The following is a 42379-nucleotide window of genomic DNA, read 5'->3' on the forward strand; positions in this document are numbered from 1 at the left end:
GACATAAGCCTTCTGGTGATATGGCTTCGTCGCCACACCGAGCAATTCGGCGGCGGCATTGTTGCCCGCAAAGGCGCCCATCCGCGTTGCGTGCTGGCACGACATCAGCGCGTAGTTGCCGACGTCATCACATGCCGCCCTCGCGGCATCGCCAGTCGCAAAGACGCCAGGTACCGACAGCACGTGCAGGTCACGGTCGACGAACAGACGGCCAAAACTGTCGCGCCCGGCGGGGATCTGCGCGGTCAACGGCGCGGCACGCATGCCGGCGGCCCAGATCACCGTGGCACTCTCGATGTAGTCGCCGTTGGAAAGCGTAACACCGGACCTTTCGAGCGAAGTCACGCCGATACCGAGCCGCCTTTCCACACCGAGCACATGGAGGGCATCCTCGATATGCGGACGCGGACCCGCTCCCATATCGGGTGCGATTGCAGCGTTTCGCTCGACAATGACGACGTGCGGATTTGTATCTCTGCCGAGAATTGCTCGCAGGCGTGCCGGCATTTCGGTCGCCACTTCGATCCCGGTAAAACCGCCACCGGCGACCACCACCGTATCACGCGCCTTCGACGGCGGCTGCTTCGCCAGATCGTGCAAATGCTGATCCAGTGCAATCGCATCGCTCAGCTGATCGACGCTGAAGCCATATTGCGCCAGTCCAGGTATATCGGGACGAAAGAGCTGGCTGCCGGTCGCAATGACGAGCCGATCATAGGCAATGACCTGCTCCGCGCGTCCGGCCGCCGTGATCTTGACAGCGCGGAGCTTGGTATCGACCGTCTCCACGCTGCCCTGCAGATAGACGACGTCGATCGCCTTCAGTACGTCCTGCAGCGGCGCCGTCAGCGTTTCGGGATTCGCTTCGTAGAGACGGGGACGTACGACAAGCGTCGGCTCCGGAGAGACGAGCACGATTTCAAGCATCTCAGGCGCGACGCCCTGGATGTCGCGCAGGCGCGCGGCTGAGAGCGCGGCATACATACCGGCAAAGCCGGCGCCGACAATGACGATTCGCATGATGAAAATTCCTTGATTTGGACTACAGGCGCAGCGGTTAGGCCAAGATGAACTTCAGAATGTCGGCGTTGACGACTTCGGCATGCGTTGTGCACAGCCCGTGCGGCAGGCCTTCATAGATCTTCAGCACGCTGTGCTTGAGCAGCTTTGCTGAAAGCGATGCGGAATTCGCGACGGGGACGATTTGATCGTCGCTACCGTGCAGAACCAGCGTCGGGACCTCGATGACCTTTAGGTCATCGCTGAAATCTGTCTCGGAGAATGCCTTGATACATTCGTATTGGGCCTTGGCGCTGCCCATCATGCCCTGCCGCCACCAGTTCCAGATCACCGCCTGCAACGGTTTAGCGCCCGGTCGGTTGTAGCCATAGAAAGGGCCGCTCGCGAATTCCAGATAAAACTGGGATCGGCTTGCCGCGAGCTGTTGCCGCAGACCGTCCAACACTTCGATCGGGAGACCGCCCGGACTGGCTTTTGTCTTCACCATCAACGGCGGCACCGCACCGATCAGCACCAGCCTGGCAACACGACCGTGACCGAATCGCGCGACATAGCGGGTCGCCTCACCACCGCCGGTGGAATGGCCGACATGAATGGCATTACGAAGATCGAGATGGGAAGCGAGCGCCGCAACATCGGCCGCGTAGTGATCCATGTCCTGACCGTCGATAGCCTGGCTGGAACGGCCATGGCCACGACGATCGTGGGCGATCACACGATAGCCTTTGCTCAAAAAGAAGAGCATCTGGTTCTCCCAGTCGTCGGACGACAGCGGCCAGCCATGATGAAACACGATTGGTTGCGCGGACTTTGCGCCCCAGTCACGATAAAAGATCTGCGCGCCGTCATTCGTTGTGATCGAAGACGTCAGATCTGCCATGTCCGTCGTGCGAGAAAGCATGTCGGTTTCCTTTCCTGCCGCCGCGGACGAGCGGACGGTCATCGATGCCGCATAGATCAGTGTGGTGGCGAGCAGCTTCCGCCGCGAAAATCTTGCAAGACGGCTGATCGAGCTCTTCCAGGTCATTCGTTCGTCTCCGTTTGAGTGAGGGCAGGCAGAAGCACGCAGTGCGTGAACGCCTCCAACATGATGCAGTCAGCAGCGCAGCGGTATCGTTCTGCGGATCAGCGCGCATGGCGTTACGAATAGTTCGACCTGTTCTTCAGGATAGGTTCGGCAGCGCAATGCCGCGCCCTAAAATCCTCGCCATCTGAAGCGAGCAACCTATGCCGAGGTATTGCCGACCCTATTCGACAGCCTAGTCGATCATGGATACGGCCCGACATAGCGTCGCCGGCGCCGCGACCTGCGCGGCGATCAACAGGAGATAGACATGAGCCCAGATGTTGCTTCGCGCCCGGTTCGATCGGAGCCGGAAGAGCTGGTCCCGTCGCGCTACGCAGTGAAGATCGGCGAGATCGACGTGCTGGTGATCAGCGATGGAGTGCTTCCGCTTCCAACCACCATGTTAGGTCATAATGCCGACCCCAAGGCCCGTGCCGCCTGGATGCACCACATGTTCCTGCCGCCAGACGCTTTCGATTGGGCGCTCAATGCCGTCGTGGTGCGTAGCGGCGGCAAGACCATCCTCGTCGATGCAGGCTTGGGATCCGACCCCGATTTGAACCTGCCGCGAGCCGGACAGTTGATCAAACGAGTGGAGAGTGCCGGTATCGATCTCGCGTCGGTCACCGACATTGTGCTGACGCACATGCACATGGATCACATTGGTGGCCTGCTCGTCCCCGGTATCAAGGATCAGCTTCGCCCCGATGTCCAGATCCACGTGGCGGCGGCCGAGGTCAGTTTCTGGGACGCTCCGGATTTCTCCCGCACGGCCATGCCGCCGGGCTTCCCGGATGCACTGCGGGCAACTGCCAAGCGGTTCGCCAAGGAGTATCACAACCAGCTGCGGCAATTTGACGAGGAATACGAGGTCGCTCCGGGTGTGATCGTCCGTCGCACCGGTGGCCATACGCCCGGACACAGTATCGTCCGAGTGGCTTCAGGCAAAGACGCTCTTACCTTCGCCGGCGACGCCGTGTTTACAGTCGGATTCGATCATCCCGACTGGTTCAATGGCTTCGAACACGATCCCGAAGAGGCAGCCCGCGTTCGCACGCGCTTGTTGAAAGAGCTGGCAGCCACCGAGGAATTACTGGTGGCCACGCACATGCCATTTCCGTCCGTCGGACGCGTGGCGATCGATGGCGATGTTTTCCGATGGGTGCCGGTGTACTGGGATTACTAACGCTTGCCAGGTTAGGGCAGCGCCCCGTTCTGCCGATAATATCTACGGCTTCGACGGGGCCTGCCTGAACCACAACCACCATCCAGAGAAAGACTAAGGCAACGCGGCACGCCGAGCGACAGCGAATGGAAACCTTATGAAGATCGTCATTGTCGGCGGCACCGGCCTGATCGGTTCAAAATCAGCCGCCCACCTTCGCCAGCAAGGCCATGAAGTCATCGCTGCCGCACCGAGCACCGGCGTCAATACGATCACCGGCGAGGGTCTTGCCGAGGCGCTCGCCGGTGCCTCGGTCGTTGTCGACCTCGCAAACTCGCCGTCCTTCGAGGACAAGGCCGCGCTCGAATTCTTTGAGACATCGGGCCGCAATCTGATGGCGGCGGAAAAGGCCGCCGGCGTAAAGCATCACATCGCGTTGTCCATCATTGGCGTCGATCGCCTGCCCGATAGCGGCTACATGCGCGCCAAGGCTGTCCAGGAAAGGATCATCCGGGAATCCGGCATTCCCTATACGATCGTCCACTCGACGCAATTCATGGAATTCCTCGGCGGCATCGTCCAGTCCGGCACGGCTGGAGACACAGTACATCTGTCGCCCGCCTATGTGCAGCCCATTGCCTCCGACGATGTTGTTGACAATATAGCGGCGGTTGCGACGGCAGCGCCGATCAATGGCGTTGTGGAGATTTCAGGCCCCGAACGTGTCCGGCTGAACGAACTCGTTGTCCGTTACCTGAAGGCAATGGGCGATACTCGCAAGGTCGAGGCAGACCCGGAGGCGCGATATTTTGGCGCAAAGCTAGAAGATGGCTCGCTTGTTTCCGACAACAATCCACGCCTCGGCCGAATCACTTTCGAGGAGTGGTTCGCGACCTCTACCCGCAAATGAATGGATATCGACGCGCCGCCAAGCGCGCCGCACCGTCCAATCGTCGATAAAGGAGCTTCGACATGATCAAACCGATTCTCGCCATTGCTATGACCGCTCTTTTGCTTACGGCGGCCTCCGCCCATGACGTCGGCGACAAGGACGCCAAGGTCACGCTTGTCTATGAGCATGCGCTACCGAACGTTCCAGGTAAGAGCATCAAGAGTGTTCTCGTGGAGTATGGTCCCGGTGGTTTCTCGGCGGCTCACACTCATCCAAGTTCGTCGTTTATCTACGCGACCGTCTTGGAGGGGGCAATTCGCAGCCAAGTCAACGATGGGCCAATAAAGGTCTATAAGGCCGGTGAAAGCTTCTCCGAGATGCCGGGCGATCGCCACGGCGTTAGTGAGAATGCCAGCAAGACGGAGCCTGCGAAACTGCTCGCGGTTTTTGTCCTCGACTCGGCCCAGCAGGAATTGACGTTTCCGATCAAGAGATAAGTGACAGGCCGGCACACTATCCAATGCCCGGCCGTTCTTCGACGTGATCAACCGTTATCGGTGAATTCCTGCCATGTTTGGCGATGACCACTTCTTGCCACTCGCTCTGATCAACGTCCTAGGAGTTGCGGGCATCGTCATATGGCACGTTCAGGGCAGCAAGCGTCCGACAGGCCGCCTGGTCGTGCAGATCCTGTTCTTCATCGGGATGAGCCTCGTGCTCTACATGGGGGGCATCGCTCCGCAGCAGCCCGATGACATCTACAGGCAGGGTTTTGCCGCGTTGCTCTCCAAATCGGCTAGAGTTTTATGGTGGACTCATCTCGCCTGGACGATCATCGGCTGCATCCACATCTACGTCAGACTCAATCGCAAGCCGCGAGAAGCGCACCTCATCTTGGACATGGCCGTCGCCGTTATCTATCTCGGCGTGGCGCTGTCGGTGATGGGTTTCGTCTTCGGGATGCCGATCGCCACGTTGGTGACAACCTCGGGCGTCGTTGCCGTGATCCTGGGTCTGGCTTTGCAGAATACGCTCGGCGACGTCTTTTCCGGCATCGCGCTGACGCTCGGCAAAGCTTATACCATCGGCGACTGGGTCCAATTGAGCGACGGCACTGCGGGTCGAGTTACCGAGACCAACTGGCGCTCCACCAATCTGCTGACCGGCGCTAACAACATCGTCATGCTGCCAAACAGCATGCTGGCGAGGCAGGGTTTGACCAGTCTCAGCCGCCCTGACGAAACGCATCAGATCACTTTGAGCGTGCGCTTCGCCGCCGGGCAAAGGCCGCGCTTTGTCGAAGACGTCATGCGGTCCGTGTTGCAGGCCAGTACCCGGATCGTCAAGGATCCGCCGCCGGCCATTGCCCTAAAAACCATCGACGCGATTGCAATCGAAGTGGAGCTGCAGTTCCGTGTCGCCAGTCTCGCTATGGGGATGTCCGCCAAAAACGAGATCATTGACCTTATCCACGGCCAATGCGGAATAAGAGGTCTTTCGCTGGCCATCCCCGCCGAAAGCCTCGTACACGTGCCGGTGACAACCAGCCGTGAGTCTTTCGCTCCGAGTGCTGGCGCGAGCTCATCCGGCACGCTTTAGTATTCACTCGAAAGTATGCTTCTTCCACATGGCCGGAAGCGTTTCCCGCGACAGTGTCTTCCCAATATTCGCTAGCGTGACGCTACGCAGTTTCTGTTCGTCAGCAACCCTTCGGGCGACGCGGATCGTTGGCGCGGATATTGGTGCAAACGAAGGTCCGCGATTTGCCTTCCACGATTTCGAGAAAGGTCAGATCCGCCCCTACGGGGATTATTTTAGTCACTCGTTTGATCCGCCCCTGCATGGCATAGCAGTCACGCGGATGCGACCTACAGAGTGCGAAAAAAATTCACGCGGTAGCCCGTGTCGCGCGACGGGGGCTGGTACCGGTCACGCGACGGAAGGCGACGCCAAAGGCGCTCTCTGAGGCGTAGCCGAGTTCCGCCGCAATCACCGCTACCGAGGCTCCGGGCCGTGCGAGCGCCCGCTGGGCTAACACCATCCGCCAGTGCAGCAGATAATCAATGGGCGCGCGGCCCACGGCAGCGCGGAACCGGGCCGCGAATTGGGAGCGCGACAGATGGCTGATCGCGGCAAGATTCTCCAGCCGCCAATCATGCCCCGGTGTGCGGTGGATCGCCACGATCGCCGGGCCGATACGTGGATCGGACAGCGCGGCAAGCCAACCCCCGCTTTCTCTTTCGGGCAGTGCCCGCAGAAGCTCGATGAAGACCATCTGCATGATCTGAGCAGTCATCGCCGCACCACCGGGGGCACCGGCGCGACTCTCCTCCTCCAATCGGTCGAGAAGCCAACCGATTCGCCCCGCCGCCGCGCTATCCGCAGGGATAACCGTCACCGGTGGTAAGGCCTCGATCAGCAGAGTAGCAGCGGGCGGCAGCTCCATCCTTCCGCCGAGGCAGCGGAACTCCAGTCCGACGCCTGCGTCCAGCCGTGCGAAGGGCAGCGTCTCACAGCCGACAAAGACATCTTCGGCCGGGCGCGGTGGGCATAACAGGTCAGTAGCCATTACGAAGGGGAGTCCCGGCGCGACCAGAAAGCAATCACCTGCACGCAGATGCCAACGCTGCCCCGAGGCTTCCAGCCAGCATTCGCCGTACCTGATCGCATTGCATTTCAAGGTAGGCAGCGAACCCACGCGGACAGCCCATCCACCGCTAGCCTCCAGCCCGGTGGAGGCCGCGGTCTGAACGCCGGCAAAGGTCAAAATCTGGGAAAGCGGGTCACCTGGTACAGACATCGGATGATCTCAACAAAAAGCAGGATAATCCAACATAGATCATCTGGGGTGTTCGCACTATCCAAGCGAGCAACCACTAGGAGAATGCCATGAACCCAATGCAGAAACCCCTGAACACCCCCTTCACCCCATTCACCACCGCCGAAGAGGTTGCGCATGGTGCCCACCTTTCGGGCAAGACCGTCATCGTCACCGGCGGGGCCTCAGGCTTGGGGCTTGAGACCGTGCGTGTGCTGGCTGATCTCGGCGCACACATCATCGTGCCAGCCCGCAACACTTCCACCGCTCGCGCGTCATTGGCGGGCATCACCAACGTGGAGGTGGTGGAGATGGATCTGATCGACCCGGCCTCGGTTCGCATCTTTGCCGAAAGGTTCGTAGCCACCGGCGCACCACTGCATTTGCTGATCCTCAGCGCAGGCATCATGACGCCGCCTCTCTTCCGCGACTCCAAGGGGCGCGAAGGCCAGTTCGCCACTAATCACCTTGGCCATTTCCGACTGACCGCCACGCTGTGGCCAGCGCTGAAATTGGCAGGTGGAGCGCGAGTGGTCGTTCTGTCCTCGCGCGCTCACCAATTGCCGGGATTCGACCTGACCGATCTAGATTTCGCGCGCCGGCCTTACGACAAGGTGGCCGCCTACGCGCAATCGAAGGCCGCCAACGCGCTTTTTGCCTTGGCTCTGGATATACGGGGGCAAAACTACGGTATTCGCGCCTTTTCGGTGCACCCCGGCTCGGTTTTCGGCAATCTGACAAAGCATGCCAGCCGCGAGGAACTAGAGGCTTATGGGATACTCAATCCTGACGGCACTCCGCAGATAGATCCGGCCCAGGACAAAAAGAACTTCGCGCAAGGCGCAGCAACAACGGTTTGGTGTGCGACCGCACCGGAACTGGACGGATTAGGTGGGGTGTATTGCGAAGACTGCGACATAGCCTACGTCGAAGCCGAGGGCGGCTTCGGTGTTCGCCCGTATGCTGTGAACCCAGACTTAGCTGAAGCACTCTGGACCGAAAGTGTTCGCCTGACAGGTATCGACGTGCAAGGCTGATCCTGTATGCCCGAACCTAGCCGTCGCTACCGTCAAGGACGGCACGGTCTCGCCCACGACGAGCGGGTCCGCCACTAACGTGCGACCCGCTTCTAGTTCATGTCGAAGTTTTTCTTTAAACGTCGTGAGCCGGAGGACAGCAATCAACGTAAAATCCTGACGGAGCGCTCAACAAGCGCCACTTCACCGACGGCGAGCTCGCCATGGCTACTCGTGGATCTACGCGGACGATGCGCGTAAGATCGGTGACAAACTTCCTTCGAAGCGGCTTGGTCCATAAAACTCTCGCGAGAAGGGCGCGGCTATGGCGACGCGCCAAGAGCTTTCGAGATCGCGTTGGGTGCCGCCTGTTCCCTTAAGGGAGATTCGCGGATCGCCCGAGATGAAGCAGCCGCGCATGCGACGCTCGACGACTGCTGGATCGTCATCGGCTGCCCACGTTCGGGAACGAGGAAAATCGCCGCCATATGCCTACAGCGAAGAAGGCGTGGGTCAACAAGCGCGCACGAATTCTTGATTACAGCAGCCTGCAATCATACCCGTGGATAGGTTTCGACCGCTTTTAAGTCCGGCTAGGCTTGTCACACGATCTGCCTGTCGGATCGCGCGGATTCTAGAGGTACCGACGGTCGTCGGCCCGTGATCCATGGAGCAGATACATGCAGCTTAGTCGAAGGGGCTTCATCAAACTGACCGGAGCGGGTCTCGCCGCTTCCAGCTTGGGGGCGCTCGGATTTGGGCCCGCGGGTGAGGCGATGGCTGCCGCCGTTAGGCCGTTCAAACTCGTAGCGGCGACAGAAACCCGAAACACCTGCACCTACTGCTCTGTCGCTTGCGGCATTTTGATCTACAGCATGGGCGACCGCGCCAAGAATGCTCGCTCCAACATCATTCACATTGAGGGCGATCCGGATCACCCGGTCAATCGCGGCACGCTGTGCCCCAAAGGGGCGGGCCTGCTTGATGTGGTCCACGCCCCTACTCGCCTCAAGACACCGCGATATCGTGCACCGGGCGCCAGTGAGTTCAAGGAAGTGTCTTGGGAGTTCGCACTCGGCCGCATCGCGCGGCTGATGAAGGACGACCGCGACAAAAACTTCATCGACAAGAACAAGGCCGGGACGACGGTGAACCGCTGGACCACCACCGGGATGCTGGCTGCGTCGGCCTCGTCCAGCGAGACGGCCTATCTAACCTGGAAGGTTGCCAGGTCACTCGGCATGGTGGTCTTCGACAATCAGGCGCGCGTCTGACACGGACCGACGGTGGCCAGTTTGGCTCCGACATTCGGTCGTGGTGCGATGACGAACACCTGGCAAGACATCAAGAATGCCAATCTCGTCGTAGTGATGGGCGGCAATGCCGCCGAAGCGCATCCGTGCGGGTTCAAGTGGGTGATCGAGGCCAAGATCGAGAATTCCGCGAAGCTCGTGGTCATCGATCCGCGCTTCACGCGCACGGCTTCCGTCGCTGACAAGTACGCGCCTATCAGGCCGGGCACCGACATTGCCTTCCTCAGCGGCGTTATTCGGTACCTGTTGGCGAACGACAGGATTCAGCACGAATACGTGCGGGCGTACACGAACGCGGGCATGATCGTGAAGGAGGAATTCGGCTTCGTCGACGGACTTTTCAGCGGCTACAACGAGGACACGCACAGTTACGACAAATCGAGCTGGGAATACGAATTCGACGAGCAGGGTTTCGCGAAGGTCGACGAAACCTGGCAGCATCCGCGTTGCGTCATCAATCTGCTGCGCAAGCACGTTGATCGCTATACGCCGGAGATGGTAACGCGCATCTGCGGCACGCCGATCGAAAAATATATGGAGATCTGCGAACTGTTCGCGTCGACGTCCGCGCCGGACAAGGCGATGACCAGTCTTTTCGCGCTGGGCTGGACACAGCATTCGGTCGGCGCCCAGAACATCCGCTCAATGGCGATGATCCAGCTTCTGCTGGGCAACATCGGCGTTGCCGGCGGCGGCATGAATGCCTTGCGAGGCCATTCGAACATCCAGGGGCTGACGGACGTCGGCCTCCTGTCCAATGCGATGCCCGGCTATCTGACGCTGCCGTATGACAGAGAGGACACCTTCGAGACGTATATGAGCACGAAGCAGTTCAAACCGCTTCGTCCGGGTCAGATCAGCTACTGGCAGAACTACCGAAAGTTCATGGTCTCCTTCCAGAAGGCGATCTACGGCGACGCCGCGACCGCCGAGAATAACTGGGCCTACGACTGGCTGCCGAAGCTGGACGTTCCGCTCTACGACATCATCCGTGCGTTCGAGATGATGGATAAGGGCGAGATGACGGGTTACATCTGCCAGGGCTTCAACCCGCTGCAGGCATTCCCCGATCGCGGTAAGATCCGCCGCTCGCTCGGCAAGCTCAAGTACCTGATCACGATGGATCCGCTCGATACGGAGACGTCGCGATTCTGGGAGGATTTCGGTCCGCAGAATCCATCGAAGCCCGAGGACATTCAGACAGAGGTCTTCCAGTTGCCGACGACGTGCTTCGCCGAGGAGAACGGCTCGCTGGTGAATTCCGCGCGCTGGCTCCAATGGCACTGGAAGGCGGCCGAAGCTCCAGGCATGGCGAAGTCGGACATCTGGATCATGAGCGGCATCTTCCACCGCATGCGGGAGATGTACCGCAAGGAAGGCGGCGCCTTCCCCGATCCGCTCCTTCATCTGAGCTGGAATTATACCGACCCGCACGATCCCGATCCGGAGGAACTGTCTAAGGACATGAATGGCCGGGCACTGGTCGATCTGAAGGATGCGAGCGGCGCTGTGACCGTCCATGCCGGCAAGCTGCTCGACGGCTTTGCGCAGCTACGAGACGACGGCACCACGGCATCGGGCTGCTGGATCTTCACCGGTAGCTTCACCGAGAAAGGCAACCAGATGGCCCGCCGCGATGCGAGCGATCCTCGGGAGCAAGGCATAGCGCCGAACTGGGCCTGGGCCTGGCCGGCGAATCGCCGCATTCTCTACAATCGTGCGAGTGCGGACCCAGCAGGAAAAGCCTGGAATCCAGGGAAGCCAGTTATCGAGTGGAACGGCACTCAATGGACGGGCATCGACGTGCCGGACTACACGCCGACCACGAAACCATCCGATTCCGTCGGACCCTTCATCATGAATGCGGAAGGCCTCGGACGACTGTTTGCTCGCGATCAGATGGCGGAGGGTCCCTTCCCCGAGCATTACGAGCCTTTCGAATCTCCCTCGGAGAACATCCTGCATCCGAAGGTGAAATCGAATCCCGCTGCGCGCGTCTTCGCAGACGATCGTGCCGCGATGGGCAAGGTCGCCGACTTCCCCTACGTCGCGACGACCTATCGTCTAACCGAGCACTTCCACTTCTGGACGAAGCACGCGCTCATCAACGCGATCCTTCAACCTGAAGAATTCATCGAGATCGGCGAAGTGCTGGCCAAGCAGAAAGGTATCGTTCAAGGCGGATGGGTGAAGGTCTCATCGAAGCGGGGCTGGGTCACCTGCAAGGCCTACGTCACCAAGCGCATAAAGCCCCTGATCGTCGACGGCAAGCCGACGCATGTCATCGGCGTACCCCTACATTGGGGGTTCACGGGCCAAGCCCGCAAGGGCTTCGGCGCAAATACGCTGACGCCGTCTGTCGGTGACGCGAACACGCAGACTCCCGAATTCAAGGCATTCCTCGTCAACATCGAACGCGCCACCGGCCCGGCAGTCTGAAGGAACCACGATGGCAGATCTCCAGACTCAGAACTACATCCGACGCTCGGCGACGACCTTGACGCCGCCGTCAGTGCGCAACCATGAGCAGGAAGTCGCCAAGCTCATCGACGTCACGAGGTGCATTGGCTGCAAGGCGTGCCAATCGGCCTGTATGGAATGGAACAACCTCCGTCCCGAAGTCGGTCACTTCGAGGGGGCCTACGAGAACCCGGGCGACCTCGCACCGTCCGTCTGGACGCTCATGAGGTTTGAGGAATACGAAAACGACGTCGGTAACCTCGAATGGCTCATCCGTAAGGACGGCTGCATGCACTGCGAGGACCCGGGCTGCCTCAAGGCTTGCCCGGCTCCCGGAGCAATCGTCCAGTACGCCAACGGGATCGTCGACTTCATGAGCGACGCTTGCATTGGCTGCGGTTACTGCCTCAAGGGATGCCCGTTCGACATTCCACGTATCAACCCCGTCGATCACAAATCCTATAAATGCACATTATGCTCGGATCGCGTCGGCGTCGGTCTTGAACCCGCTTGCGTAAAGGCCTGCCCAACCGGCGCGATCATGTTCGGATCGAAGAGCGACATGAAGGACTGGGCCGGCGAACGCATCGAGGACCTCAAGTCCCGCGGCTTCGAGAATGCCGGCCTCTACGATCCGCCTGGGGTCGGGGGAACCCATGTCATGTACGTCCTCCACCATGCAGACAAGCCTGGAATCTATTCGGGACTTCCCGAAAATCCCACTATCAGCAAGCTCGTCCAATTTTGGAAGGGCTTGATCAAACCCATCGCGATTGCGGGCATCGCCTTCGCCGCCGTGACGGCCTTCGTCCATTGGATCACCGTGGGTCCGAACGACGTCGAGCAGAACGATGAGGACGAAGCCGACCGTCTGCTGAAGAAGGCGGAGGGATCGTAATGAAGTATCCCAAAGCGAACATCGTCCGTTACCCGACGGTGACGCGAGTGAACCACTGGATCACCGCAGGATGCTTCGTGCTTCTGGTTCTATCCGGGCTCGCTATGTTTCATCCCATGCTGTTCTTCCTCACTGAACTTTTTGGGGGCGGACAATGGGCGCGCGCCGCGCATCCATGGATCGGCACGATCCTTCTGCTCAGCTATGGCGGCATGATCGTCCAGTTCTGGCGCGACGAGCTCTTCACATGGGACGATCTTCAGTGGAGCAAGTCGATCGCGAAGGTGATCGTGAACGAAGAGGAAGGCGTACCCGAGGCGCCTCGCTTCAACGCGGGCCAGAAATTGGTATTCTGGGCGATGGCTTTTCTCGTCCCGGCTCTCTTCTTTAGTGGTCTCCTGATCTGGGAGGTCTATTTCTCAAGCTATACGACCATCGAGCAGCAGCGCTATGCGATGCTGATCCATAGCCTCTGCGCGATCGCCGCTATTCTCGTGTGGATCACGCATGTCTATTCCGGTATCTGGATCCGCGGTTCGGTGAGCGCCATGATGCACGGGCACGTGACGCCGGGGTGGGCCTTTCGGCACCATCGCAAGTGGTTCCGCAGCCTCGTTGCGACCGGATCGCGCGGGCCGGTGCCAAACCCCACATCGCGAACGGAACACAAGTCGTGAGGCAGGGCGAGATCGCCTCCAAAGGCAAGTGGACGGGCAACCCGACCGGAGGCGTCAAGGCGCCGGAGCCGATCCTGCTGCCTGACCCGTCCAGACGCTTCGCAGATACCGCGGCACGGTTGGAGACTCTCGCATCGGGCCACCCCATGGAAGAGTGGTTGCGCTTTATGTCCAGGCTCTCCGAGGCGCAGCATGCGGCAGCTCGGGATCTGCCCCTCCCGCCCGCGACCGATCCTATCGACGTCAAGCTCGCGATTGACGCGCGGATGCCTCCATTGGCGGCCGACGGCCACCGTCGACCGCCGGAATGGCGCGACATCCTTGTCCATATCCTCGACGAGGACGGGCTCACGGGCGCGACGGCCGCGCTCAGCGACGCAGCAGCCAGATTGAAGTCGCTCGATGCAGACGGCGTCGAATTGCTCGCCAACCGTTTCCTGCACGGCGAAGTGGCTTCTGAGGACGCCGCTGCGGTTCTCTTTCTCGCCGCTGCTCTTCAGGTCTACTTCACCCGTATGGCAGCGAACCTTAAGTCGCCGGACCTCCGGCTTCTGACGCAGCGCGGTCTCTGCCCCTGCTGCGGCTCAACGCCGGTCGCCGGTACGATCACCGCATCAGGCGACAATCCGGGGACGCGGTATCTGCACTGCTCACTCTGTTCGACGGCATGGAATCATGTGCGTACGGTCTGCATCACGTGCGGCGAGTCCCGCTCGGTCTCGCTGGAAGGCATCGAGGGTGATGCCGGGGTGGTAAGAGCCGAGACGTGCAAGGACTGCAGCACCTACGCGAAGATGATTTATCTCGCCAAGGATACGAAAGCCGACCCCTTTGCCGACGATTTGGCGTCCCTCGGCCTGGATTTCCTCGTCGCCGAAGTGGGCTGGTCGCGGCATGCGCCTAACCCGCTGCTGTTGTCGGCCAGCGCGGGATGAAGCTCTCGCCGTCGTGATCAGGACCCACCCCGTGGTATAGTGTCGGCCTTTGCCTCCGTCTGGTAATCCCTACTAGCGGCGCCGCTCGTTGCGCGCGCGCCCCAAACTGGAGATGGCGATGTCCGCGGAAGCTTTCAGACTGACCGATCTGGCCCATGGCGGCGGTTGCGGCTGCAAGCTAGCGCCGACGGTGCTCCAGCAACTTCTCGCCAACGAGCCGGCAGCCGGTCCCTTCGCCAGCCTTCTCGTCGGTAACGAGACTAGCGACGATGCCGCAGTCTGGCAGATCGACAAGAAGACGTGCGTAATCGCGACGACCGATTTCTTCATGCCTGTCGTCGACGATCCTCGCGATTTCGGCCGGATCGCGGCCGCAAACGCTGTTTCCGATGTCTATGCAATGGGCGGTAAGCCCATCATGGCGCTCGCGATACTTGGAATGCCCCTCGGGAAGCTGCCTACCGACACCGTGAGGCAGATCCTTGAGGGAGGTTCGTCGATCTGCGCCGAGGCTGGAATTCCCGTGGCAGGTGGGCATTCGATCGATTCCGCCGAGCCTATCTACGGCCTCGCAGTGATCGGGCTCTGCCCCCCTGAGAACGTCCGCCGTAACACCGGCGCACGACCGGGAGACGTCTTGATTCTCACCAAGGGCATCGGTGTCGGCATCTATTCAGCAGCGTTCAAGAAGCAGGCGCTTCCGAACGAAGCCTACGGCGAGATGATCGCCTCCACGACGCTCCTGAACCGTGTCGGCGCTGAGCTCGCGAAGGACCCCGACGTACATGCGATGACGGATGTGACCGGCTTCGGTCTACTGGGACACGCGCTTGAGATGGCCCGCGGTGGCGGCGTCCAGTTGATCGTAGGACAGTCGCGCGTACCCTATCTTTCGAAGGCAGAGCCGCTTGCCGAAGAAGGTTACGTGACCGGCGCGTCGGGCCGAAACTGGAACAGCTACGGTGAACATGTAGTCCTTCCACCGAACCTCCCCGACTGGCGGCGCGCGCTCCTGACGGATCCCCAGACCTCGGGGGGCTTGCTGGTTGCGTGCAAGGGCAACCGGGCTGACGAAATCCGGGATGCCATCGAAGCCGCAGGTTATCCGCTTGCGCGCATCATCGGGCACGTGGCCGCCGGAGCGCCGTCGGTCGAAATCGTCTAGATCAGTGCTTTCGCACCTCTTCGATCTTGAGTCTTAACCCACCGGCGTTGAAGAAGTCGCTGTGTGCGAGGAGCGAGCGATCGCCGTTCAGATGATGCGTCAACGAGGCGAGGCGCTGCTTGGCGGTCGAGTCCTCAATGAGACCCACACGATCGGCCTGGTAGAACGCGGCGGCGTTCCACTTCGCTCCGGCCCCGCTGAGCATTTCCACCATCTCCGGCCACCTCGTCTCGTCGCCGACGATATGAAGATAGGAGGAGGCAAGCGGAGTGACGGTCGTCTCGCCAACGTCTACGAGCACGATCAGCATCGTGAACGAGCCGACCTTCGCGAAAGTCTCGACGAGCCAGTCGTCGAAGTCCGTCTCATATTTCGGTGTCATGCGGCACAGATACTCTGTTCTCGGAGAAATGGCGGAAGAGAGCGGGAGTCGAACCCACCTGAGACAGTCTGGCTGCCTCACCCGGATTTGAAGTCCGAACGCCCCACCAGAGACGATTCTCTTCCATTGTTTTCATTTATCGCAAAGAGATCGAGACGATGCCTGTTCGCGCGCCGCAAATCGCCCCGCTTCGAGGTGATACCATAGCGGTCAAAGAAATCGAGGATTTGTATCGCCACCTTACGGCCGTTGTCGACACGATCGCGAAATTGTGCGGCGCTGAAGAAGCCATTCTCTGTCGCGGCGGAGACAGCGCCGACGATGCCGACCATCTCATGCACAGTCGATCTCAGAAAATAATGATCATGCGCGATCTGATCAATCCGCCCCGTCTTCTCGACCATTCGCATGAGTCGTCTTACATCGGCTTCAGAACACCCAATTTCACCGGCTATGTCTCTCACGCGCGGCGGGCGAAATCGCGCTTCGCGCCCGAGCAGAGGTGCGATGCTCGCCCAGTGAGCTTCATCCTCATCGGTGAGCTTGACACTATGCGTCGCGAGGCGAACGAACGATCCATCGAGGACGATATCTCCATCCTTCGATATCCGATGTAGAGCCCCCGAAAAATTACCCGCATCCAGCTTGGGGCGGACGAGCGAGCGCAGCTTCTCCCGCCCGATCCCTTGGCGATCGGGAAATTCGGAATGATAGGACGCGAGGACATCCGAAATCGCGTTCACGTAGGCACGCCATCGATCGATCGCCATCATCATTCGCCCAGGGGCGCGCTCGAGCAGAACGACGTCCAAACTGTCGATGATGCGGGTCGCTTCCTCCGCAGCGAGCGCTCGATCTCTCGCGAAGGTTTCCAGATCCCAAGCGAACGGAGCCGTGTTCAGCAACGCGCGAAAGGACAACGCGGGGTCCGAGACGGCGAGCGCCGCTCTCTGCAGGATGCGTTCCGGCGTGCGCCGTCGGCGTACGGGCGGTCGCAGATCGATGAACGTGCCGCCGCCAATCGTGCGCTGCCCCGAAACATCACGAACCACGAAACAATCGAATGCCGTCGCGGCTATGGGGCGTTCCAGCACGATCTGAACGTCCGCCGTTTCTCCGGGACGTACTGGCTCGTTGCTAAGAAGCACGATGTGCGCGCCGACGCCGACAGAAGCGTGATGCAACCTCGCGGGGAACCATTGCCTAACCGGCTTTGCTTCGCTTGCGAGCAGCCGGAGGCGCGCCTCTATGCGATCCGTGGGAGCATGGAGGTAGGGATCCAGTGCGACGTCTCCGCGATGGATCGCCTGCTTCGCGATCCTTTCGCCCGCTAGATTGAGGGCGCACCGGTCCCCCGCTCGTGCGGATTCCGCTGGACGATTTTGCGCGTGGAGCGACCGCACCCTTGCCGTCAGGCCGGCGGGACTGACAACCACATCGTCCCCGACGCGCACGCTTCCCGACAGAATCGTGCCGGTGACGACCACCCCGATACCCTGCAACGTAAACACACGATCTATCGCCAGTCGGAAGCGGGACGCTCCAAATGGCAACAGAGCCGACTTTGCTGCCCGAAGCAGGTGTTGCCGCAGAACATCGATGCCCTCACCTGTTACGGCCGAGACGACGAATAACTCGGATTGCTCGAACGGCGTGCCAACCGTTCGCGTCCGGATACTCGCGGCGACTTCCGCGACTCGTTCGCTCGACACGAGATCTGCCTTGGTGACGACGATCGAACCTTGCCCAATGCCCAGCAGATCGACGATCGCAAGATGTTCGAGGGTCTGGGGCATCACGCCGTCATCGGCCGCCACGACGAGCAGCACATGATCGATACCGCTGGCTCCCGCCAACATCGTGTGAACGAAGCGTTCGTGGCCGGGGACATCCACGAACCCCAGAGGCTCCGCGTCTCCCGAGGAGAGATACGCAAATCCAAGATCGATGGTGATCCCGCGAGCCTTTTCCTCCTTCAGCCGGTCGCCGTCCACGCCGGTCAACGCCTTCACAAGCGCCGTCTTGCCGTGATCGATATGGCCCGCGGTGCCGAAGATCATTTCGCACTACCGACCAGTTCAATTCGCGATTGCATCGGCGTTCCATTCGGCAAGAACTGACAAAAACTCCAGTTCATCCGTCAGGCAGCGAAGATCCAGCAGAAGTTCGCCGGCCGCGATCCGACCAACGATCGGCTTCGACAACCGACGCAGCGAATCAGCGAGCTTCTCGATGGATGCCGAGCCGGTCTTCGGCCTAACCACGACCGCAGCGCTCGGCAGCGTATCGAGCGGAAGCGCACCGGAACCGATCTGGCTCTCGCAAGTGCAGACTAAGACATCGTAGGGGTCACTGAGAATCTGCGCGACCTTTGGCCTGATCCGATCCGCCTGTTCGACGATCTCTTCCTGGCTTCGCGCGAGAAAGCGCAGCGTCGGCAATCGTTCAAGCAGAGTATCGGGGTCGCGGTACAGTTTGAGCGTCGCTTCAATGGCCGAAAGCCTTATTTTGTCGACGCGCAAGGCGCGCTTCATCGGATTGCGATTGATCGCGGACACGAGGTCCCTTCGACCTACGATGAAACCGGCTTGCGGACCTCCGAGCAGTTTGTCGCCTGAGAACGTCACGAGGCCCGCGCCCTCGGTAACTGCATCCCGAACCGTCGACTCGCGCTTGAGACCAAATTTCGCGAGATCAACCAGCGAACCGGAACCCAAGTCGTTGAGCAGGGGAACCTTGGCAGCGTCCGCGATGGACGCTAGGCGAGCTGCATTCACCTCCGCCGTAAATCCTTGAATGCGATAATTCGACGTATGCACCTTCATGAGTAGACCTGTTTCGGTCGATAGCGCCCCTAGATAGTCCCTCTCGTGAGTTCTGTTGGTCGTTCCAACCTCGATCATGCGCGCACCGGCACGCTTCATGATCTCAGGCATCCGGAAGGCCCCGCCGATCTCGATCAATTCGCCACGGGATACAACGACCTCCCGCCCGTTGGCCAGCGTATTCAGACAGAGGAGTACTGCGGCGGCGTTGTTGTTCACTACCGTCGCATCTTCCGCACCAGTTAGATCGATTAAGAGCTGCCGAACGTAGTCGTCGCGCTCCCCCCGCTTGCCGGTCTCAAGACTAAACTCAACCGCTACGGCATGACGCATGGCGGCGGTCGCAGCCTCGACCGCGGCATCGGCAAGCTGAGCGCGGCCGAAATTGGTGTGAAGTACGATGCCCGTCAGATTGAAAAGCGGACGCAGCCCTGATCGGTCTCGAGCATCCAGCCTCGCCAGCGCCTTCCACGCCAACTGCTCGGCGTCTGGGACAACAGCGCCTTCTCCTATGCAGCGTCGTGTCTGATCTATCAGATCACGTATGGCTTCGGTGGTCGCTACGCGCCCGTAGCGCGAAATCGCAAGGACGATGGGTTCGGCTTTCAGAACCGCCGTGATGGAAGGCAGGTCACGAAGACGCATCTGCTTCTTGTCCTGATCGTTCATCGCCTTCTCGAGATATTGCTACCAAGACTAGTATACTTCGTGCGTCCAACGCAGAAAACCCATACCTTGGCACAGGTTGTCCGCTCCTGTTGCAAGCCTTACGTCGAAGCTGCGCCGCATGGCGCCGATCTTCATGCGGTATATATCTCGTGCTTTTCGAAGCAATCGGTACGGAGACGTTCCTGCTCCACGATTGCCGAAATAGAGCATGTAATCCGCACCGCGACGATCGCGACGACGCGAACTTTTTTATGTTCCCAAGCGGTTTGTAGCCGACATCCAACCCGCTTAAATCGTGGGCAAATCATCGCCCTCAGGAAGCTACGACATGTCCCGAATTCAGCTCCGCACGATCGAAGATGCTCCGGAAGCGACCAAAACAGGTCTCAAAACCGCGCAAAAGAGCAACGGCTTCCTGCCTAATCTTGTGCGCCTTCTCGCCAATGCTCCGGCCGCTCTTGAGACCTATCAGACGGTATCAGGGATCAACGCCAACAGCGGACTGAGCCTTGCAGAACGAGAGGCCGTGCAGATTACCGCGGCCGCGACGCACGGATGCAGCTTCTGCGTGGCAGGTCACACTGCGGTTGCCTATAAGAAAGCGGGACTGTCCGAGGACATCGTCGTACCTCTCCGTTCGGGGAAAGTCGTTCCGGATCCGCGGCTGATGGCAATCGCGGAATTCACGCGCGCCGTCATCCGCTCGCGTGGTGCCGTTCAGGACATTGAGTTGAAGAGCTTCATCGCAGCCGGATTCAACGAAGCCAATGCGCTGGAGGTGGTGCTCGGCATCAGCCTAGCGACCCTCTGCAACTTCGCCAACAATCTTGGCCAACCGGCCTTGAACCCGGAGCTGCAGTCTTACGCCTGGCATCCCTCCACTGCGCAAGCGGCCGAATAGCAACGAGGCAACTGTGAGCATCATTCCGGAACGCGTGTCGCATTGGCTTGAGGAGAAGGCGGAGGATATAGACTTCAGCCCGCATCTCGCATCCGAGATTCTTCCTCGCATCGGAGGTGCCGGCATCTTCCGACGGGGGGTTCCCACGGAGTTTGGCGGAGACGGCGGTGACGTCGCCGACGCGGTCGTCGCCATTGCCGCCCTCTCCGAACATTCGCTCGCGGCGGGCTTCGTTGCGTGGGGTCACCGGAGTTTCATAGAATTCGTGCTGCGTACCCCGAATGCGGCGCTGCGTGAGCGACTGATTGAAGATTTGCTCACCGGACGCCGGGCCGGGGCCAGCGGGCTTTCGAATGCCATGAAATTTCTTTCGGGCATCGAGAGGCTGCAGATTATCGCCGAAGCGGATGGTGAGCTTATCAAGATCAACGGGAAGCTACCGTGGGTCACCAACCTACGCCCGGATGGTTTCGATGTCGCCGCCGCGATACAGGGCAGCGACGGTCGGGCTTCCTTCGTAGCAACCCTCGCGTCAGAACTCCCGGGCCTCGGGCGATCGAACGATCTCGATCTCATGGGCATGCAAGCCAGCAACACAGCGGCAGTCGACCTCGTCCAGGTCCGCATCGGCCCGCAAGATATTCTCTTTCCCGATATTCAAGAGTGGCTTCCGAAGGTACGGCCAGCTTTCCTAGCACTCCAATGCGCGATGTCCGTCGGACTTGCGCGCCGATCGCTGTCGGAAACAGTGGCTCGTGCCCAGACGGGACGGCACGTTTTGCTCGGTGATATAGAGAGGCTCACGTCAGAACTCCGGCGCCTCGAATCGGCGATGCTGACCGACTTGCGGGACGGGCGGTTCATCACCGATCCGGCGGCGCTTTTCCGGATCCGCATCAGATTGGCGGAAGTCGTGGCAGAAGCGATCCAGCTCGAGCTGTGCGCCTCCGGCGGGAGCGCCTACCTAACCAAATCGGGAAAGGACTTCCAGCGCAGAGCCCGCGAGGCGGCATTTATCCCGATCATCACACCGAGCATCGTGCAGTTGAAGACAGCGCTTGAGGAACAGCGTCAACGTAAACTCAGCGTTGTGCCTGCATGAGCGCTCCGATCCTCGAAGCGGCGAACATCGCGCTACGTTACGCCGGCACATCCGGCGATATTCTGTGTGCATTCGACATGTCTTTGGCCGCGGGAGAGACCGTCGCCATTCTGGGCCCGAGCGGCGTCGGCAAATCGAGTCTGCTTCGGGTCCTCGCGGGTCTGCAGGATCCCACGGCCGGCGTAGTGAAAATGCGGGGAACGCCTCTCAGCGGGACACATCCTCGAATCGCCATTGCATTCCAGGATCCGGGATTGCTGCCCTGGCTTTCGCTCGAGAAGAACGTTTCTTTCGGGCTCGACTTCGTCAAGCAGCCTGTTCTGCCCCCTGCGGAACGGCGCCGACGAGTGGATGCGGCGATCGCGGAGGTCGGCCTTAGCGACGCCAGGCGACGCTATCCCTCGCAGCTCTCCGGAGGCATGGCGCAGCGGACCGCATTGGCGCGCTGCCTTGCGCGTGGCCCGGAGGTCTTGTTGCTCGATGAGCCGTTCGGCGCGCTCGACGAAATCACCCGTGCCGAGATGCAGCATCTACTTCTCAAGGTCGTACGCGATTTTCAGACCGGCGTCGTGCTGATCACCCATGATATCGATGAGGCTCTGCTGCTCACAGACAGGATCGTTCTTCTCGGTGGCTCTCCAGCAAGCCAGATAGAAGAGTGGCGCGTCGATCTTCCGAAACCACGTGACGACTATGTCGCGGAAATCGGCGCAATCCGTATCGACATTCTAAAGGCTCTACGCGGCGCGACGCGCCCAATTTGACGGGGACGATCATGGCACTCAACGATCTCTCGCGACGCGACACGATGCGGCTTTCCGCTCTATTCACCGCTTCGGGCGCTCTTCCGCTACTACGCGCCTTCGAAGCGCGCGCTCAGGAACCCGACGCTCCAGTCCGCATCGGCTATCTCCCGATCACCGACGCCACCCCGCTTCTGGTCGCCCATGGGAAGGGATATTTCGAAGCCGAAGGCCTCAAGGCCGAGAAGCCGGTGATGCTGCGGAGTTGGGCCCAGGTCCTCGAGGCCTTCATTTCCGGGCAGGTGAATGTCGTCCATCTCCTGTCCCCGATGACCGTTTGGGCGCGCTTTGGCAGTCGAGCACCAGCCAAGGTCGTAGCCTGGAACCATACGGGCGGCTCCGGCCTGAGCGTCGGACCGCAGATCAACGACGTGAAGGACCTCGGCGGTAAGACCGTCGCCATTCCCTTCTGGTACTCGATTCACAACGTCGTGCTGCAGACCTTGCTACGCGAGAGTGGTCTGACGCCCGCATCGAAGAAGAACGGCCCGCCCGAAACGAACGAGGTCAACCTGGTCGTCATGGCGCCTGCCGACATGGTCCCTGCCCTCGCCGCCAACCAGATCGCCGGCTTCATCGTCGCCGAGCCGTTCAACGCCGCCGCCGAAACACTCGGCGTCGGCAAGATCCTGAGATTCACCGGCGATGTCTGGAAGGATCATGCCTGCTGCGTCGTCTTCATGCACGAGCGCGACCTCGAGCAGCGCCCCGAATGGACGCAGAAGGTTGTAAACGCGATGGTAAGGGCTCAGCTCTGGACCCGCGAGCATCGGTCCGAGACCGCAGCGCTACTCTCCAAGGATGGTGTCAACAAATACACCCCTCATGCGACCGCTGTGCTCGAAAAGGTCCTGGCACCGCCCGAGAACGACAACGCGGCCTATCTGAAAACCGGCGCGATTCGGAACGCCGAATGGCGCGAACGACGCATCGATTTCCAGCCCTATCCGTTTCCAAGCTACACAGAAGAGCTCGTACGCCGCCTGAAGCCGACACTCATAGAAGGAAGCCGCGCCTTCCTCAACGACCTCGATCCAGCGACCGCGGCGCGCGAGCTCGTGGACGACCGCTTCGTCAAGGCGGCGGTGACGGCGGCCGGAGGCATGACGGCCTTCGGGCTTCCCGAGTCCTTCACGCGCTCCGAGGTCATCTCTGCGTGAGCGGCAGGGACCTTCCAATAGCCGCTCCCCGGACCCGGAAAGCGAGACCCGATGTCCGCGAGAATGCGCCGTCCGCCTCGCGCCGCCCCCGTGGCGGTCCCGGCGTCATCGGGGGCACCGTACTTGGTGTGTCCGGCCTGCTCGTCCTCGTCAGCGTCTGGTGGCTTAGCACCAGTCCGTTGGTCTCGGGAGGAGGATTCATCTCTCGTTTCTCCCCAACAAGCGCGTTTGCGAGCCTCGCGCATCTGATCACAGGCCCCGACCTATGGGTCCACGTCCTCGTCAGTCTGCGAAGGGTTCTGGTAGGACTCGGGTTTGCGCTCCTCATCGGCGTTCCCATCGGCTTGGTTGTCGGCACGTACGCTCACCTGAATGCGGCGACAGCCCCGTCCTTTCAGTTTCTCCGAATGATCTCGCCTTTATCCTGGATGCCCATCGCGGTGATGGTGTTCGGTCTCGGCGACAGACCGATATACTTCCTGCTCACTTTCGCCGCCGTTTGGCCGATCCTCCTGAACACCGCGGAAGGCGTGCGTCGCCTGAATCCGCATTGGCTCCGCCTAGCCGACAGCCTTTCCGCAACTCGGTGGGAAACCATGCGGCACATAGTGTTCCCTGGCGTACTGGGGCACGTCCTCGTCGGCTTGCGGCTCGCCATTGGCGTAGTCTGGATCGTATTGGTGCCCTGCGAAATGCTGGGCGTATCCGCCGGTGTCGGCTACTTCATTCTCGATACCCGCGATCGTCTCGCATATTCCGAGCTTGCAGCGATGGTCGTCATTATCGGCATCCTCGGTTATCTGCTTGATTGGACTGCGCGTCTGCCGCACCGTATAGCCGCTCTCGGATTGGAACGTTGAAGCTCCTCTTAGATTACGGCGTTCTAGAGATAGGGTGAAGCGGAGGTTGGTAGATTACGAGTCACGCAGATTTGGCCGCTTCCCAACTACGGTCATGTCCTGCGCGGGATCGCCGACAATTTCCGCTAGGCGATTTCGCAATATCTTTCTCTCTTCCGACTAGTCCCTCGTTCCACAAACGAAACATCGCTTACGCGATCTATTCTGACGTCGTTTCATTGCGAAGACTGCGATCGCTCGACGCAGTATAAAAGTGTCAGATCGCTGCATGTAATGTAATCGCCTGCCCTTGAAGCTCGGATTAAAGGATGTCCCCAATCGCGTACATTGCTACAAAAGTGACTGGGTCGATCGAAAAACCGTAGCCGAAGGTACCGCCGCGGCTGTTGACCTTTTTGTTGCGGAGCTTGGAAGGAACGGGCTCCTTCTCATGCCCGAACGCGACCGGGCTGCATCGGACTAGGTAGGTCTTCGCATCGTTCAGATTGTCGAACGATAAGTCCGAAGAACGACTACTTCCCTGGACAGCGGTTGAACTCCGAAGATAGGTCATACGGCCCACCGGCCACGGTTCAAACATTCGGGAGAGACGAATGACACTGGAGCTTAAGCAGCATGTGCAGAACGACGACAAGGGTCCTTTTCACATCGACGAGCTCATCAAGTGTCGGCGGGCGAAGCGTGGTTTTACGGATAAGGCCGTTCCGGTCGAACTTGTCAAAGATATCCTCTCGATCGCTAGGTTCACCGTCGACCGTTCGGGCCGACAAAAGCCTTTTCGACTTTGTGGCTCAGCGGTCGGGTAGAATGGATCGCATGACTACTTATGCTATCACTTAGACCCTGCGGTCGACGTCGTCAGCGGTCCTTCTGGATACGCGGCGGCGAGAGATGATCACGCGCGGAGGATGATATGGGATTGTTGATTGAAGGTGAATGGCGTGACAATTGGTATGACACTAGTGCAACAGGCGGCTCCTTCGTGCGGCAGGACGCGGCTTTCCGCAACTGGATTACCGCAGATGGAGGTCCTGGTCCGAGTGGTGTCGGTGGGTTTAAGGCCAAGGCGGGTCGATATCACCTATACGTCAGTCTTGCCTGTCCTTGGGCCCATCGAACACTGATCACAAGGGTACTCAAGGGTCTTGAAGACAAGATCTCCGTATCCGTTGTGCATTGGCTGATGGCGGAACAGGGATGGAGTTTCGCAAAAGGCCAGGGAGTGATAGCCGACCATATCAATGGGGCGGAATTTCTACATCAGGTCTACACAATCGCTAACAGTCAATACACTGGCCGGGCGACCGTTCCGGTGCTGTGGGACATAGAACAGGGCACGATCGTAAGCAACGAGTCCTCCGAAATCGTTCGCATGATGAATTCAGCGTTCGATCACCAAGGTGCGAGGCCCAACGATTTTTATCCACGTGAGCTCCGAAAGGAGATCGATGCCGTAAACGCCAGGATCTATGACACTCTCAACAATGGTGTCTACAAGGCGGGATTCGCGACCTCGCAAACCGCCTACGACAAAGCCATTATTCCGCTTTTTGAGACGTTGGATTGGCTCGAAACGCATCTTGCGGATAGCCGCTTCCTTTTCGGCGATCGTTTGACTGAAGGGGACATCCGGTTATTTGCTACGCTGATCAGGTTTGACGTCGCCTATTTCGGCCAGTTCAAGTGCAATATTCGAGCTCTTGCCGACTACCCCAACCTGTCCGGGTACACCCGTGATGTTTACCAGCGGCCAGGGATCGCTTCGACCGTGAATTTCGAGCACATCAAGTGTCACTACTACCAAAGCCATCGCTCCATCAACCCAACGGGTATCGTCCCTGCTGGCCCTCTGCGTGATTTTGCTGCGGCGCATAGGCGCGAACGGCTATCGGCCACGCAACTCTAACGCCCGCGAGCGCTCGGGGACTCATTCAAGAAATCGCCCGCCACGCTCGAGGAGGAGTGAGGACGGGCAATTCAGGGAGCAGATCATTCGACCGCGTTACGCGGGCGCTTCCGAACAATGCTTCGGATCCCCGCTTTTTCGGAATTTTGGCTGCGTTGAAGATGACGGAGTATCTATCGCCGAGAGCCGAAGCTCAATTTCGCACACGCCTGCGCTCTTCGCTACGGTTACGGGCGGCTCCGAACAGCCTAGTTACTGCCGCAAGGAAATGAGCTTCTCGACGGCATGCAAAAATGATCGATGACCGTTAACACCGCAGCTGCGCCGAAAAGCCGGCTGATTTTCACCCGTGCGATCTTGTCGATGAAGGACCTCAGTCTACGCGAAGGCTCTGCTGCATGGCATGACACTGGTCCCAGATGAATATATCGTAGCCGGCAAGCCTTGAACGCCACCTTGGCGTAACAGCGTTGATACACTTCACGATCACACGGTCGATGTAGTTGTCAGACACGGCCCAGGGATTAGCAGTGTCCGCTTTGTCCATCTCGGCACCGACTGGGGTCGACTGCAGCGCCGCTGCCGTTGCAGCCTTGATATCGTTCATGAACTCCATTTGAGCGCGAACGTCGGCGTGGGTTCCGATACGGTCCACATGTCCGCCCACTAGGGTTTCAAATGGGATTCTGTCGATCTCGGCCATCTGCTCGAAATAGCCTGGCACATCTTGCGCGTCGGCGAAGCGCCCCCACGGCATCCAGCCCGGGAATATGATATCGATCACCATCAGCACCTTCTGCTCCGGCGCCCAGGTAAAGATATTACCCGGCGCGTGGGCGACGCCGTGATAGCTTAGTTCCAGGACCTGGCTGCCGAGCTTCAGTTCGTAGTGGTCACGGAACGTGATCGTGGGGAGTGGACGCTTCTGATCCTTCGCGCGGAGCAGTAGACGCATCGTCTCGTCCTGGGCGATGATTGTCGGGTGCCCGCCGATGTCTGTTACGCCGCCGATATGGTCGATGTGAGCATGGCTGTAGACCACGTGAGTGACCGGTCGATCCGTCACCTCCGCGATAGCCTGCCTCAGATGGGCCGAATAGCTCGGCGGCGCATCCACCACGACCACACCCTCCTCGTAGACGAGAAACATCGACTGGTAGCCATTGTCCGTGACTAAGTAGAGGCCACGACCCAGTTGCTGGAGACGGTAGCCCTTGGCGGGATCGACTGGCGTTGCTGCAGCGTCTGACGGCGGTGAAAGATATCGATCAACACGTACGCCGATCGGGGCGATGGCAGGCATTTCCGCGTAGGGCGCGCCGGGCAGGCCAGGAGGTACCTCAGGCTGAATGCGTGCGGTGCCCAAGCTCATCAGCCCCGCGCCAAGCGCCACGGCAGTCAAGCTCATTGCGACCCAGAACCACCTTGATGAGGCCACAACAAGTAACTTGATCATGTCGATTTTTCTTTCATGCGCTGGGCGATCGAATGCGGCAGGCGCGCAGGCCAATCATTCTCTAGGCACGACGGCGAACCATTGATCGAAGCCAATGCGGGGCTTCTTGTCAGAGACGAATGAACCATCTTGGTGTCTAACGCCCTTGCGGGTCGCCTGTAACGGTGCGCGTACCGCCGATCGCCTTGAGGTCGCGGGCGACGAAATCGCAGAGTCGCTTACGAATGTCATTCTATACGGTTGGATAGGTATCGCTGAGGACCGCCGAACCTTAGCATCTGACGACTTCTATTTTTGAAGGTTACCGGATGGAACTCCTCGTGAAGAAATCATCGGCTCCGACTATCCTGCTGGCCATTTCATTGACCGCATTTGCGCTGCCCGCGCGTGCCGCTTCCTCGGCATTTGCCGGGTTGGAAGGAGCATGGTCAGGCTCAGGCAGTATCTCATTGTCGGACGGGTCCAAAGAGCGCCTTCGCTGTAAGGCCAACTATTTGACCCGCGAGGGTGGCGTGCGCCTGCAGCAGACGCTTCGCTGCGCCAGCGATAGCTACCGCTTCGAACTGAGCAGCGATCTCACCAGCCAGGGCGGCGCGCTTGCGGGCTCATGGAGCGAATCGAACCGCGGCATGAGTGGAAGTCTGGTCGGACGGGCATCAGGAGGCACGATCTCCGCCGTCGCGGACGCACCTGGGTTTTCAGCCAATCTGACCGTTTCGACCCGAGGAGACCGACAATCGTTCTCGCTCACTTCGAAGAGCGAGATACGCGGCGTTCATCTGCAGATGTCCCGGCAGTAACCTGGTCGAGACGCACGTCTCAGCGACTTTGGAACCGCACGAACCGTGTTTCGCGGCATGCTGCTGCCGGCATGCCGTGTAGCGGCGAGGTGGACCCCTCCCCTCCCCCACCTCGCCGCTAAAGTTCTTCGCCGCTCCACGGAGGTATATAGGAGAGAGACCTTCCCGGAGGCCGGAGTGAACCTATGGCGTCTATTCCGCCGCGTGTTTGCCTCTCTGCGATAGTCCCTGCTTACGCAGCTTGCTTCTTCACGCCAGATTCTCGATTGCGCTTCCGTGCATGCAACACCTAGAATTGGTGGCTATTCCCGTCCACACGCTCAAGCGAGCCCGGTTTCTGGATGCAAATGGCGAGATCCCACAAGACGGCGTCACGATCGACGTCGAGATTTTTGATCTGATCTTCTCAAAATCGTAAAGCCACACGCGGCGAACACATCGCTTGAGCGAGTGCCAGCGGCCGCAATCTGCATCGCGATCGCCGACAGATTGAATCTACGACCTTGCCGCTAGGATGCGTGCAAGCCGAAGTCGTAGTGAAGATGGAAGAAAGGGGAATTTCGCAACAGCCCGTCTGGCGCCGGCCCCGGCGGCTTCGCGACGAATTCCCGGACCAAGCTGTCCTTGACGCCGAATACCACGTCAGAATCCAGATACTGATCGCCTTCCGCAAACACATGTGTCACGAGCTTCTGATATCCGTCCGCGGAGATCATGAAATGGACGTGGGCAGGACGCCAGGGGTGTCGGCCCTGCTTCTCCAGCATCGCACCGACCGGTCCATCATGGGGTATCGGGTAAGCCGCCGGCTTGATGGTCCAAAATCGGAATTTACCCTCGCCGTCCGTCGAGAACCTCGCTCTCATCGCTAGGCCGCCAGTCTCTTCCAAATGCTGCACGTCGTAATATCCGTCGCCATCTGAGTGCCAGACATCGACCGTGGCACCTTTGATCGGCGTACCGTCCGGCGCATGCACCGAACCAGTCACGATCAGAGGCTCGCCTTCGATTCCGGCTGAAATATCTTCGCCCGGGGCTTTCTCCGGAGGACTCTCAACATAGAAGGGGCCGAGAACAGTCGATTCCGTCACGCCTTCTCCGGCTCCGTGATTAATGGCGTCGACAAGCATCGAGACGCCGAGCGTGTCAGACAGAAGCACGAACTCCTGCCGGGTATCGCTGCACATTCTGCCCGTGTCCGTCAGAAACGCGATCCCCTTTTCCCACTCTTCAATGGTCGGCCTGACCTCCCGGACAAACGCATGCAGATGACGGATCAGGGACGCGCTAATGTCCGCGATCCGCGCGTCGCTGGCGCCGGACAGGCGTTCAATAACCGCGTTGGTAATCGTTATCTCGTCGAAGTTTCTCATGGCTCCCTGCTCTTTTCTTCAGTTGATCGTTCGTTCTAAAGTCGGCAATCGGCACCATGAAACGCGTTCGGTGCGCGACCGTCACATGCCGCGCGCAGGATGTCCCGAATCGAAGATTCGTCGAACCGACGCGGATTCCAGTAGGAGTTCTTCAATGCCAGTGTGGCGGCTCGTTCGATGTTCTCTTCTCCGAAACCGATCTCGGAAAGAGATGCCGGCAGTCCCAAGGAACGTGAAAGGTCGTAGATCCGTTTGGTCGGATCGTTCGCGCCGGTCGCCACCCGCAGCGCCTCCAAGGCGGCCGGCGCCGCCTCCAAATTGTAGGCGAGCGCGTGCGGCAACAGGATTGCGTGCGTCTCGGCATGCGGCAGATCGAAGGAGCCGCCAACGACATGGCAAAGCTTGTGATGAAGCGCCATTCCGACCGACCCCAGGCAAACGCCGCACAGCCAAGCACCGTACAAGGCATCGGAGCGCCCTAGATCGTCTTTGAGATCGGCCATGATCCGGGGAAGCGACCTGACAAGGGCTGCGATGCCTTCCTGAGCCAGCATTGAGATGATGGGATTGCAGTTCTTGGCGTAGAGCGCCTCGGCAGCATGTGCGATAGCATTGAGTCCTGAAGCAGCGGAAAGCCGTGCCGGCAACGACTTCGTTAGTTCAATATCGTAGATCACCGTTTTTGGAAGGATCGTCGGATCGGTCAACGTCTTCTTCTCGCCGTCCTCCATCTGACCGAGTATCGGCGTCATTTCCGAACCGGCATAGGTGGTTGGTACGCAGATCTGCGGAATTCCCAAGCGCAGTGCGATCGCTTTGCCCAAGCCGATCGCAGACCCGCCCCCGATCGACACCACACAGTCCGATGCGGCGCCGTTGGTAGCGCGGATGGCGTCTTTCGTAACCCTGACCGGCGTGTGCAGCACTGCCCCGGAATAGACGTCAACGCAGGCATTGCCGAGTAACTGCCCTAACCGCTCCCCCTCCCGCTTCTGGGGCTCGCTGCAAACGATGAAGGCGCGCTTCTTGTCGAGCCGCTCGACCTCGCTGCCTATCGCCTCGATTGTTCCCGATCCGAATATGACGCGTGTCGGCAGGCCGGAGAATGTGAAGGGATGCATCTGTAAGTCTCGGAGAAACTAGAGAATCTGCGGGAGCCTCCTGGCTCCCGCAGCCACTCGAACGCATACCTATCCGGCGGCGTCGTTCATGTAGCCCTTCTGCACATCTTGCGCCTTCGCATATTCGGGCTGGAAGCGGACGCTTGCATAGTGCGACTTTTGTTCGGCTTCCTGCGCGCGCTTGCCGAGCTCCGCTGTGTCGCCAAATCCCAACACTTTTCGCGCGAGCTCGGTCAACGGACCATCGACCTGATATTCGGTGCGCTGCATCGTTAGCAGGTTGATGAGATAGAGAGGCGTGCCGTTGAACTTCTCGAACATCTCGTGGCGATTGCCCCATTCGCTCAGGAAACGCTCGCTAATTTGACGGAAGATCTTGATGCGGTCGTAAGCGCTGATCTCCGCACCACGGAGCGCCTCGGCGAGTTTCGGACCGATGTACGGGTCGTCCATCTCGCGTTTCGACGGCTGAATGACGACGCCGCGACCGCAGAAGTCGATCAGCGTATTGACCATCTTGGCCTGGTTCTCAAGATAATAGGCGCGGCCGAAATCGATGTAGATGTTGTTCGGCTTGAAGAGCCCGCCCGGTGTCGCGAAGCCCGTCTCCTCCGCGGCGATCATGAAAGCACGGCATGTTTCGCGGAAGCGGATGAGTTCTGCGAGTTGTGCGGCCACGAGCGGGTTGGTGCTGGTGCCCAGAGATTGAGTCAAGAGCAGCGCTAGGCCGACCATCAATTCAGCGTGGACGCAATGACGAATCTGCGTTTCGAGATGCACCCAGTCGAATTGGCGCTGCGGGTACCACTTCGCATGATCCGGGTTGCCTATGTGCTGGACGCGATCCCACGGAATGAGCACGTCGTCGAAATAGACCATTGCGTCCAGTTCGTCGCCGATGGTGGCGAGCGGACGATCATACGGATCGGCGTCGGGCTGCGCGTTCGACTTGCGGGCAACAACCGAGATACCCTTGGTGGCGATCGGCACCAACGCGTAGACGGTCTGCTCCGAGGTCTGTCCGGGGCGCCACAGATTCCCGATCAGCAGATGGTTGACGAAAGGCACCGACGTACCGATGGCTTTCCAACCGCGGACGAGGATGCCGTCGTCGCGTTCCTCGATGATCTTCAGCATTGGCGTCTCCGCCATCGCGTCATCGCGGCCGCGGTCGAATTGAACGTCGAGGAACATGGGGGAGATCGCCAGGTCGTGGGTCGTGACTTCTTCCCACTGACGCTGGATGTTGCCGGAGAGATCGCGTTGCTTGCCACTAAAGCGCGAATTGTCCGACCACGGCTTCTGATCGTCCACCTGCGTGAACATGACCACGTTCATGCCGGCCGGGGGGCGGGTGAAGATGCCACCCTTGAAGTGACGACACAGGAAATCGCAATACTCGCGGCGCTTGATGACATCGGCTTTGGAGCGCGGAAGAAACCAGTGCATCGACTGGCGGTTGCCGCCTTCATCGACGAAAGTCGCAATGTCCTGATTTTTCGGATCGAGATGAAGGTCGTAATATTCGGCGATTGCGTTGGCGTACCCCTTCGTCATCGGGTGGGCGGTCACGTCCTCGATCAGCTCACCGCCGACGTATACGCGGCGGCCGTCGCGAAGCGATTCCAGATATTCAGCACCGGTTCTCATAGTTCAGTCCTCCTCACGTTTTCAGGAAAGTTGTCGCTGGAACGTTGCCGCGTCCCAGTAGTCTTCGCTGTGGCGTATCCGGCCATTCTCGACCTCGACGAGCTGGACGCCGCGCAACGAAATGGGCTTGGTCTCGGTGGCGCCGTTCTTGAGCGGCACGGTCGCACGCATGACGTAGACGACGGCTACGACTCCGTCCTCACCGCCAACCATCGCCTTCACCTTCCAATGGATGTCCGGAAGCCAGGCGAATAGCTTCTGCATTCCGGTCGCGATGTCGGCGGCTCCCTGCTTCGTCTTGGACTGGGAGATCTCGTCGTGGGTCGCGTCGTGTCGATAGAGCTCCTGGATCGCCGTGTGATCGTGCCTGTCGTATGCGGCGTAGAGTTTCTTGACGACTTCGGCAGCGGATGGTGCATCGGTCATGCGCGCGCTCCGAGTTCAATGCCATGCATGTAGCGCCCTTGCCCGTAGAGCAGCGGAGGACGAGCCACAGGAACATGGATGCGCTCGATAGCAGCGATCGCGATACGATGGCTGCCGACGACGAGCTGCTTCACCGCCCTGCACTCGAACACGACCGACGCATCGCGCAACCTCGGAACGCAGCTCGCTCCGGCGACTTCTCCAGACGAAAGGACATGCTCGTCGACGTATTTATCTTCGCTCGGACGCGAGCAGAGCTCCGAGAGATGTAGCTGATCCTGCGTTAGCAGATTGACCGCGAAGCGACCGCCGTCATTCACGTGCATAGCGGTCACGGTCTTATTGTTAAGGCAGATCAGGATGGTCGGAGGATCGGTGCAGACCGAAGTGAACGAATTGATCGTCATCCCCCAAGGCCTATCGCGGTGCCACGTCGTGACGATGCTGACACTTCCGACGAAGTTTCGCATCGCTGCCCGGAAGGCCGCCACGTTAGTATTCGACTGCGAGGGCGAGACTTCGAGCCCGCTTCCAAATCCCGAGTTGTTTTTCATGATGCGCCTCGTTGCGACTTCTTCGTGTCACAGAGGCTAGAAGGCGCGCGCACCACCAGTCTAATCGATAATGGATATCCCAACTATCTGTCGCATCGATATATCCGCGTGATGCACGTTATAACGCCAATCACGGCTCACTAAGAATGCAGCTTGCGGAAGGACTGCGCAGATCATCATCTCGCAGGCGCGATATGGAAGGACTTTGGCTCCGCGCATGCGACAAAATGGCTTCAATCCGCAGGGTGAGATGGTGCAAACTGACCACGTTCGGAGGCGCATGCGTTGGGAGGCAGCACGGGTGAATCTGCGAAACATCGACCTCAATCTTCTCGTCATTCTCGATGCGCTTCTCACGGAACGGAACGTGAGCCGCGCCGGCGAACGTATCGGCCTCAGCCAGTCGGCGATGAGCGCGGCTCTCGCCCGACTACGCGACATCTTCAGCGATCCGTTGCTCGTTCGCGTGGGGCGTGATCTGGCGCTCACGCGCAACGCCGAGGATCTCATCGTCTCGCTCAAGGAATCGCTCAGCAAGATCGAACAGACGCTCACACGTCGACCCGGCTTCAATCCCGCGACCGATGCGAGGACTTTCTCGATCAGCGCGTCCGATTACGCGGGTCTCGTCCTTCTGACGCCCCTCGTCAAAATGATTGTCAACGAAGCCCCGAACGTAACGGTTCATCTGCTGCCGCGTGCGCGGGACGCGGCCCGTGTGTTGCAGACGAACCAAGCTGATATCGTCATCGAACCGATCGAGCTCTTCGGTCCCAACGACTATCCTACCGCTGCCTTGCTCAGCGACCGCTGGCTCTGCGCCGTCGACGCAAACCATCCCGACGTCACAGGCAAGGAGTTAAGCGAGAGGCAATTTCTCGAACTCCCGCATCTCGTCTACGGAATTGGCAACGATCGGCAGCTCAACCTCGCCGACCAGCATCTTGCCGACACCGGCGTCCAGCGCCGGATCGAAGTCACGGTGGAGAGTTTTCTGCTCAACCCGTTTCTCATAGAAGGGACGCGGCTTGTCAGTCTTATCCTGGAGCGGGCAGCCAAACGTCTGCTGGGAACGGTGAACATCAAGCTGCTCGAGTCGCCGATCGCGGTCCCGGACATCCACGAGGCGATGTACTGGCATCCTCGGCACACCACGGATCCGGGACACAAGTGGCTGAGGGACAGACTGCTCAGCGTCGCGCAGGAGCTTAGTTGACGACAAGATGGTTCGCGCGTCCATAAAGGTAGCGGATGCGTTCCCATAGCAGAGCGCTAGCGAGCGGCTTCCGCGTGCTACCCCCGAAGTCGGGAGCCGTCGCTTCAGTCGGCAAGCGGTCGCCGTAGCGCCCGCTCAGGCCTCAGAGATCGCAGAGGGCTACCAGCGTGATAAGTTAAAAATCGAGAGGGAGACGTAGCGGCTCATCGACCTCGTCATCGGTTCAAGCTCGCCCGAAACCGCAAAAGCTTACGAGAGCCGTGTTTCCGAACTTGAACGGCAGAAGCTGCTGCTAGACGAAAACACGGCAATATCTAGGGAAGACGTCGGATTCATTCGACGAATTGTTCGAACGCGCCGCTACATTCCTCTCAAAGCCTTATGAACTCTGGCTTTCCGGCAACCTGCACCTTCAGAAATTGGTGCTACGATTCATGTTTGCCGACCGTCTGACCTACTCGCGCAATGAGGTGTTTTCGACCGCGAAAACCTCCATACCCATTAAGCTCTTAGGGCTATTTCAGGAAGGAGGAATGAAAATGGCGCGCCATTCAGAATAAAGCTGCGAACTTATATATCATTGATATTTCTCTATAATTCTTGCGAATTACTGTAGGTCAATAGGCGCCGCCAGAAGTCTTTTTGAGATCCGCTGCTTTGATAAGGCGGCTCCTACCCGCGGAAACAGCAAGACGCTACACGGGAGGCTGCAGTTTTCGCCTTCTCATGCAGCATGACAAGGGCGAACTTGCTGGTCCGGTCGATCGTCACGAACATGGACAGCCTACCCTGCTCGGTCCGAACCTCCGCGAGGTCGACGTGGAAGCAGCCAATCGGATAGCCGTGGAGCTTACTCCGTTTGGTTTGTCGTCTTCGACATCTGGCAATCGTTAGATGCCGTGGTGCTGGAGGCAGCGGTGCAACGATGATCGCGCAACGTGGCTCGCCGCCCAACGCTTCATCATCCCACTTGTATGCGGACGCCCTTGGCGCCGTTGAGGAGCCTCCTCAAGTGATAGTTTGCGAGCGGATCATCGGCATGCATGCCTACCAGTGCGGCGAAGGCCGGCACAGCGTCGACGTCATCTCCCTCGAGCTTTGCAAAAGCGGTCACATATTGTGTCGTGGTCGAGGCGTCGCACTCTGCCGCCGATAAGGGCTCGTGGGCGCGCAACGGCTCGCTCCGTCCGCGCAGGACAAGATCGCCGATCACTCGCCCCCTGAATTCCTGTGCCTCGCTCGCGATGGCGTCGCTGACACAGATCCGTGTGCCCAGTGCCTTGTTTGCGGCTTCGAGACGCGCAGCGGTATTGATGGTGTCTCCATAGGCCGTGTAGTCGAAGAAGCGATCGCCGCCGAAATTACCGACCAGCGCGGGGCCCGCGTGAACGCCTATGCGCGTGGTGCCGAAATCGACGCCCTTTTGCTTCCAGCGCTCGCGGAACGACTCGGCCCAACGATCGAGGTCCCGCGCGCATGCCACGGCGCGCGTCGCATAGTCGGCCTGGTCGCCTGGTGCATTGAAAAGGACCTGAATCGCATCGCCGATCACTTTGGCCACGGTTCCCTCGTGGTCGAAAACAACGCCGGTCAGCCCGCCGACATATTCGTTGAGCAACTCCGCCAGCACTTCCGTATCGGTGGTCTCGACCAGCGAGGTAAAGCTGGTGACATCGGTGAATATCACGGCGACGTCGCGCCAGCGCACCTGCATGCCGTCGCTACCATCTCCGACGACGAGGCGCTTGGCGAGCTCGGGAGAAAAATAGCGTGACAACGACGCGTGGGCGCGTTCCGCTTCCCCCTGGCGGCGGCGTGCCTCGCGTAAGACCTCAATGTGACAGAGAGTCTTTTGGATTGTCGTTTCCAGGTCCGTGAAATCGATTGGCTTAGTTACGAAATCAAACGCGCCACGATTCATCGCCGTCCGTATGTTGCACATATCGCCGTAAGCCGAGACAACGATAGCAAATTTCTTGTCCTCTCGTTCCTGTAGCTTAGCTAGCAACGAAAGACCGTCCATGCGCGGCATGTTGATGTCTAGGACCACAAGATCGACATGTGGATGCTGCTCGATCGATTCAAGCGCCTCGACACCGTCGCGCGCGAACACGAAGCTAATGAGTCGTTCGCGAATCTGTCTCCGGAATCTTTGGAGGACAAGCGTCTCCAGATCTGGCTCGTCATCGACCACGAGAACCGTAGCGGTCATGCCGCCTCTTCCAGTCTCGCCTCGATCACCTGACGGACCTGACCGAAGTCGATCGGCTTGGTCAATAGAGCTTGCGCACCGCGTTCCAGTGCCTCCTTGCGTGTGTCGGGATCTCCATAGGCCGTGATCATGATCACGGGAACGTCGGGCCGACGTGCACGCACCTCCGGCAGCATTTCGAGCCCGCTCATCCCGGGCATGTTGATGTCGGAGAGAATGAGAATAAGCGTTTGCTCGCCGCTATCAGAAATGCGGCTAAGAGCCTGCGCCGCCGAACCAGCGAAGTCCATTATAAAGCGCCGAGCGCGAAGATCGCGACGAAAGTTCTGGCGAAACAGGGCCTCAAGATCGGGCTCGTCGTCTACAACAAGAACCAATACAGTCATAGTTGTCTCCTTTTACTGCGAGAAAGACCGATGTTACGCGGCAGGATGATGGTGAACTCAGTGAATTCACTCGGCTCGCTCTCGACATCGATTGTGCCGCCATGTTGCTTCACAATGATGTCGTGGCTCATGGACAGCCCTAGGCCTGTCCCTTCGCCCGGCGGCTTAGTTGTGAAGAACGGATTGAACATCTTCTCTTTCACTTCGGGAGGAATACCTACGCCATTGTCTCGGATGCGGATTTCGACGTACTCCCCGCGATTGCGCGTGGCGACGCTGAGCGCCGGTTCAAACTCAGGGCCGCTGTCGCTACACCGCTCGGCCACAGCGTAGAAGCCGTTCGAAAAGAGGTTCAGCAGCACCCGTGTGATTTCCTGCGGAAACACATCGGCGACGCCGGTTTCCGAATCGAATTCGCGTCCGAGGGTCACGTTGAACTGCGGCTTCTCGGTCCGAGCTCCATGATAAGCAAGATTGAGGCTCTCCTCGACCAACGCATTTATGTCGGCATACCGGTGCTCGCCGCCGCCGCCACGCGAATGCAGGAGCATGTTCTTGACGGTCGAATCGGCGCGCTTGCCGTGCTGCACGATCTTGTGAAGGTTGTCCGTTAGAATTCCGCTCAGCTCGGCGAGCTCGTCGCGGATGCCATCCGGCAGCTTAACCGGCGCGAGAACTTCATTCAGCTCGCTCATCAGTTCGGCTGAGAGTGCCGCGAAATTATTGATGAAGTTGAGTGGGTTTTTAATCTCGTGCGCAATGCCGGCGGTGAGTTGACCGAGCGATATAAGCTTTTCCGTCTGCACTAGGCGGTCCTGTGCGGCGCGCAACTCGTCGAGAGACTTGGCGAGCTCCTTCGTGCGGGCCTGGAGCTGCTCGAACAGCCGCGCGTTCTCGATCGCAATCACGGCCTGGTCGGCGAATGTCTTAAGAAGGTTGATCTGGCTATCCGTGAACGCTCCGGGTTCGGCGCGCGAGACTCCGATCGTGCCTATCGCCATGCCTTTACGGAGCATGGGTACGACCACGATACTTCGATAACCCCTGGCACGCGCCATGTTCTTGATCGACGGATGGACCCCAGGTTCGGTCTCGATATCGGAGCGGAAAGCGATTGTCGACGTGAGCGCGACCCGGCTATGAATACTAGACGAGGTGAGCGGTGCAGGAAATGAGGTTCGGATCTCCTCGTCACCGACCTCGCTTCCCGCCGTACAAGTCGCCAGATGAAGCATATCATCGACGACACGAGTCACGAGCGCCGTTTGGCCGGCGAGCAGCCGCCGCGAGCTTTCAGAGATGACGTCGAACACCGGCTGCACATCCGTCGGTGAACTGGCAATGACATTGAGGATCCCTGCGGTGACGGTCTGCCGCTCCAAAGCTATCGCCAGCTCGCTTTGGAGGCGGTCGTTCTCGACTGCTCCCCGCTGCAGCTGCTGTTCAAGCTCGTCGAGCCTATGCCTCAAGTCAGCATCCATCATCGCTACCGGGTTCAGGGCCAGACTTCCTTCGCAACTACATGGCCTACTATCCATTCCGAGGATGAGCCAACAAGCCGGACGATCCCGGAGCTCCCGCCCGTCATGATGATCACCTTTTCACTTTGCATATTCAGCCTCCTCACAGGCATGATCGACGGTAGACGAGCGCGATGGGAGTAGTGCGAATGCAACAATGATCAGTGCGCTGGAAGGAAACACGCCTAATCCCCTGCTAACGGGACCACGGTTGCGGCAACGACACCTCTTGTTACGAATCCGTGCCGGCGACCAAACGAGCAATTCAGCGACGTTGAGCCGCGCGGCAACAGAGGATGGCATGCCGAAAAAAGGTCCGTCGCCGACAAGACAGCGTTGATGGTGCTGAGCAGGGACGGCGGCTTCGCTTCCAGGACGGACTGCTCGGCCGTGTCCGCTGAAACCGCCGATCTTGATAACAAGAGACCTATTGCAAGTACGGATATTTGCGGTCGCTCCGACTAAAAGTCGCTACTGCGCGGTCCAGCCACCGTCGACTGAGATCGCCGTTCCAGTGATCTGATCGGCGGCAGACGAACACAGGAACGCAACGGTGCCCCCAAGCTGTTCCGGAGAAACGAATTCGAGAGATGGCTGCTTCTCGGCCAGGAGTGTCCTGGCGGCTTCCGCCTGGTTAATACCCCTTTGCGCAGCGATGTCATCGATCTGCTTGTCGACCAGGGGCGTTCGTACCCAGCCTGGACAGACCGCGTTGCACGTGACCCCACTCCCTGCGGTCTCCAGGCCGACCACTTTGGTCAGACCGATCAGCCCGTGCTTGGCCGCGACGTAGGCAGCCTTGTGAGTTGAAGCAACGAGGCCGTGTGTGGAAGCGATGTTGATGATCCGCCCCCAGCGCTGCTTCTTCATCTGGGGCACCGCAGCGGCAATACCGTGGAACGCGGCCGACAGATTGATCGCCAGGATCGCATTCCACTTGGCGGTCGGGAATTCTTCTACCGGCGCAGTGAACTGAATGCCAGCATTGTTCACGAGGATGTCGAGCCGGCCGAATTTATCAACTGCCGCTGCGATCAGCCCGCGCACGGCATCCTCCTTCGACATATCTGCGCCATCGTAAAGCACGCGCACGCCATGCTCACGCTCGATCCCGCTGCGGATCGCCTCGATCTCGCTGGCTTCTCCGAAGCCGTTCAACATGATGTCGGCTCGGAGCTTGGCCAGCTCCCTGGCGACGCCAAGACCAATACCGCTAGTCGATCCGGTGACGATGGCTACTTTACCCTTCAACATGGGAATTCCTTTCGATGCTTTGAGAGTCAGGCTTGACGAGAGATCAGTCGCGGCGGTGGATGTCGTGGGTGACAATGCCGAGTTCGGGAGCCGGCGGGTCGAGCCGCCGCGGATCGGCCAGTGTGCGGCGGATATCCTCCAAACCGCTCTGCCAATGCGCCCGCATTGCGCTCAACCCGAATTCGTAATCCTTTGAATGGCGCTCGTAGATCTTGGATTGGTAGATCAGATGGATAATGTTGCAGGAGCGATGGCGAGCCATCTCCGCGATGACGCGAATTTCTGGATCCTGCTTTGCGCTATCGGGAAGCATTTCAAGCATCCGATGCAACGCTTGACGCATTTTCTGCATCCACAGCGCCTGATCTGTGATGGCGCGCGTGCGGCTGGAATACTGAATGTCTTTCTGGCGACTCGACACCTCCATCATATCGTTCGGCACGCGGCCACGCGCCGACCAGAGATCTACCTGGAAAGTCAGCGTGTCGCGCGGCTCGCTCGACAGGACCCGAGACAGAGGCGTGTTTGAGACGACGCCGCCGTCCCAATAGTGCTCGCCATCGACCTCGACCGCAGGGAAGCCCGGCGGCAGCGCCCCAGATGCCATGAAATGGTTCGGTCCAAGTCGGCGTTCAGCCGTGTCGAAGTAGGTCAAGTTTCCCGTGCGGACGTTAACCGCACCGACACTGACGCGCACCTCCCCTGCGTTCAGCCGGTCAAAGTCGACAAGCCGCTCCAGCGTCTGCCGCAATGGTGACGTATCGTAGAAGCTCGTCGCCGCGCTGCCCGGGAAGGGCGAAAGGAACGGCGGCGGGAAGCGTGGTTTAAAAAAGCCGGGTTGCCCCTGGAATAGGGCTCTCATCGCCGCAAGAGCATTGTGCGCCGAACGCAGATCGAAGGTGAAGGGCATCGCATTGGCGAGCCCCTCGCCGGCCGGCCACGCGACCGGTGCAGCGCAGATACTCTCCCAGAACTTGCGCAGCCGTTCGACCCGCTCGGCCTCGGGCGATCCGGCTATAATGGCGGCGTTGAGTGCGCCGATCGAGATGCCGGCCAAAAAATTGGGCCGTATGCCAGCTTCGTGCAGGCCCTCATAGACGCCAGCTTGATAGGCACCAAGCGCGCCACCTCCCTGCAGCACCAAGGCCACAACCTCGTATGGTAGCGACTTTGTCTGCTGCGGCACAGGATCGGTTTGTTCACGTATGACGTTTAGCATTTCTGAAACTCCGAGTATGAGAACTGGTCTCGATCAGCCAGCATTTGCCTCGATCAAGACGTCAGAGCCTGGGTCGGGGCGCAGTACTCCTTGGCCAGGCACCAAGTAGTCATGGACTACGCTGCCGAGCCCCAGGGTCAGGTCCGCAACGAGATGCTTGGCGGAGAGAACCTGAAGCACCGGCAGGTCGGCGATAGGCGCAAGGGCATGCGAGAACAGGTCCAGAGTGGCCGGCCCGGTCCACGCACCCTTCACGGTGATGTCTTCGAGGTAGAAACGCACCAGCTCGCAAATACGCGGCGTTCCATCGACATGCGGAATAATCTTGAGCAGGAAATTGGGAGCAGCGAGCTTTCTAGCTTCTGCTACCGTGTCGAGGGCGCGGTGCTTGTAGCCCATGGTGCCGGTCGCAACACGGACCGAGCCGTAGGTCAAGGTGCCGACCAGCGTGTCGATCTCGACTTCGAGCTTCGGCTGGGCTAGCTTTTTGGGAAAGCCCCACAGCTCGCGCCCGCCTGCGATCGGCGGATGATCGTTGAGGAACATCTGATGGGTGAAGCCGCCAAGCTGGCCCTTGTAAGATACGGGAATAACTTGGCCGCTCTCGGTGTAGTCACCGAAGCCCGTTGAATCAGGCATGCGGATGAACTCGTAGTTCACCACCGGTTCGGTCAGCTCCAGCGGCTCCGGCACCACACGGCGCAGCGCCTCGGGATCGGTTCGGTACTGAATGATGAAGTATTCGCGGTTGACAAAGCGGTAGGGGCCCGGAGGAAAGGCCGGACTGATCAGGGGCATCGCGAACGACGATGCGCGCACGGTCTCATTTTTCATTCGGTGAGCTCCAGGTTTGTCGATCATGAGCGACCGCGCTCGTCCGTGGAGCGCGATCTGATTATGCGAAGCGCTAGACCTCAGAGACATGCTCTGGATCGGCCGCTGCGAGCGCCGCGGCGCGCTCAGCGCGCGGCGGATAAATCCACACGGTGTTGATTTCGTGCTTGGTCTTCTTGGCCACGTCGCCGACCATCTCCACCTTTCGATCCCAGCCGCGCGTGAACAGCGCGCCCGCCGCGCCGAGATCGAGGCAAGTGACATAAGCCTTCTGGTGATATGGCTTCGTCGCCACACCGAGCAATTCGGCGGCGGCATTGTTGCC

General features: G+C 59.6%; 37 protein-coding genes, 1 tRNA gene and 2 pseudogenes. 19 read left to right on the forward strand and 21 right to left on the reverse strand.

Features of this window, described 5'->3' with window-relative positions; all coding sequences use genetic code 11:
• Positions 1 to 1020 (reverse strand): NAD(P)/FAD-dependent oxidoreductase (locus HP556_RS00790; protein WP_175365545.1); only part of this gene is annotated, 1020 nt, incomplete at its 3' end.
• A gap of 37 nt (positions 1021 to 1057) precedes the next feature.
• On the reverse strand, positions 1058 to 1900 hold the full coding sequence (locus HP556_RS00795) for an alpha/beta fold hydrolase (RefSeq protein WP_246297273.1): 843 nt from the start codon (positions 1898 to 1900) through the stop codon (positions 1058 to 1060).
• A gap of 454 nt (positions 1901 to 2354) precedes the next feature.
• Between HP556_RS00795 and HP556_RS00800 the strand changes: the two genes are divergently transcribed.
• From HP556_RS00800 to HP556_RS00815, 4 genes are all read left to right on the forward strand, one after another.
• Positions 2355 to 3272: an MBL fold metallo-hydrolase gene (locus tag HP556_RS00800; RefSeq protein WP_175365547.1), complete on the forward strand. Its 918-nt coding sequence runs from the start codon at positions 2355 to 2357 to the stop codon at positions 3270 to 3272.
• A gap of 136 nt (positions 3273 to 3408) precedes the next feature.
• Positions 3409 to 4161, forward strand: a complete 753-nt coding sequence (locus HP556_RS00805; RefSeq protein ID WP_175365548.1) for an SDR family oxidoreductase — start codon at positions 3409 to 3411, stop codon at positions 4159 to 4161.
• A 62-nt stretch (positions 4162 to 4223) separates the two neighbouring features.
• Positions 4224 to 4640 carry a cupin domain-containing protein gene (locus HP556_RS00810; RefSeq protein WP_175365549.1) on the forward strand — a complete coding sequence of 139 codons (417 nt, stop codon included), beginning with the start codon at positions 4224 to 4226 and terminating at the stop codon, positions 4638 to 4640.
• Positions 4641 to 4713: 73 nt separating this feature from the next.
• The gene (locus HP556_RS00815; protein ID WP_175365550.1) at positions 4714 to 5742 is read left to right on the forward strand and encodes a mechanosensitive ion channel family protein; all 1029 of its coding nucleotides are present in this window, start codon (positions 4714 to 4716) and stop codon (positions 5740 to 5742) included.
• A gap of 289 nt (positions 5743 to 6031) precedes the next feature.
• Here the strand turns inward: HP556_RS00815 and HP556_RS00820 are convergent, their stop codons facing one another.
• On the reverse strand, positions 6032 to 6943 hold the full coding sequence (locus HP556_RS00820) for an AraC family transcriptional regulator (RefSeq protein ID WP_175365551.1): 912 nt from the start codon (positions 6941 to 6943) through the stop codon (positions 6032 to 6034).
• 89 nt (positions 6944 to 7032) lie between these two features.
• Here HP556_RS00820 and HP556_RS00825 point away from each other — a divergent pair, with 89 nt between their 5' ends.
• The 6 genes from HP556_RS00825 (at position 7033) to selD (ending at position 15425) form a co-directional block, all read left to right on the forward strand.
• Complete coding sequence (locus tag HP556_RS00825; protein ID WP_175365552.1) at positions 7033 to 7998, forward strand: SDR family NAD(P)-dependent oxidoreductase; 966 nt, start codon at positions 7033 to 7035, stop codon at positions 7996 to 7998.
• Between the two features lie 659 nt (positions 7999 to 8657).
• A complete protein-coding gene (gene fdnG / locus HP556_RS00830) occupies positions 8658 to 11729 on the forward strand; it encodes a formate dehydrogenase-N subunit alpha (RefSeq protein ID WP_175365553.1) in 3072 nt (1023 codons plus the stop codon).
• A gap of 10 nt (positions 11730 to 11739) precedes the next feature.
• Positions 11740 to 12648 carry a formate dehydrogenase subunit beta gene (gene fdxH / locus HP556_RS00835; RefSeq protein ID WP_175365554.1) on the forward strand — a complete coding sequence of 303 codons (909 nt, stop codon included), beginning with the start codon at positions 11740 to 11742 and terminating at the stop codon, positions 12646 to 12648.
• The gene (locus tag HP556_RS00840; protein WP_175365555.1) at positions 12648 to 13325 is read left to right on the forward strand and encodes a formate dehydrogenase subunit gamma; all 678 of its coding nucleotides are present in this window, start codon (positions 12648 to 12650) and stop codon (positions 13323 to 13325) included. The genes fdxH and HP556_RS00840 overlap by 1 nt, the downstream gene beginning before the upstream one ends.
• Positions 13322 to 14260, forward strand: coding sequence for a formate dehydrogenase accessory protein FdhE (gene fdhE / locus HP556_RS00845; RefSeq protein ID WP_175365556.1), 939 nt, complete (start codon positions 13322 to 13324; stop codon positions 14258 to 14260). Before HP556_RS00840 ends, fdhE begins: the two co-directional genes overlap by 4 nt.
• 118 nt (positions 14261 to 14378) lie before the next feature.
• Positions 14379 to 15425 carry a selenide, water dikinase SelD gene (gene selD, locus HP556_RS00850; RefSeq protein ID WP_175365557.1) on the forward strand — a complete coding sequence of 349 codons (1047 nt, stop codon included), beginning with the start codon at positions 14379 to 14381 and terminating at the stop codon, positions 15423 to 15425.
• 1 nt (position 15426) lies between these two features.
• Here the strand turns inward: selD and HP556_RS00855 are convergent, their stop codons facing one another.
• The 4 genes from HP556_RS00855 to selA form a co-directional block, all read right to left on the reverse strand.
• A complete protein-coding gene (locus HP556_RS00855; protein WP_175365558.1) occupies positions 15427 to 15807 on the reverse strand; it encodes a hypothetical protein in 381 nt (126 codons plus the stop codon).
• Between the two features lie 29 nt (positions 15808 to 15836).
• Positions 15837 to 15932 (reverse strand) — tRNA-Sec (locus HP556_RS00860).
• Complete coding sequence (gene selB / locus HP556_RS00865; RefSeq protein ID WP_175365576.1) at positions 15885 to 17867, reverse strand: selenocysteine-specific translation elongation factor; 1983 nt, start codon at positions 17865 to 17867, stop codon at positions 15885 to 15887. The genes HP556_RS00860 and selB overlap by 48 nt, the downstream gene beginning before the upstream one ends.
• Before the next feature lie 18 nt (positions 17868 to 17885).
• Complete coding sequence (selA, locus tag HP556_RS00870) at positions 17886 to 19301, reverse strand: L-seryl-tRNA(Sec) selenium transferase (protein WP_175365559.1); 1416 nt, start codon at positions 19299 to 19301, stop codon at positions 17886 to 17888.
• A 328-nt stretch (positions 19302 to 19629) separates the two neighbouring features.
• Between selA and HP556_RS00875 the strand changes: the two genes are divergently transcribed.
• The 7 genes from HP556_RS00875 to HP556_RS00905 all read left to right on the forward strand — a co-directional run bounded on the left by HP556_RS00875 (position 19630) and on the right by HP556_RS00905 (position 26033).
• Positions 19630 to 20202: a carboxymuconolactone decarboxylase family protein gene (locus tag HP556_RS00875; RefSeq protein ID WP_175365560.1), complete on the forward strand. Its 573-nt coding sequence runs from the start codon at positions 19630 to 19632 to the stop codon at positions 20200 to 20202.
• A 13-nt stretch (positions 20203 to 20215) separates the two neighbouring features.
• The gene (locus HP556_RS00880) at positions 20216 to 21304 is read left to right on the forward strand and encodes an acyl-CoA dehydrogenase family protein (RefSeq protein ID WP_338117513.1); all 1089 of its coding nucleotides are present in this window, start codon (positions 20216 to 20218) and stop codon (positions 21302 to 21304) included.
• Entirely contained in the window at positions 21301 to 22068 is a 768-nt protein-coding gene (locus HP556_RS00885) for an ABC transporter ATP-binding protein (protein WP_175365561.1), read from the forward strand. The genes HP556_RS00880 and HP556_RS00885 overlap by 4 nt, the downstream gene beginning before the upstream one ends.
• Positions 22069 to 22079: 11 nt before the next feature.
• A complete protein-coding gene (locus HP556_RS00890) occupies positions 22080 to 23267 on the forward strand; it encodes an ABC transporter substrate-binding protein (protein ID WP_175365562.1) in 1188 nt (395 codons plus the stop codon).
• Between the two features lie 128 nt (positions 23268 to 23395).
• The gene (locus HP556_RS00895; RefSeq protein WP_338117514.1) at positions 23396 to 24127 is read left to right on the forward strand and encodes an ABC transporter permease; all 732 of its coding nucleotides are present in this window, start codon (positions 23396 to 23398) and stop codon (positions 24125 to 24127) included.
• Positions 24128 to 24720: 593 nt separating this feature from the next.
• Positions 24721 to 24933: a nitroreductase family protein gene (locus HP556_RS00900; RefSeq protein WP_175365563.1), complete on the forward strand. Its 213-nt coding sequence runs from the start codon at positions 24721 to 24723 to the stop codon at positions 24931 to 24933.
• A gap of 107 nt (positions 24934 to 25040) precedes the next feature.
• Positions 25041 to 26033 (forward strand): glutathione S-transferase family protein, encoded by a 993-nt coding sequence (locus HP556_RS00905; protein ID WP_175365564.1) that lies wholly within the window; start codon positions 25041 to 25043, stop codon positions 26031 to 26033.
• 373 nt (positions 26034 to 26406) lie between these two features.
• On the opposite strand, the gene HP556_RS00910 is transcribed toward HP556_RS00905, so the two are convergent.
• Positions 26407 to 27489, reverse strand: a complete 1083-nt coding sequence (locus tag HP556_RS00910) for an MBL fold metallo-hydrolase (RefSeq protein ID WP_246297262.1) — start codon at positions 27487 to 27489, stop codon at positions 26407 to 26409.
• A 308-nt stretch (positions 27490 to 27797) separates the two neighbouring features.
• Here HP556_RS00910 and HP556_RS00915 point away from each other — a divergent pair, with 308 nt between their 5' ends.
• The gene (locus HP556_RS00915) at positions 27798 to 28289 is read left to right on the forward strand and encodes a hypothetical protein (RefSeq protein WP_175365565.1); all 492 of its coding nucleotides are present in this window, start codon (positions 27798 to 27800) and stop codon (positions 28287 to 28289) included.
• A gap of 509 nt (positions 28290 to 28798) precedes the next feature.
• Here the strand turns inward: HP556_RS00915 and HP556_RS00920 are convergent.
• The 5 genes from HP556_RS00920 to HP556_RS00940 all read right to left on the reverse strand — a co-directional run bounded on the left by HP556_RS00920 (position 28799) and on the right by HP556_RS00940 (position 33350).
• Complete coding sequence (locus HP556_RS00920) at positions 28799 to 29662, reverse strand: intradiol ring-cleavage dioxygenase (protein ID WP_175365566.1); 864 nt, start codon at positions 29660 to 29662, stop codon at positions 28799 to 28801.
• Positions 29663 to 29697: 35 nt separating this feature from the next.
• Positions 29698 to 30783 (reverse strand): maleylacetate reductase, encoded by a 1086-nt coding sequence (locus HP556_RS00925; protein ID WP_175365567.1) that lies wholly within the window; start codon positions 30781 to 30783, stop codon positions 29698 to 29700.
• A 69-nt stretch (positions 30784 to 30852) separates the two neighbouring features.
• Positions 30853 to 32433 carry a 4-hydroxyphenylacetate 3-hydroxylase family protein gene (locus tag HP556_RS00930; RefSeq protein WP_175365568.1) on the reverse strand — a complete coding sequence of 527 codons (1581 nt, stop codon included), beginning with the start codon at positions 32431 to 32433 and terminating at the stop codon, positions 30853 to 30855.
• Positions 32434 to 32454: 21 nt separating this feature from the next.
• The gene (locus HP556_RS00935; RefSeq protein ID WP_175365569.1) at positions 32455 to 32859 is read right to left on the reverse strand and encodes a nuclear transport factor 2 family protein; all 405 of its coding nucleotides are present in this window, start codon (positions 32857 to 32859) and stop codon (positions 32455 to 32457) included.
• Entirely contained in the window at positions 32856 to 33350 is a 495-nt protein-coding gene (locus HP556_RS00940; protein ID WP_175365570.1) for a flavin reductase, read from the reverse strand. Before HP556_RS00940 ends, HP556_RS00935 begins: the two co-directional genes overlap by 4 nt.
• Before the next feature lie 364 nt (positions 33351 to 33714).
• Here HP556_RS00940 and HP556_RS00945 point away from each other — a divergent pair, with 364 nt between their 5' ends.
• Entirely contained in the window at positions 33715 to 34629 is a 915-nt protein-coding gene (locus HP556_RS00945) for a LysR family transcriptional regulator (protein ID WP_210269015.1), read from the forward strand.
• A 717-nt stretch (positions 34630 to 35346) separates the two neighbouring features.
• On the opposite strand, the pseudogene HP556_RS00950 reads toward HP556_RS00945, so the two are convergent.
• The 8 genes and pseudogenes from HP556_RS00950 to HP556_RS00985 all read right to left on the reverse strand — a co-directional run.
• Positions 35347 to 35570: pseudogene (locus tag HP556_RS00950) on the reverse strand (IS481 family transposase); the annotation flags it as partial.
• A gap of 20 nt (positions 35571 to 35590) precedes the next feature.
• On the reverse strand, positions 35591 to 36841 hold the full coding sequence (locus HP556_RS00955) for an adenylate/guanylate cyclase domain-containing protein (RefSeq protein WP_175365572.1): 1251 nt from the start codon (positions 36839 to 36841) through the stop codon (positions 35591 to 35593).
• Positions 36838 to 37227, reverse strand: coding sequence for a response regulator (locus tag HP556_RS00960; protein WP_175365573.1), 390 nt, complete (start codon positions 37225 to 37227; stop codon positions 36838 to 36840). The genes HP556_RS00955 and HP556_RS00960 overlap by 4 nt, the downstream gene beginning before the upstream one ends.
• Entirely contained in the window at positions 37224 to 38711 is a 1488-nt protein-coding gene (locus HP556_RS00965) for a GAF domain-containing sensor histidine kinase (RefSeq protein ID WP_246297271.1), read from the reverse strand. The genes HP556_RS00960 and HP556_RS00965 overlap by 4 nt, the downstream gene beginning before the upstream one ends.
• A gap of 507 nt (positions 38712 to 39218) precedes the next feature.
• A complete protein-coding gene (locus HP556_RS00970; RefSeq protein ID WP_175365581.1) occupies positions 39219 to 40001 on the reverse strand; it encodes a 3-hydroxybutyrate dehydrogenase in 783 nt (260 codons plus the stop codon).
• A 43-nt stretch (positions 40002 to 40044) separates the two neighbouring features.
• Positions 40045 to 41220, reverse strand: a complete 1176-nt coding sequence (locus HP556_RS00975) for a DUF3734 domain-containing protein (RefSeq protein ID WP_175365574.1) — start codon at positions 41218 to 41220, stop codon at positions 40045 to 40047.
• A gap of 33 nt (positions 41221 to 41253) precedes the next feature.
• Positions 41254 to 42054, reverse strand: coding sequence for an acetoacetate decarboxylase (locus tag HP556_RS00980; protein ID WP_175365575.1), 801 nt, complete (start codon positions 42052 to 42054; stop codon positions 41254 to 41256).
• Positions 42055 to 42127: 73 nt separating this feature from the next.
• Positions 42128 to 42379, reverse strand: a pseudogene (locus HP556_RS00985) (NAD(P)/FAD-dependent oxidoreductase); the annotation flags it as partial.

It is taken from the genome of Tardiphaga robiniae (genome assembly GCF_013359755.1).
Classification (GTDB): Bacteria; Pseudomonadota; Alphaproteobacteria; order Rhizobiales; family Xanthobacteraceae; genus Tardiphaga; species Tardiphaga robiniae.

Excerpts from the sequence above, each read along its gene's own strand:
- HP556_RS00820 (WP_175365551.1), bottom strand. The coding sequence starts at position 6,943 with ATGTCTGTACCAGGTGACCCGCTTTCCCAGATTTTGACCTTTGCCGGC.
- HP556_RS00795 (WP_246297273.1), bottom strand. The coding sequence starts at position 1,900 with ATGGCAGATCTGACGTCTTCGATCACAACGAATGACGGCGCGCAGATC.
- HP556_RS00855 (WP_175365558.1), bottom strand. The coding sequence starts at position 15,807 with ATGACACCGAAATATGAGACGGACTTCGACGACTGGCTCGTCGAGACT.
- HP556_RS00905 (WP_175365564.1), top strand. The coding sequence starts at position 25,041 with ATGGGATTGTTGATTGAAGGTGAATGGCGTGACAATTGGTATGACACT.
- HP556_RS00910 (WP_246297262.1), bottom strand. The coding sequence starts at position 27,489 with ATGATCAAGTTACTTGTTGTGGCCTCATCAAGGTGGTTCTGGGTCGCA.
- HP556_RS00975 (WP_175365574.1), bottom strand. The coding sequence starts at position 41,220 with ATGCTAAACGTCATACGTGAACAAACCGATCCTGTGCCGCAGCAGACA.
- HP556_RS00840 (WP_175365555.1), top strand. The coding sequence starts at position 12,648 with ATGAAGTATCCCAAAGCGAACATCGTCCGTTACCCGACGGTGACGCGA.
- HP556_RS00800 (WP_175365547.1), top strand. The coding sequence starts at position 2,355 with ATGAGCCCAGATGTTGCTTCGCGCCCGGTTCGATCGGAGCCGGAAGAG.
- fdxH (WP_175365554.1), top strand. The coding sequence starts at position 11,740 with ATGGCAGATCTCCAGACTCAGAACTACATCCGACGCTCGGCGACGACC.
- HP556_RS00890 (WP_175365562.1), top strand. The coding sequence starts at position 22,080 with ATGGCACTCAACGATCTCTCGCGACGCGACACGATGCGGCTTTCCGCT.
- HP556_RS00900 (WP_175365563.1), top strand. The coding sequence starts at position 24,721 with ATGACACTGGAGCTTAAGCAGCATGTGCAGAACGACGACAAGGGTCCT.
- HP556_RS00965 (WP_246297271.1), bottom strand. The coding sequence starts at position 38,711 with ATGATGGATGCTGACTTGAGGCATAGGCTCGACGAGCTTGAACAGCAG.
- HP556_RS00875 (WP_175365560.1), top strand. The coding sequence starts at position 19,630 with ATGTCCCGAATTCAGCTCCGCACGATCGAAGATGCTCCGGAAGCGACC.
- selD (WP_175365557.1), top strand. The coding sequence starts at position 14,379 with ATGTCCGCGGAAGCTTTCAGACTGACCGATCTGGCCCATGGCGGCGGT.
- HP556_RS00805 (WP_175365548.1), top strand. The coding sequence starts at position 3,409 with ATGAAGATCGTCATTGTCGGCGGCACCGGCCTGATCGGTTCAAAATCA.
- HP556_RS00955 (WP_175365572.1), bottom strand. The coding sequence starts at position 36,841 with ATGACCGCTACGGTTCTCGTGGTCGATGACGAGCCAGATCTGGAGACG.
- selA (WP_175365559.1), bottom strand. The coding sequence starts at position 19,301 with ATGAACGATCAGGACAAGAAGCAGATGCGTCTTCGTGACCTGCCTTCC.
- HP556_RS00930 (WP_175365568.1), bottom strand. The coding sequence starts at position 32,433 with ATGAGAACCGGTGCTGAATATCTGGAATCGCTTCGCGACGGCCGCCGC.
- HP556_RS00935 (WP_175365569.1), bottom strand. The coding sequence starts at position 32,859 with ATGACCGATGCACCATCCGCTGCCGAAGTCGTCAAGAAACTCTACGCC.
- HP556_RS00885 (WP_175365561.1), top strand. The coding sequence starts at position 21,301 with ATGAGCGCTCCGATCCTCGAAGCGGCGAACATCGCGCTACGTTACGCC.
- HP556_RS00920 (WP_175365566.1), bottom strand. The coding sequence starts at position 29,662 with ATGAGAAACTTCGACGAGATAACGATTACCAACGCGGTTATTGAACGC.
- HP556_RS00810 (WP_175365549.1), top strand. The coding sequence starts at position 4,224 with ATGATCAAACCGATTCTCGCCATTGCTATGACCGCTCTTTTGCTTACG.
- selB (WP_175365576.1), bottom strand. The coding sequence starts at position 17,867 with ATGATCTTCGGCACCGCGGGCCATATCGATCACGGCAAGACGGCGCTT.
- HP556_RS00915 (WP_175365565.1), top strand. The coding sequence starts at position 27,798 with ATGGAACTCCTCGTGAAGAAATCATCGGCTCCGACTATCCTGCTGGCC.
- HP556_RS00960 (WP_175365573.1), bottom strand. The coding sequence starts at position 37,227 with ATGACTGTATTGGTTCTTGTTGTAGACGACGAGCCCGATCTTGAGGCC.
- HP556_RS00925 (WP_175365567.1), bottom strand. The coding sequence starts at position 30,783 with ATGCATCCCTTCACATTCTCCGGCCTGCCGACACGCGTCATATTCGGA.
- HP556_RS00980 (WP_175365575.1), bottom strand. The coding sequence starts at position 42,054 with ATGAAAAATGAGACCGTGCGCGCATCGTCGTTCGCGATGCCCCTGATC.
- HP556_RS00815 (WP_175365550.1), top strand. The coding sequence starts at position 4,714 with ATGTTTGGCGATGACCACTTCTTGCCACTCGCTCTGATCAACGTCCTA.
- HP556_RS00825 (WP_175365552.1), top strand. The coding sequence starts at position 7,033 with ATGAACCCAATGCAGAAACCCCTGAACACCCCCTTCACCCCATTCACC.
- HP556_RS00970 (WP_175365581.1), bottom strand. The coding sequence starts at position 40,001 with ATGTTGAAGGGTAAAGTAGCCATCGTCACCGGATCGACTAGCGGTATT.